This window comes from Bradyrhizobium sp. CCGUVB1N3 (assembly GCF_024199925.1).
In the GTDB taxonomy this organism is placed as follows: Bacteria; Pseudomonadota; Alphaproteobacteria; order Rhizobiales; family Xanthobacteraceae; genus Bradyrhizobium.
Map to the genome: position 1 here is coordinate 8,995,624 of NZ_JANADR010000001.1, position 57,045 is coordinate 9,052,668.

The window sequence follows — 57,045 nt, forward strand, 5'->3', positions numbered from 1 at the left end:
GACTTGGGCCATTTCGGCGACGTGTTTGCGAGGAGGGCGAGTCCGGGCAGATCGCGGCAGCTCCGCGATGTCGAGCCGACCCTACGGATGACGGCACAGTCCGATCGCCGCGAACATGGGACAGCTGTCTTGAAAATGATCACGCAAGCTCTTCAAGTCGAACCTTTCGATCTGGTGGTTTTCGGCGGGACTGGCGATCTGTCTTATCGCAAGCTCTATCCGGCGCTGTTTCGTCGTCAGCATGAAGGTCAGCTTTCACCGGGAACGCGCGTCATCGCCGTATCGCGGCAGCGGATGAGCAGGCAGGAATTCGCCGTCGCCGTCGGCGATGCCCTGAAACGCTTCGATCCAGCCCGCGCTTCCAATCCTGACGCGCTCGCAAGCTTTGTCGACCTGCTGGATTACGTCATCGTGGACGCGGGCGGCGATCTCGGTTGGGCGGACCTCAAAGCGAACCTTGGCGACGATCCGGCGCGCGTTCGGGCGTTCTATTTGGCCACGTCGCCGGACTTGTTCGGAAAGATTGCCGATCGGCTTTCGGCCCATCAATTGATCACGAGCGCGACGCGCGTGATCGTCGAGAAACCCATCGGCAAGGATGGCGCGTCGGCCGCCGAAATCAACGACGCGCTCGGCGCGGTGTTTGGCGAAAACCAGATTTTCCGCATCGATCACTATCTCGGCAAGGAGACGGTGCAGAATCTCATGGCGTTGCGTTTCGCCAACGCCTTGTTCGAGCCTCTATGGAACTCCGGTCATATCGATCACATCCAGATAACGGTGTCCGAAAGCATCGGCGTCGAGAGCCGCGCCGGCTATTACGACAAGTCGGGAGCGTTGCGCGACATGGTGCAGAACCATCTCCTGCAACTGCTTTGTCTCGTGGCGATGGAGCCGCCGGCCTCGCTCACGGCCGACGCGGTGCGCGATGAAAAGCGCAAGGTGCTCCAGTCGCTGCTGAAGATCGACGCGAGCAATGCTTCGGAACGGACCGTGCGGGGGCAATATCGTGCGGGCGCGGCGTTTGGCGAAGCGGTGCGCGGTTATGCCGAGGAAGTTGGGGACTCCGAGAGCGTCACCGAGACCTTCGTGGCGCTGAAGCTCGAAATCGAGAACTGGCGCTGGGCGGGGGTGCCGTTCTATCTGCGTACCGGCAAGAGACTGCCCGAACGCATCTCCGAGATCGTCGTCACCTTCCGGAAGGCCCCGCATGCGCTATTCGCGGCCGACGCGGGCAGGGTTCATCAGACCAAGCTCGTCATCCGGCTTCAACCCGATGAAGGCATCAAGCTCTGGCTGATGATCAAGGAACCGGGACCAGGTGGATTCCGACTTCAGCATGTATCGCTCGACATGAGCTTCTCGAAAGCCTTTGGGGGCCATGCGCCCGAGGCCTATGAGCGGTTGCTGATGGACGTGATCCGCGGCAACGCCACCCTGTTCATGCGACGCGATGAAGTCGAAGCAGCCTGGGCATTCATCGATCCAATCCGTCAAGCCTGGTCGGACTCGAAAGAGCCGCCGCGCCCCTATGTCGCCGGCAGTTGGGGACCCTCGGCCGCGATTGCGCTTATCGAGCGCGATGGTCGGACGTGGGTCGAGGACGGTGAATGGGCGTAACGAGCCAGAAGGAATTGCTGGCGCCGAGAGCCTTCTAAACAAGTGAGCGCTGAACCCAAGCAGTTCACCCAAGAGATTGAGGATAAGGCATGGCCATCTTGAACGAGAGAATTGGCGAGGTCACCGAGGCGATTGCCAGGCGCAGCCGGGACGCGCGGTCGCGCTATCTCGATCGCATCGCCAGCGCAGCATCCGCCGCGCCTCAGCGGCGACGCTTGGGGTGCGCCAATCAAGCGCATGGTTTCGCGGCTTGCGCGGCAAGCGACAAGGATGCGTTGCGCCAGGGCGGCACTCCGAATTTGGGTATTGTGACCGCCTACAATGACATGCTCTCCGCTCACAAACCCTATGAGCATTATCCCGAACTGATCCGGTCGGAGGCGCGCGCGATCGGCGCGACCGCCCAGGTTGCGGGCGGCGTTCCCGCAATGTGCGACGGGATTACTCAGGGCGAGGCCGGAATGGAGCTTTCCCTGTTTTCACGCGACGTTATTGCGCTGTCGGTCGCGGTCGCCTTGTCGCACCAAACATTCGATGCGGTTGCGCTCCTTGGCGTTTGCGACAAGATTGTGCCTGGCCTCGTGATTGGCGCGCTGTCGTTTGGGCATTTGCCGGCGATTTTCATTCCCTCGGGACCGATGCCATCGGGCATTCCGAACGCCGAAAAGAACCGTGTTCGCCAGCTTTTCGCCGAGGGCAAGGTCGATCGAGCTGCTCTGTTGGAAGTCGAGGCGCGATCCTATCATGCGCCGGGCACCTGCACGTTCTACGGCACGGCCAACACCAATCAGATGCTCCTGGAATTCATGGGCCTGCAGATGCCAGGCGCATCCTTCGTCAACCCGGACACGCTCCTGCGCGACGCACTGACCCGAGCGGCCGTCCGACAAGTCATCGGCCTCAGCGCATTGGGCTCGCAGTTCTTGCCTGTCGGCCGCATGATCGACGAGCGTTCCTTCGTCAATGCGATGGTGGGCCTCGCCGCGACGGGCGGGTCGACGAACGCTGTGATACATCTTGTTGTGATGGCGGCGGCGGCGGGATTGACATTGGACCTGCGCGATTTCGAACGGGTTGCTGAAGTCGCCCCGTTGCTGGCGCGGGTCTATCCAAATGGCCCCGCAGACGTGAATCAATTTCATGCCGCCGGCGGCACGATCTTTGTCATCCGCGAATTGCTCGATGCAGGGCTGCTGCATGCGGACGCCGCAACTGCCTTTGCCGGGACATTGGCCTCGTACCGCCAGGAGCCGATTCTCAGCAACGCTGGCGCAGTTGTCTGGCGAGAAGGGCCGTCCACCAGCGCCGATGATGCGATTCTGCGCGGCGTCGAGAGGCCCTTCAGCCCCACCGGCGGCTTGAGGATTCTCGAAGGTGATGTTGGCAGGGCGGTCATCAAGACCTCCGCTGTCGCGCCTGAAAGGCATGTTATCGAGGCGCCAGCGCTGGTGTTCCATTCGCAGGAGGAGTTGCAGGCGGCCTTCAAGGCCGGAAAACTCGAGCGTGATTTCATCGCCGTGATCCGCTTTCAGGGCCCGCGCGCGATCGGCATGCCGGAACTCCACAAGCTGATGCCACCGCTTGGCGTCCTGCAGGATCGCGGCTTCAAGGTTGCGCTGGTCACCGACGGCCGGATGTCGGGCGCCTCAGGCAAAGTGCCCGCTGCGATCCATCTCACACCGGAAGCGCTCGACGGAGGCCCGATCGCCAAAATTCGTGACGGTGACTTCATGCGCCTGGATGCAGTCGCGGGAACGTTGACCGTTCGGGTGCCTGCCGACGAATGGGCGGCCCGTCCGCTTGCCAGCGAAGATCTGTCGGCCTCTCATGTCGGAATCGGCCGCGAACTCTTCTCCCAATTGCGCGCGTCCGCCGGCCCTGCAGATCGTGGTGCCAGCATTTTCCGGGGATTGAATGCATGACGTCTTTTCTTCCGCAGAGCAGGCTCAAGGACATTTTGTGCCGCGCGCCGGTCGTTCCGGTCGTGGTGATCGAAAAGCTGGTCGACGCCACTTCATTGGCGCGTGCCCTTGTCGCTGGTGGCCTGTCCGCCATCGAAGTGACCCTGCGTACGGAGGCCGCACTCGAAGCGATCCGCATCATTGCCGCTGAGGTCGAGGGCGCGGTTGTCGGCGCTGGTACGGTGCTCAGCCCTCGCCAGTTGGAGGCGGCGCGTGAAGCCGGCGCGCGCTTTGCGGTGTCGCCCGGTGCGACAGAGGCCTTGCTCAACGCGGCGGGCGCCTTGGAAATGCCGCTTCTGCCCGGAGCCGCCAGTGCTTCAGAGGCCATGGCACTGATCGCACGCGGTTATCAATTTGCAAAATTCTTTCCGGCCGAGCCCGCCGGCGGGATTCCCTATCTGAAGGCGCTGGCATCGCCGTTACCTCAACTGCAGTTTTGCCCGACTGGCGGGCTGACGCCGGAAACCGCCCCGAATTACCTCGCACTCCCTAACGTGATCTGCGTCGGCGGCTCCTGGATGCTCAGGCCCCAAGCGATCGCTGCACGCGACTGGGAGGCTGTGACTGCAGCCAGCAAGCAAGCGGCAGGATTGCACAAAATAAAACGACAAGCAGGGCCGCTGCCGATTTGACGCGTAGTCTGCCGGTTACATCAACCGGCGATTTTGCGCTTCAAACGACGATTTCCTGCAATGGCGTTCACCCGGCGGGTGGCCCTTCGAGCGTCCGGCCGATCCAGTCCAGCCGAGACGCTGGGACGAGACCGTAGTTGTAGAAGTTCAGCCCTTTGGCGCCTGCCTTTACGCAGGCGTCGGCTTGGCGTCTCAGGCCTTCGACGCCGGTGACGTCATGCGGGAACACGCGGAGCCCGGCGCCAAGAAACTTTTCGTTCCCAAGCGCGACTTTGCCCTGCGTCAAGGTCGCAGCGCATTCATCCGGCGAACGTCCATAGACGCAAAGAATCGCCCCGTCGCAGACCTTGCCTATCGCTTCGAGATCGCAGCCTCCGAGCCAGCCGTTGGCAACATCAATCAAGACGATGCGACTGTCCGCGTGTGCACGAGCTTTCATCTCGGCGATGAGACTCGTCACCGGCTCCGTTCGCCAAAGGAGATACTCATAGAGCGCTGGAAATTGGCGAAAGCTGTCGAGACCGCTGCCGGGAAATTCCGGAAAGCGCGGTTGCGGCGTCTCGCGCTCGCACGCCTCGACGATCCATTGTGCGACCAGACGGCGCGCCGCCTCGACGTCGACGCCGGCTGCCCCGGCGCGGACGCGACAGCTTTCGCAGAAGCAGAGCGATAAAGCGAAATCGTCCTCGGCCGTCAGGCCGACGCCGTCTTTCTCGTGATGGAACTCATGAGCGAAGCCCATGAAGGACGGACTCTCGAGTTCGACGATGTCCGGGCGGTAGGCGTGAGTGACGTCCTCGACCAGGGCGCAGACATAGGCGCGTGCGTCGGGATGGGACGGGCAGAGACTATAATAGTTCGGATCGCCGAACGCATTGCGCGTCGTGATCCCGGGGTAGAGAAGTCCAAGGCGTGTATTGTGTAGGCACACCGTCCAGCAACAGACTTTCAGGCCACCGGCGTCGCGACGACGCACGAGTTCACGCAAGACGTCCCCGCCTTGTGCGATGACATCGGCGACCTTCGGTCGGATCGTCACTCCATCCCAACGTGACGGCGTCGGATGAAAGTAGATCGTCCCGTCTTCGGGAAAATAGGCCTTGCGGACCGGGCTGCGCGGTTGAAGGAAGCGGCCCGCGTGGTAGGACGTCGCGAAACTCACGCTGTTCAAGCCGGCGCGGTCGCGCAGTTCGTCGATAACTTGATCGGCGCCAATATCCAGTATGTCCCAGGCGTAAGTCCACATTGAGCGATGCATCGGTAGCCTTTCAGCGGGGAATCACTTTGTTGGCAGAGATGGAATCTGCATGCGTCGATACTATCGCCGCTGCGGGCCGGATGATCTTTCACCATCAAGCCAGAATTGCTCGCTTTGGAATCTCAGGGACCTGAACAAGTCAAATCGCCGCCTACAGCGCCGCGATGGCGGTTATCTCGATGCGCAAGTCCGGGTCGGCGAGCCGTGCCTCGACGCAGGCCCGTGCCGGCGGCCTCTCCGGATCGACCCAGGCGTCATAGATGCGGTTCATCGCTTCGAAATCGGTGATATGCGGCAGGAAGACGTTCACCGCAACCAGTCTGGACTTGTTGGTTCCGGCTTCGGCCAGCAGAGCGTCGATCTTGGCGAGAACGTCTCGTGTTTGATCCTCGATGCCGGCCTTGCGATTGTCGGCGACTTGGCCGGCGATATGAACCGCGCCATTGTACATCACCGCCTGTGCCATCCGTGGGCTGACTTTGTAGTGTTTCATCATTGCAAGTCCTTGCCATGGTGGAATCGAACGATTGGTCGACCTGACCGAAAGCGGTCGGAGTCCCATCGTGCGCGACCGCCGTCATCGCTCTTGCCCTTCGCGCGCGACCGCGTAAATTCGAAGCGGGCGACGACGCCTTTCGTGGAGCCAGCGCGACGTTGAGGTATGACGGTCCCATCATCGACGCACATCATCACCTTTGGGACCTGAGCCTCGGCCGGCATCATTGGCTCGCGGTCAGCGCCGGTCAACGTGGCGGTCTCGGTGACCTTGCGTCTCTCCGACGCAACTATCTGCCCGAGGACTATCGCCGCGATGCGGTGCGGCAAAACGTCGTCGGCAGCGTTCACGTGGAAGCCGGTTGGGCGAGCGACGACTGCCTCGGTGAAACGCGGTGGCTCGAAACGCTCGACAAGACGAATCGCATCGCGGACCGCTATGTCGTTCACGTTCCGCTGGCGAGCGCGCAAGCGCCGGCCTTGATCGAGGCACAGGCGCGCTTTTCGCGCGTTGTTGGCGTCCGCGATATCTTGAGTTGGAGCGAGGACCCCGCGCGCCGTTTCGCCGCTCGGGGTGATTTCATCGACGATCCGCAATGGCGCTCCGGCCTCGCACGGCTTAAGTCTCACGAACTTGCCTTCGAGCTGATGGTCTTCCCCGATCAGCTTGCTCAGGCGGAAAAATTGGAACGGGACTTTCCGAACCAGCTTCTCGTTCTCAACCATTGCGGAAGCCCGATCGACCGCGATCCCGAGGGCATGCTGCGTTGGCGAAAGGCTCTCGCGAGCCTGGGCCGCGCACCCAATGTGTCGATCAAGATATCCGATCTCGTGGCCTATGATCATCACTGGACGCTCGAAAGTCTGGCCGAAGTGGTCCTCCACTGCCTCGAGTGTTTCGGTGTCGCGCGAGCGATGTTTGCCAGCGACTTCCCAGTCGCGAGGCTGCACGCTTCGTTCGATGAGGTGTACGAGGCCTTCAAGACCATCGTCTCCCAGCTTTCTGCCGACGAGCAAACGGCTCTGTTCTTTGCCAATGCGGCGCGCTTCTATCGGTTCGACGCCTCGTCATCTTCGACGCGTCTCTCGACCTGAGACCAGGAGCAGAGCGAGGATGAGCGATCCGAAGAGGATGCTTCGCCACCCCGGCGAGGCATTGACCACCGTGATGAGCGCTGTGATCGTCACGAGAAGAATGGCGCCGGGAATCGAGCCGGCGTATGTGCCCGAACCGCCGATGATCGAGGTGCCACCCAGAACGACCGCTGCGATCGACGAGAGAAGGTATGGATCACCGATCCCGACGTAACCCTGCCCGTTCATGCCAAGGAGGAGAAGACCCGTCATCCCGGCGGTCAGGCCGCTGATCGCGTAAGCGGCGACGGTCGTCGAGCAGACATTGACGCCGGAGAGGGTCGCTGCGAGCGAATTGGCGCCGAGCGCAAAGATGCGCGCGCCGAACGGCGTCGCGTGTAGCGCGAGAAGCGAAAGGATCGACGAGACGGTCCAGACCAGGACGCCGGAAGGGACGCCCCCCGGTCGGGCGGAGCCGAGCCACTCGAGCAATGGACTCTGTGCTGAAACCGCGCTGCCGCCCGCAAGCAAGATCAAAAGACCTTGCAGAAAGGTCGCCATGGCCAAGGTCATGATCATGGGATGGGCGCGCAAGAAAGCGACACCGATTCCGTTGAGGGCCCCGATCACGGTCGCAGCGGCTAGGGTAATAATAGCTGCGAACGCACCACTCTCGTCGCCGGCAAATGAGACGAGAGGGACGCCGACTGCGCTGACCGTGATGATGGCGCCGACGGAAAGGTCGATGCCGCCTGCAATGACGACGAACGTCTGCCCAATAGCGGCGAGACCGACGACGGCGCCTAGCTCGACGAGATAGCGGAGATGGCCAAAGGCCCCGAAACCGGGCTTCACGAAGGACGCTGCGATCCATAGGGCGGCGACGATCAGAATCGTCAGGAAAGGCCGGCTCATCAGCAGCGCGCGCCCCTGGAACTTTGGAAAGCGGACCGTCTCTGTTGGCCTCATAACGAGCTCCTACGCGCCGTAAATTCCGGCAGCGCGACGGCGCCGACGATGATCAGGCCTTGCGCGATGTAATGTGCGACCGGCGGGAAGCCGAGGAAATACATCACGTTGATCATGACGCTGAGGAGAAGGCTGCCGGCAACCGCGCCCCGCATCGCTCCGCGGCCGCCGAGAAAGCCGACGCCGCCGAGGACCGCCGCCGCAATCGAGTTGAGCGTGAATGCTTCGCCGATCACCGGATCGCCCGAACCTGTTTGTGCGGCGACGAAGAGGCCCGCGCAAGTCGAGAGCAGCCCGCTGACGGCATAGGCGGCGATCCGTGCCGCGTCGACGGGTACGCCGGCGCGGTACGCGCTGACGGAATTTTCGCCCGCCGCGTAGAGACTAAGGCCAAGGGGCGTAGCGAGATAGAGTTTCCAGAGGACGACGGCGAGGATGACGAGCAATGCCGCCACGGGCGTCTCGCCGGCAAGCGAATCCGACAACCATGCGGGGATCGCGCCGCCCGGTCTTGGCAAGATCAGCAGGGCGGCGCCGCCAACTATGAAAGAGGCAGCGAGCGTGACGACGATGGCGGGCAGGCCAAGACGCACGACGATTATTCCGCAAGCCGCGCCGGTGACGAGGCCTGCGACAATCACCAAAGCCGCGCCACCGGCGACGCCGAGCGGCCCGGCCATCGTGGTCGCGGCGATGACCGCGCCCAGGCTGACCATCGCGCCGATCGCCAGGCTGACGCCGCCGGCAAGCATGAGAATTGCTTGTGCCATCGAGACCAGCACGAGCGGCAGCCAGCTCTGCGAAAATTTCGCGACGCCGCTCACGCTGATGAGGCCGGGGAAGAGATAGGCGTAAAGAGCCAGAAATGCCGCCACGACGGTCAAGAGGCCTTTGACGCCACGGTTGCGCTGTCGTTGTGCCGGCCAATAGAGCCGCGGTGCACTTCCGGCCGCGCTCATGCCGCCGTCCTCATGAGGTTTGCGCCCATCGAGGCGGCCACGATGGCCTCTTCACTCAGGGCCTCGCGTTCAATGGTGGCGACGATCCGCCCCTCGCGCATCACGGCGACACGGTCGCAAAGATGAACGAGCTCGGGCGTATCGGAGCTTGAAAGAACGATCGCCTTGCCTTCGCCGGCCAGACGGCGCAGCAGCGCGTAGATTTCGCGCTTTGTTTCGACGTCCACACCCCGCGTCGGGTCGTTCAGCAACAGAACTTGAGGCTCGGCTGGCGTCCATTTCGCCAGCGCCACTTTCTGCTGGTTGCCGCCGGACAATGCCTGCACTTGCCGCGTGAGATCGCCTTTGATCGTGAAGCGGTCGGCGAGCGCGCTGGCGAGCGCGCGCTCTTTCGATCGATCGCGCAACGACAGCCCAAATGCGCGCGCGAAGCTTGGCAGCATGAGGTTCCAGCCGATGCTGTGAATGAGATGAAGACCTTCGCGTTTGCGATCAGCCGGCACATAGGCGAGGCCCAGCGCGTTAGCCTTGCGAACCGACGAGGGAAGGGTCGGCCGGCCATTGAAGTCTGCGGTCAGCGCGGAGGCGGGCAGGGCGCCATAGAGGCTGAGGAGCAAATCCTCTTGTCCTTGCCCGACCAATCCGCCGACGCCGAGAACTTCGCCGCGCCGGATCGAAATATCGATGTTGCGCAAGACGCCGGCGGAAAGACCCGAGACAGACACGATCGGATCGCGCTCTGCCGTCGGTGTCCAGGCGGGGAAGAGGTGGCCGGTGTCGCGACCGACCATCAGCCGTACCAGATCAGCGGCCTCGACGCCCTCGATCGACCGGTCCGCAGTTACGACGCCGTCCTTGAGGACGGTGACGTGTTGGCACAACCGCATGATTTCGTTGAGCCGATGCGAGATGTAGAGAATGGCGACGCCCTTCGCGCAGAGGCGGTCGAGCAAGCCCGTCAGCGTCTCGACCTCGTGCGCGGACAAGGACGATGTCGGCTCATCGAGAATGAGAACGCGCGGCTCTCGAAACAACGCCTTGGCGATCTCGACCATCTGGCGCCGGCCAAGCGGCAGATCGCCAACCGGGGTCGCCAAATCCTCGTCGAGTCCGACGAGGTCCATCGCCGCTCGCGCGCGCCTGGCGAGGCAGCGATAGTCTATCAGTCCATAGCGGCGCGGCAGCGCGCCAAGGCCGATGTTCTCGGCGATGGAGAGCTGGCTGGTGAGGCCGAGCTCCTGTTGAACCACCGCGACGCCCGCACGATGCGCATCGTGGGGATTGAGCCCGCGAAACGAGCGGCCGTCGATTTCCACGACACCCTCGTCGGGGAGCAGTGCCCCCGACAGGATATTGATCAGCGTCGACTTGCCCGCTCCGTTCTCGCCGAGCAGCGCGTGAATCCGGCCCGGCTGAAGCGCGATGGACACGTCGCGGAGCACGGCATTCCCGAAGAACGACTTCGACACGCCACGTGCGGCAAGGGTCGGAGCAGGCGTCATCTTGGTGACCGTTTTCGGCGCTTACCTACTTTTGAGCCAGAAGCTCGTCAAAGAGCTTCTGATCGTAAGGGGAGTAGATGTAGCCGTCAGCCGGGAAATCCTTCGCCTTGGCCAGATACTGGTCGAGGTTCGAATTATCGATGATCGGCAGAGGAATCTTGACGAAGGCCGGGACATCCTTGCCGGTCAAGGCCTGCACAGCCACGTAGGTCGCAAAAGCGCCAAGCCAATTTGGCTGCATCGTCGCCCAGGCCTTGAGGTTTTTTGCCTTCCACAGTTCGAGGAATTGGCGCGCGTTCTCCCCCGTGATTGGAACTTGTGTGCGGCCTTGTTTGTCAAAGGCCAGAACCGAGCCGGCCGAGAGAGCGCCGCCGAGCGACAAGATTCCCTCGATATCGGGATGGGCGAAGAGAAGATTGGTCACCGCTTCCTGGGCCGGCGCGACGTTATAGGCGGTGTTCGTCTCGGCGAGGATGGTCACATTGGGATTGGCCTTGAGCACCGGCTCGGCGCCTTTGCGGCGGTCATCGCTGACGGAGATGCCGGCCGGGCCGTTCAGCACGAGGATCTTGCCCTTGCCGCCGATCGCGTCGATGAGGAATTTCGCCGCGCTCGCGCCCCACTGCTCCGAATCCGTATTGATCTTGGCGGTGACCTGATCCGTGTCGACGAGGCTGTCGAAATTGATGACGGCGATGCCCTTGGCACAGGCGTCGGCGATCACACGGCCCGGCGCGGAAGACGAGCCGGCAATAAGGATGATCGCATCGACATTGGAATCGATCATCGACTGGATTTGCTGGATCTGGGTGTTGGCGTCGCCTCGGGCATCAGTGACGACGAGTTTCGAGACGAGGCCCTGCTTCTTGAGCTCGTCGACCTCTTTCTCGATCGTCCCCTGCGTCTCCTTCATCCAGGTCGGCACCGAATAGATATCGGCCCAACCGATCGTGAATGGCGGCTTGCGGTCGCCCTTCATGCATTTGGCCGCGGCGGCGGCTTCGCTTGCCGTTCCGATCAAGGCGAATAGGCCAAGGCAAATGGCGCTAACCGCCGACAACGACGACTTCATCATCCTTCTCCCTCCAATGCGCGGCGCGCGGCGGCGCCTTCAAGGCCTGGCGCTGAGCGACGGATCGGCAGGGGCCTCCACAGGCCGATCGCAACGGCTTGCTTCCTGATCTATTCCGCTATAATGGACATAATTTCAATATAGCGGACTTCGAAAAGCTAGCGTCGTTTTAAAAATCGCGCAATAGGCAAGAGACTGAATGGCATGAGGACCGTGGGATTCGCGGTGAAGGGCGCTGAGGTGGCTTCGCAGGCAGCTGAGGACGTAGGCGTCGGCCGGCGCGCGAGGGGGCTCGATCGGTCCTTCGCGATTCTGGACTATCTGCGCGAATTGCGACGGCCGGCTCGACCAAACGAAATCGCGGTCGGCGTCGACGCCCCGAAATCGACGACGTACGAACTCGTCAATCTGATGCTGGCGGCCGGCATTCTCGAATATGCCGACAAGGAGGGCCGCGTTTTTCTTGGCCGCAAATTGTACTTCCTTGGCCTTGCCTATCAGTCGCAGTTCGACCTGACCCGCGAATGCCGGTCGTATCTCGACGAACTCGCCGAGACGACGCGCGAGACGTCTCAGTTGTGCATGCTCGACGGCGACAAATACACGGTTGCGATGATGCGCGAAGGCGCCAGGCCGTTTCGCATCAGCTCAGATGTCGGCGAGAGGATTCCGATTCCCTGGACCGCGTCGGGGCGCCTGCTGGTCTCGCACATGAGCGACGAGCAGATCCTCTCGTTTATTCCAAAGGAAGACTTCGTTCTGTCGAGCGGCTTCAGGCTGGACCCGAGTGCTTTTCTCGCGGATGTTCACAAGGCCCGGGAGGACGGGTTCTTCTCGTTCGACACGCTGGCCGACAATTTCACGCATTGCTTCGCGGCGCCGGTCTTCCACCGCGACGGGATTTGCGCAGCGACTCTCTGCTTGATCGCGCCCCGCGAAGACGCAGCGCGCAACTACGCGCGCTACCGCGACGTTCTCAGTGCCGCCGCGCGGAGCCTCTCCGAAAAGACCGATTCTTCGCCGATCTCAATCGTCAAGGCGGGCGTGGCGTAGCTGTTCCGCGGCTCCTGCTCCTGTCCATCAGCGCAAGTGATGTGAAACAGCGGGAGCATGGCCGGCTCGCAGGGATTCGCTTCTCTGCGCCGGGGGGCTGCGCTTTACCGTCGGCATCGTCCCCAGGACGATCCAAGCCGTTAACAAACCACCGCTTTTCGGCCGCTGCGAGCCATGTGCGGGCTGTTAGGCCCTGGCGCCTTGACAACCCGTGGTCCGGCGAAATATTTTATACTTAAAATAATTTGCCTTTCGGGTTCCGAAAGAGTTTGCAGCTCTCCACACGGCGCGGCGCGCGAAAGCGAGGGATCATGCGCATAGTCTCTATCGGCGGTGGCCCGGCCGGGCTCTATCTGGGCCTCCTGATGAAGCGCCGGCACCCGGAGCACGTCGTCACCGTCGTCGAGCGCAACAAGCCCTACGACACGTTCGGCTGGGGCGTGGTGTTCTCCGATGCGATGATGCAGGCGATGCGGATTGCCGATCCCGAAAGCGCCGCTGAGATCGAGGACGCCTTCAATCATTGGGACGACATTGAGCTCGTCTTCAAGGGGACGCGCCAGCGCACGACCGGCCATGGTTTCATTGGCATCGGACGCAAGCACCTGCTCAACATCCTGCAGCGGCGTTGCGAGGCGCTGGGCGTCGAGCTCGTCTTCGAGCGCGAGGTCGAGTCCGATCTCGAATTCCCCGACGCCGACCTGATCGTCGCTTCCGACGGCGTCAATTCCAGGATCCGCACGCGCTACGCCGAGCAATTCCAGCCCGATATGGCGATCCGGCCAAACCGCTTCATCTGGCTCGGCACCAAAAAACTGTTCGACGCCTTTACGTTCGACTTCCAGAAGACCGAGCATGGCTGGTTCCAGGCGCATATCTACAAGTTCGACGGCGAGACCTCGACCTTCATCGTGGAGACGACGGAGGAGGCCTTCAAGGCTCACGGGCTCGACCAGCTCGACCAGCAGGGCTCGATCGAATTCTGCGAGAAGGTTTTTGCCGAAACGCTGGATGGGGCGAAGCTCCTCACCAACGCACGGCATCTGCGCGGCTCGGCCTGGCTCAACTTCAGCCGCCTGATCTGCGGCAAATGGAGCGTGTTCAATGGCCGGTCCCATGTCGTGCTGATGGGCGATGCCGCGCACACCGCGCATTTCGCGATCGGCTCGGGCACCAAGCTCGCGCTCGACGACGCCATCGAGCTCGCCAATCAGTTCGATCGCCATGGCCACAGCCGCGACAAGGTCGAAACTGTGCTGGAAGCCTACGAGGAGGTGCGCCGCGTCGACGTCGCGCGCATCCAGAATGCTGCCCGCAACGCCATGGAATGGTTCGAGGTGGTCGGCCGGCGCTATGCCGATACGCTCGAGCCGCCGCAGTTCTTCTATTCGATGCTGACGCGCTCGCAACGCATCAGCCACGAGAACCTTCGCCTGCGCGATCGCGCATGGCTGGAAGGTTTTGAGCGCTGGTTTGCCGCGCGCTCAGGTATCGCGGTCAAGGACGGCGAACGCGTGCCGCCGCCGATGCTGACGCCGCACCGCGTGCGTGGGCTTAGCCTTGCGAACCGCATCATGGTCTCGCCGATGGCAATGTATTCGGCGCAGGATGGGCTCATCAACGACTTCCACATCGCCCATCTCGGGGCGCGCGCCATGGGCGGTGCCGGGCTGGTCTTTGCCGAGATGACCTGCGTCTCGCCGGATGCGCGGATCACGCCGGGTTGCCTTGGTCTATGGAACGACGCCCAAGCGGCGCAGTGGCGCCGCCTGGTCGATCTCGTCCATGGCGTAGGACACGCCAAGGTCGGCATTCAGCTTGGTCACGCCGGGCGTAAGGGTGCGACCAGGGTCCCCTGGGAGGGGATCGATCAGCCGCTGGAGTCGGGAGATTGGCCGCTGATCTCCGCATCGCCGTTGTCCTATCTGCCCCATAGCCAGTTGCCGCGGGCGATGGCGCGCAGCGACATGGACCGCGTGCGCGACGATTTTGTCGCCGCAACCCGCCGTGCGGCTGCGGCCGGCGTCGAGTGGCTCGAGCTCCATTGCGCCCATGGCTATCTGCTGTCGAGCTTCCTGTCGCCGTTGACCAACCGGCGGACCGACGAATACGGCGGCAGCCACGACAACCGTGCGCGCTTTCCGCTCGAGGTGTTCAGGGCGATGCGCGCGGCGTGGCCGTCCGATCGCCCGATGTCGGTGCGCCTGTCCTGCCACGACTGGACCGAGGGCGGCAACATGCCGGCCGATGCGGCGATCTTCGCCGCAATGTTCAAGGAGGCGGGCGCCGACGTGATCGATTGTTCGTCGGGACAGGTGTGGAAGGAGGAGCGGCCGATCTATGGACGCCTGTTCCAGACGCCGTTCGCCGACCTGATCCGCAACGAGGTGGGTGTCGAGACCATCGCGGTCGGCGCAATCTCCGAAGCCGATCACGCCAACTCGATCCTCGCCGCAGGCCGCGCGGATCTCTGCGCCATTGCGCGACCACACCTGGCGGATCCTGCCTGGACGCTGCACGAAGCGGCGCGCATCGGCATCACCGCGGTCACCTGGCCCAAGCAATATCTGTCCGCCAAGGGCCAATATGAAACCAATCTCGCCCGCGCCGCAGCAGTGGCCGCGCAGGAGATCTCAAAATGAGCTCCGTTGCCAAGGTGATCAGGCGCGACTGGCTGGACTGGCCGTTCTTCGAACCGCGCCATCAGGCGATCGGCGAGGCGCTCGACCGCTTCGTGCAGTCGGGGGTCCTCGACAAGATCGACCACGCCGATGTCGACGGCGCCTGCCGCAGGCTCGTGCGCGCGATGGGCGAGGTGGGACTGCTCGATTGCGCCGTTGCCGCGCCTGATGGCGGCGCGACAACGATCGACTCCCGCTCGATCTGCCTGTCGCGCGAGTCGCTCGCCTACGCCGATGGGCTTGCCGATTTCGCCTTTGCGATGCAGGGGCTCGGCTCCGGCGCGATCGCGCTCGGCGCCTCGGCGGAGCTGCGCAAGGCCGTGCTGCCAAAAGTTCGATCGGGCGAATGGCTGTCAGCCTTCGCGCTGTCGGAGAAGGAGGCGGGGTCGGACGTTGCGGCCATGTCCTGCGCCGCGCGCGCCGACGGCGACGATTACGTCATCAACGGCGAGAAGACCTGGATATCGAACGGCGGTATCGCCGACGTCTACACGTTGTTCGCGCGAACCGGAGAGGCGCCGGGCGCTCGGGGCATTTCGGCCTTCGTCGTCTTCCCCAGTGATCCCGGCTTCGGCATTGCCGAGCGTATCGACGTCATCGCGCCGCATCCGCTGGCGACGTTGCGCCTTACGAACTGCCGGATCCCGGCGAGCCGTCGGCTTGGTGCGCCCGGAGGCGGCTTCAAGCTCGCCATGCAGACGCTCGACATTTTTCGCGCGTCCGTTGCGGCCGCGGCGCTCGGTTTTGCGCGGCGCGCGCTCGATGAGGCGCTGTCGCACGCGCAGAGCCGGCACATGTTCGATGCAACGCTCGGCGATCTCCAGTTGACCCAGGCCGCGCTCGGCGACATGGCAACCGACACCGATGCCGCAGCGCTCCTGACCTACCGTGCGGCCTGGCGCCGCGACGTTCAGAGGCTTCCAACCACCCGCGAAGCTGCGATGGCGAAGCTGACGGCGACCGAGACCGCGCAGCGCGTCATCGACCGTGCCGTGCAGATGTTCGGCGGACGCGGCGTTCGCAAGGGCGAAATCGTCGAGAGCCTCTATCGCGAAATCCGCGCGCTGCGGATCTACGAGGGTGCGACCGAGGTCCAGAAACTGATCGTCGGGCGCGAGCTATTGAAGCCGCGCTGAGGCGGCAGGCCAGGAGAGTTCAGGCGCTCGCGCGCGCGGCGTCGTCGCCGAGGCGCTGGCGCTCCTCGGTGAGATAGTCAGACACCGCGTCTCTTCGCATCGGCTTTGCGAAATAGTAGCCCTGGATGTAGTCGCAGCCGAGGCGACGGAGGCTTTCGAGCTGCGCGCGTGTCTCGACGCCTTCGACGACGCACGCGATCTCCATGTCCGCGCACAGGCCCGTCAGCGACTTGATGATCTTGTGGCTCACGGGATTGTCGTTGACGTCGGCGACGAAGCTGCGATCGATCTTGAGCTTGTCGAGCGGCAGGCGGTGCACGTGGCTGAGCGAGGAATAGCCGGTGCCGAAATCGTCCAGCGAGATGCCGCAGCCCATCGCCTTGAGCGTGGCGATCGATTGCTGCGCCCGGACGAAATCGAAGGTGACCGCAGTCTCCGTGATCTCGAAATCGATCCGCCGCGGCGGCACGCCGCTCTTCTCGATCACCGCGATCAGCGGCAGGATGCCGTCGGACGAGCAGATGTCGTGGGCCGACAGGTTGAACGACAGGCTGATATCGTCGGGCCAGGTCTTGGCTGTCGCGAGCGCGCGAACCAGCAGCGCCTGCGTCAGGCTGCGGATCAGGCCGATGCGCTCGGCGGCGGGGATAAAGTCGGCCGGCGAGACGAGGCCGAGCCGCGGACTGTGCCAGCGCGCCAGCGCCTCGAATCCCGCCGTGCGCTCGCTCATCGCGTCGACGATCGGCTGGAAGACGAGCTCCATCTCCGCGTCGAAGTCGGCGGTGCGCAACAGGTTCTCGATGACGCCGCGGCTGCGGATCTCCGCTTCCAGCTCGCTCGAGAAGATCACGGTGCGGCCGCGCGCGTGGCGCTTGGCGTGGTAGAGCGCATAGTCGGCGCATTCGTAGAGGGCTTCCGCATCCGTCGCCGAGCGCGGATACAGCGCGAATCCGATCGAGCAGGAGAGCCCGGTATGCGCCGTGTCGAGCTGATAGGGCAGCCTGACGCGGTCACCGATCCGCGCGCCGAGTTCGGCGAGATCATCCTCACTGGGATCGCCGCTCACCACCAGACCGAATTCGTCCCCGCCGAGTCGCGCGAACTCGACGCGATGCGGGCCAAAACCTTCGCAGACCTCGCGGATGCGGCGGCCGGCTTCGATCAGCACGCGGTCGCCGACGGTGTGGCCGTAATTGTCGTTGATCGGCTTGAAGCCGTCGAGATCGATGATCCCGACCGCGAGCCGGATCTGCCGGCGCTCAGCATCGCCAAAGGCGCTGGCGAGCTCGGCGAAGAAGCGGCGGCGGTTCGGCAGCTCGGTCAGGGAATCGAGATTGGCGAGGCGGAAATTTTCGTCCGAGAGCGCCTGCGTCGCGGCCTGCTGCGCGAGTAGCGATTTGCGGGATGCAACGAGATCGGCGAAGTCGCGGTAGTAGATGAACAGCACTGTTATCAACGCGCCGGACACCAGGAGGTCGTTGACCGCTATCGCCATTAGCGTCGGTTCACCCGTCGCGAAGTAGAAGATGACGTAGGGAATATCGACGAGCAGTGTGACGATTAGGGCGGCAGAGCGCAGATGCATCAGCGAGAAGATGCAGCCGATCACCGTCACCGCCATGTAGAAGGCGACATGGCTCTTGGCGAAGGGATCGCCGTATGGGTAGAGCGCGAAGGACCAGGCGGTGAATCCTACCGCGATCGGAACGGTGAGCCAGTTGGTGGCGCGCAGGTTGCGCAGGATGTCCGCATCGCTGCGCACGAGATGGCGCTGGCGCAGCCACCAGAATGTCCGCACTGCCGCGAGCACGGTCAGCACCGAGGGCACCGCCATCGTCAGCCAGGCCGGGGCGAGCGGCACATAGGTATAGGCAACCGCGAGCGTGTTGGTGATCAGGATGAAGTAGAGCAGCGGAATCTGCTTCGAGAAAGCGTCGAACTGGGCGCGCGTCAGGTCGGGGTTGTCGGCGGGCACGCGAAACAGCCGCACCGCCGCCGCAAGGTGAGATTTCAAATCAGCAACAGGCATTGAAAAACGAGCCCCAGTCCGCGAAAGTGTCCCGAGAAAGTCTTTTGAAACGCGCGCGATCTTGCATGGGACGGGTAAAGGGCGGGTTAGACTGGTTCCATGCAGGAACCTCCGGGGGGCGTCTGAAGCCCCGCACTTCTACTGGCGTGGCGCGCGGTTGAGGTGGCGTTAAGGATAGTGACCGCAGCCGGTGGCCGTTTGCGCCGCCAATTTCGCAATATCGGCGCCGTTACGTTCTGCTAACTATGTGCATCGAGTGATGGATTGTCGTTTGTTTCGACGCATGGGCCCCGTGCCTCACTGCAAGCTGCGCTTCCAGTAGCCGGTGCCGAGCTTGCCGGTGATGACGGCGGTGGCATCGCGGATTTCGTAGGAGCCGGCGTCGACGTAACCCGAAAGACCCTTCAAGGCGTGCAGCGACCAACGGCCGTTCATGGCGGCAATCGTGCCCTCATGCGCCGGCGCAGCGCGCCGTCCCTCGGCGTGGAACGCATAGGTGCCATCGCCCATGATGCGCCACGTCCAGCGCGACATCCCGCGATCATTCGGCACCATGATCTCCCAGGTGCCGACCAGTGCGGGGTCGATGACTGATGCGACGGGTGCCGGCGCCGCCCCGATCGATGGTGCGGTATTCGCCTGTTTCGTGGTTGCTTGCTCGGCTGCAGATGGCGCGCCCGCGAGATAGATCGCCCGGCGCGAGAGCGAACCGTAGACGAAGGGCTGCTGCTCGTTGCGTGTTGCCTCCATGACGTCGTCACGCACGTTGCGAAACATGAAGGTGATCTCGACGCCAGGCATCTCGATGTTGTGCAGCAGCGCGGTGGTGAACGGGCTGTTGCGGCCGTCGCCGTCGAGCGCGGTCGTGCCGTCGCGCGCGGCATAGGCGACCAAGACGTTGCCGGCAGGCTCGATGCGGCCGAGGCCGTTCGTCGCCGCCGCACGCAGCGCCAGCGACCGCTGCATCTTCGCCGCGAACGGGTTGTTGCGGCAGGCATCGAGGATGACGAGGCCGAGGCTCGTGGCGCTCGCGACCTGCAACGTCACGCTGCGCAGGCTGATCGCCTCGTTGGCCGCGTCGGTGTCTTTCTTCAATTCGGCATCGACCGGGATCAGCCAGTTCTCGCCGCTGATCTCCATGCCGTGGCCGGCGAAATACACCGCCGCCATGTCGGCGTCCGCCGCGTCGCGGCCGAGCGCGATCAAGCCTCGGCGCATGTTGTCGAAGGATGCATCCCTGAGGAAAGTCACGGCGAAACCGAGACGTTTGAGCGCGGCGGCGACGTCGCCGGCATCGTTCGACGGATTGGACAGCGCCGGCGCGTTCTTGTAGGCGCCGTTGCCGATCACCAGCGCCACGCGCTTGCCGTCGGCCGACGCCGGCGCCACGGCGACCCTCGCGAGCGCAGCGGCAATGACAAATCCGAGAAAAAGCCGGCGGCGGTTCATGATGGCCCCGATCGGAGGTCGTAATAACACGGAGACTGAGACGGCGAGAGCAGCATTCGAAACCGATGCGAACGGGAACCGAAACCGGATCGCAACAAGCGCGGCGTCCATTCGCCCGATGGGTTAACCGAGGAGCAAAAAATAGTTCTGATTCATAATCATGATGGCTCAGATGCAGAAATAGAAAATAAGCTAGGGAAAATACGGCAAGAAAGTAGGCCGAAAATACGGAGGTAGGAATGGAAACCGTGCGCCGCTTGCGTGCCATGGCTTCGCTCTGCCGACAGAGCGCTGCATATCGTCCTGACGGAAGCTGGAAGCTGCTCGCTGAGGCGGAATACTGGGAGCACGCAGCAGACGCTGCCCTGCAGGAGCATTTCAGGGAGTGTACGGCCAGCTCGAATGAGCTGGTGCAGCCACAACAAACTGCCAATGCCAATCAGATGCGTGAGGGCAAGATTGTGGCAGCGTGAACGCTGTCAGTGCGTATGGCTGGAGTTTCTCGCTCCCCATTTTCTTTGATCCGAAGCAGACAATTCCTTTCGCGTCACGGCGTCAGCATTCCTGCGTATCCACGGCTCGCCTCCAAAATCATCGTCGTATCTGACTACGAAGGCGACGGAACGGCGGGTCGATCTGTCGCGGCCGATAGCAGCAGCCCAAGCGCGCGCGGGCGGTGCTCCGCCCGCGCGCCGATGCGTGTGTGTCACGTGATCGCGATCGGGCAGCCGTTGCTTCCCGTGGCGCCCTTGATGGGGGCGGGGGTGAAGCAATAGACGAACTGATACTTCTTGTCGGCGATCAGCTCGTCGAAGATCAGGTTCTCGTGGTTGTGGATGCCGTGCTTGGTTTGCAGCTCGGCATGCACCACGAAGGCGAGCGACTTGTCGGGATTGGGCACCACTTCGACCGCCCAGGTGTCGGCCGCAGTGAGCGCGAGATCCTTTTCGATCACCCATCGCGCAGCGTCCAGCCCGATGCCCGGTTCGCCGCTATTGAAGCGATCATTGTTCTTCATCCAGAGCGAGCCCCAGCCGGTGTGGAACATGATCGCGTCGCCCGGCTTGATATCGCCCTCCGACATGTTCTGCTTGGCCAGCGCCGCCTTGATGTCAGCCGACGTGATCTCCTGGCCCGCGTCCATCATCCCGCCCTTCAGCGCGACCATGTCGATCAGATGGGCGCGGGTGAACAGCGGCTTGAGTTTCTCGACACCGAGCTTCTTCAGGCCATAGGCGTCGCTGATCTCCGCGGCGGTGTGACCGTTGTAAAACCGCATCTCGCTCTTGTCGCCGTCCTTGCCGAGTTGAATGCCGATGTGGCCGAGACCGTCGAACTGCGTGCCGGTCTGGCCGATCTCGGTGGTCAGAAACTCGTCGTGATAGACGAGCTTGTTGTCGCCGAACGGACCGCCGGTCGGCCCGCCCGGAATACGCAGCGTGAATACGCGCGGACCGAACAGCGGCATGCCGCCTTCGTAGACGCGGCCGATCTTGTAGATCTTGCCGTCCTTGATCCATTTCGCCGCATCGAGGACTTTTTCCGGGGTGATGTGGTTGGAGGCGCCGGCCTCGTCTTCCTCGCCCCATTTCGAGGGCCACCATGGCTTGTCTGTTCCCTTGGGCATGGAGGTGGGAGTCTGCGCCTGGGCTTCGCTGACCGGTGCGAGTGAGAATTTGCCATGCATCGTGCCCGCGAGCGCCGCCCCTGCAGCGCCGGCGAGGCCTGCCGTGCGGAGCAAGGTCCGACGATCGGTCGTCGTCATTCCGCCTTGCTGTTCTTCGCCCTTGATTTCATTAGGCATTTCACTCTCCCAGGTTGTGGCCCAGAGAAGCCGGGCTCTAAAATTGTTTTCGGCATGCTCCTCCTACGTTAGGTTGTTGTCCAGCGACAAAAATAAGACGGCAAAAGGGCACGCCGATGAGCCTGTTCGAGACCGACAAATCCGCCGCGCGGCTTCCGGTGTCGTTGATCACCGGCTTTCTCGGCAGCGGGAAAACCACGCTGCTCAATCATTTGCTGCGCGACGACGCAATGAAGGACAGCGCGGTCATCATCAACGAATACGGTGAAGTCAGTCTCGATCATCTCCTCGTCGAGCGCGTCGATGGCGAGGTGGCCGTGCTTGCGAGCGGTTGCATCTGCTGTACCGTCCGCAGCGATCTCGAGGAGACGTTGCGCGGGCTCCTGGTGCGGCGCGACCGTGGCGAGGTGCCGCCGTTCCGTCGCATCCTCATCGAGACCACGGGACTCGCCGATCCAGCGCCGATCGTGCAGCTCCTGCTGAACAATCCGTTGGTCTCGCATTTCCTGCGGCTCGATGCCGTCGTGACCACGGTGGATGCCGTCAACGCCGCGCATCAGCTCGACCGCCAGTACGAGGCGGTGAAGCAGGTCGCGCTCGCCGACCGGCTGCTGATCACCAAGGGTGACCTAGCTAGCGACAGCGCCGCGCTGGAAGCGCGTCTGCGCCGGCTCAATCCCGGTGCCGGAATCGAACGCGTGGCGCATGGCCGGATCGATTCATCTCGGCTGTTTGGCGCTGGCCTCATCGATCCCGAGAAGAAGACCGTCGACGTCGCGCGCTGGCTCAACGAGCGGGCGTTCGTGAGGTCCCGCGAGGCAGAGCACGCGCACGCCGGCCAGGCAAACGATCACAACCATCACCATCACGACGCGTCGATCGCCAGCTTCATGCTTGCCTTCGACGAACCGCTCGACTGGATGGCGGTCTCGAACTGGCTCGCGCATCTGCGCTCCGGGCGAGGCGAGGACCTCCTGCGCGTCAAGGGGATACTCAACCTCCGCGGCGAGCCGATGCCGGTCGCGGTCCACGGTGTGCACCACGTTTTCCATCCGCCGGTGGCGCTCTCAAGATGGCCCGACGCCGACCGCCGCTCGCGCATCGTGTTCATCACCCGCAACATCGCGCGCGAAGAAGTGCTGGCGCTCTGGCATGCCGTTCGCGCGGCAGCGTGAGGGGACGCGAGCTAGCGCGTGATCAGACTGCGCAGCTCCGTAATCAGCCGGCCACACTGCGCCTCCGTGCCGATCGTGATGCGCAGGAAGTTCTCGATGCGCGGTTTTTTGAAATGCCGGACCAGGACGCCGCGTTGCCGAAGCGCAGCCGCGAGATCGGCGCCGCCGTGGCTCCGATGGCGCGCGAAGACGAAGTTGGCCTGCGACGGCAGCACCTCGAAGCCGAGCCCGGAGAGGTCACGCGTCAGCGTTTCGCGGTTCGCCATGATGTGCGTGCGCGTCTCCTGAAACCACGCCTCGTCCTCGATGGCAGCAGTGGCGCCCGCGAGGGCAAGGCAATCGACGGGGTAGGAGTTGAAACTGTCCTTCACCCGCTCCAGCGCCTCGATCAGTGGCCGCTGCCCGATCGCAAAGCCGACCCGCAGGCCGGCGAGCGCCCGCGATTTCGAGAAGGTCTGGATGACAAGCAGATTGTCGTGGCGCGCAACGAGCGGCACGGCGCTCTCGGCGCCGAAATCGACATAGGCTTCGTCGACCACCACGAGCTGATCCGGATGCTCGATGAGCAGCTCCGTGATTGCATCGCGCGGAAGGCCGATGCCGGTCGGTGCGTTCGGATTGGAGAGAAGGATCGCGCTGCATGGCCGCCGGTAGTCGGCAATCTGCACCCGCATCGCGGCATCGAGCGGCACCTCCTCGTGAGCGACACCATAGAGGCCGCAATAGACGGGGTAGAAGCTGTAGGTGACGTCGGGAAACAGGAGCGGCGCGTCGTGCTTCAATAGCGCCTGGAAGGTATGGGCCAACACCTCATCCGAGCCGTTGCCGACGAACACCTCCTCGGGCGCGACTTTGTGGTGGGCGGCGATCGCCTCGCGCAGGCGCGATGCGCGCGGATCGGGATAGAGGCGGAGCCGCTCCGCAGCCGATGCGATCGCCGCGAGCACGCGCGGCGAGGGCGGATAGGGATTCTCGTTGGTGTTGAGCTTGACGACGCCATCCTGCTTGGGCTGCTCGCCCGGCACGTAGGGCGACAAGTTGTGGACGACGGGACTCCAGAAGCGGCTCATGATCTCGGACCTGGGGAATGATCCGATCACAGTAGGGTAAGCCGGTCGTGGGCGGAAGCCCCGCTCGTGTTCGAGGCTCGAACCTGATCTGCGCAAACATCGGCGGTCGGCACGTTCCTGCAAGCGAAGGCTTCGTGCTAGGGTCAGCGTCCAAGGTCGAAAACGACTGACAACAACGAAGGCCGGCGCGTTCAAGCCAGGCTCTAAAGAGAGGAACACATGCCGGGTGCAGCCCTTCCCACCGATCCCTCCGTTCCAGGCGCATCGGTAACGGCGGCCATCCTCGACGCCTTGCGGGAAATCGTGGGTGACAAGGGCCTGATCCTCGACGAGCGCGACAAGCAGCCCTTCGTGACCGAGTGGCGCGGGACGCTGGCCGGGCAGGCCGCAGCGGTCGTGCGTCCGGCCAATACGGCCGAGGTCTCCAAGGTCGTAAAGCTCTGCTACGACAACGGCATCGCCATCGTGCCGCAGGGCGGCAACACCGGCTTGATGGGCGGTGCCACCCCGTGGCCAACGCATCGCGGCATCCTGCTGTCGCTCGGCCGGATGAATCATGTGCTGAACGTCGATCCGGTCGGTTACTCCATGACCGTGGAAGCCGGCTGCATCCTCGAGACGCTCCAGGAGACGGCGGCGCGCCACGACCGCTTCTTTCCGCTGAGCCTCGGGTCTCAGGGCTCATGCATGATCGGGGGTAATCTGTCCACCAATGCCGGCGGCGTGCAGGTGCTGCGCTATGGCAATGCGCGCAACCTGGTTTTGGGCCTCGAGGTCGTGCTGCCGAACGGCGACGTCTGGGATGGGCTGCGCGCGCTCAAGAAGGACAATACCGGCTACGACCTCAAGCATCTCTTCATGGGCGCCGAGGGCACGCTCGGCATCATCACTAAAACGGTGCTGAAGCTGTGGCCGGCGCCGAAGGACGTGTGCACGGCGTGGCTGGCGATCCGCGATCCGCAGGCCGCCATCGAGATCCTCTCGGAAGCATACGTCGCCTCCGACGACAATGTCGGCTCCTGCGAGCTCATGAGCCGCGCCTGCATCGACATGGTGCTGCGCCACATCCCCGGCACGCAGGATCCGCTCAAGGCGGAGACGGAATGGTACCTCCTGCTCGAATGGTCGTCATCCCGGCCGCGGCTGGACGGCAGCGCCGGCATGTCGGAGAAGATGGAGCAGTTTCTGGCCGATCAGTTGGAAGCGGGCCGCCTGCTCGACGCGGTGATCGCCCAGACAGAGGCGCAGTCGCGCAACATGTGGCGTATTCGTGAAAGCGTGGCCGAGGCCGCACGTGCCGAAGGGCCCGGCCTCAGCTGCGACGTGTCGGTCGCGATCTCCAGAATCCCTGAATTCATCGACAAGGGCCTCAAGGCCGTCCTCGACATCCTTCCGACGATCCGCCCCTATCCGCTCGGCCATATCGGGGACGGCAATCTGCACTTCTCCTTCATGGGTCCGAAGGGCATGAACCGCGAGACGCTCACGCTATATTCCCCCGCGATCACGAGGAGCGTGAACGACATCATCGCCTCCATGGCCGGCTCGATCTCCGCGGAACACGGCATCGGCATCGAGAAGATCGACCAGCTCGCGCACTACCGCTCGAAGACCGAGCTCGACGTCATGCGCACGATCAAGCGGGCGCTCGATCCGAAGAACATCATGAACCCGGGCAAGATCCTGCGGCTCTGATGCGCGCCTGGCGAACCGGAGGTTGCCGAAACCGCGAGGAAGACCGTGCCTCTCGCCCGACGGCAACGGTGCGCCGCGGCACTCACCAAGTCGCGATTTGACAATTTGTCATATTTTGTCAAAATCGACAAATGGGACCGAAAACGCGCATTCTCGACGCGACCATGCTGGTGTTTCGCCGCCACGGCTTTCGCCGCTCCTCGATCGAGCAGGTGGCCGAGGCCGCCGGCCTGACGCGGCAGGCGCTCTATCATCATTTCGAATCCAAGGAAGCGCTGTTCCGCGCCGTCATCGCGCGCGTGCACGAGACCGCCATTGCGGCCGAGGAGGCCGCAATCGGCGGGGCTGAAAAGGCGGGTCACGGCTTCGCCGACATTCTCGTCGCCGGCATGACGGCACGGATGCAGGCCATGATCGCGTCCTTCGACGGCTCGCCGCATATCGAGGAGCTGTATTCCGAGCACCTCGTGCATGGGCGTGACCTCTACCAGAAATATGCAGTGCTCTATGCGGAGCGGCTGGTCGCGACGATCGCGCGGGTTGCGCGCAAGCAGAAGCTTGCGCTTCCGCAGGGGCTGTCGGCGGCCGAGTTCGCGCGGCTCGTCGAAATGGCCGTGCATGGATCGAAGTCGCAGCATCCGGCGATGCAGCCGGCGGATGCCTTCCTGAAAGACATGGCGGTGATGGTGCGGACGCTCTGCGCCGGCGCCGTCCCGAAATCGCAGGAGCAGCCCGCGAGCAAGGCCGGGACCAGAGCGCGATCCTCACGCAGCAAAGCCGGAGCACGTCCATGAATACGATGACCATCAATGGCCGCATCGAGCCCCTGCCTGAAGATCCCGATGCGCTGCTTATCGATGTCGTGCGCGATCAGCTCGGTCTCACCGGCACCAAGCTCGTCTGCGGTGGTGGTGTCTGCGGCGCCTGCACGGTGCTCGTCGACGGCGTGCCGGTCACGAGCTGCCTGATGCCGGCGCGTGCCGCCGCTGGAAAATCCGTGACGACTGTGGAAGGCATTGGCGCACAGGAGCTGCACCCGGTGCAGAAGGCGTTCATGGCGCATGACGCCTTGCAATGCGGCTTCTGCACGCCCGGCTTCATCGTGGAGGCGGCTGCGTTCTGCGATCGCTGGCGCGCCGTAAAGGGGGCGGCCGTGCCTTCGCGTGAGGAGATCGGCGCCGCGCTGTCGGGCCATCTCTGCCGCTGCGGCGCCTATGACGCGATCTTTCACGCGGTGGCGGATACCTGTGCCGGCCGTTTCGACGGCGATCATTTCGCAAGTCCACGCATCGAGGCGCGCGACAAGGTGACGGGCGCAGCAAAATACACCGTAGATATCAGGCATGACGGCCAGCTCGAGGGCGTGATCCTGCGCTCCCGCGACGCGCATGCGCGCATCACCGCGCTCGACCTCGCCCCGGCGCGCGCTCTAGGCGGCGTCACTGCAGTGTCGCTGCTGTCCGACGATCGCATCGTGCGCTATGTCGGCGAGCCGATCGCGGCGGTCGCGGCGAAGGACCGCAGGACTGCGCTCGCCGCGCTTGCTGCGATCAAGCCGACCAGCGAACCGCTGCCCGCGGTGATCGGGCTCGACGCGGCGCGGAAAGATGATGCGCCCCTGGTGTTCGACCGAGCTAGCCGCAAGAGAGCGGGCAATGTCTCGGAAGCGGCGGGCGGGCCTGCGCCATGGAAGCAGAACGTTCGCGGGCCGACGTCGGTGTTTGCCAAGCGCGCCAAGAGAGCGCGCAACTGGGTGAACGAGGCGCGCCAGGCCAACAACCGTCTTCTCGTCGAGGGGACATTCCGCACCGGCACGCAGCAGCATGCCTGTCTCGAGCCGCATGCCGCGGTTGCGCGTTTCGATGGCGAGGAGTTGACGGTGCATGCCTCGTCCCAGTGGGTGGTCCATCTGAAGGAGCAGATCGCAAAGCGCTTCAAGCTCGATCCTGCGCGCATCCGCGTGATCGCCGATCATGTCGGCGGCGGTTTCGGCTCGAAGGCGAGCATCGGCGCCGAGACGATTGCCGCGGTCGAGCTCGCACGCGCGGCGAATGCGCCGGTAAGGGTTACCTACGACCGGCATGAAGAATTGTCGGTCGCCGGCTATCGTCCGGCCGCGGAGGTGAAGGTCGCCCTGTTGCCCTCCGATCGGGGCGAGTTGAAAGCGCTCTCCGTCACGGCGCATGCTGATACGGGCGCTGCGATCAACTCGACGATCGCGGGTCTCGCACGGCTGATGTATCCGGCCGAGGCCAAGGATCTGTCGGATTTCGACGTCATCAGCAATCTGCCGCCGGGTGCGGCGTTCCGTGGGCCCGGCGGTCCGCCGATGGCATTTGCGGTGGAGCAGGCGGTCGACGAGGCCGCCCTGCGGCTCGCCGTCGATCCGATTGCCTTGCGCAAGCGCTGGGATCCGGATCCCAATCGGCAAAGGCTCTATGACTGGGCCTTGAGCCTCGACGTCTGGCGCAATCGGAGCTCGGCCGGGAGCGGTCGCTATCGCCGCGGCGTTGGCGTGGCGACCGGCTACTGGTTCTATCTCTGGCAGCCCAAGGTCAAGGTCGAGATCGCGGTCAAGGGCGGCCGCATCGTTGCATCGACTGCGACGCAGGATATCGGGACCGGCACCCGCAGCGTTCTGGCCGATACGGTCGCTCGCGAATTCGATCTCGAGGCGAGCGAGGTCGAGGTGCGCATCGGCGACTCGTCGCTCCCCGAAGGCCCCGGCTCCGGTGGCAGTCGCGTCACCGCCTCGGTGCTGCCGCCGACGCTTACGGCGATCCAGAAGTTGAAAGCCGCGCTCCTGGAGCAAGCCACGCGCAAGCCCGCACCGGGCTCGAATGCGCCATGGCGTGAGCTGATCGCGCGCTCGGGAGATATCGCTATCTCGGAGACGCGTGGCGAGGACGGGAAGAACACGGCGCCTGGCATCCGATCGCCGCTCAAGGACCTCGGGCTTCTCGGCGTGGTGTTCGGCTGGATGATGCGCCGCAACTCGAACCTCGTCATCGGCGCGGGCGTGCCGAGCTCGGTGCAGGTGATCGAAGTCGAGGTCGATACCTGGCTCGGTCACGTGCGCGTGCTCAAGGTGCACACGGGGATAGCGGTCGGGAAGATCGCGGCGCCTCGGCTCGCGCACAGCCAGGCCTGCGGTGCGGTGATCCAGGGGCTCGGCTACGCGCTTTACGAGGCGCGCGAGGTCGATCCGCTCAGCGGCGACGTCCTGACCGCCGGCATGGAGGATTATCGCATCCCCGGCATTGCGGATACGCCCGAGATCGACGTGCATTTCGACGAGGGCGGTTTTGATCACGTGCTTGGCAACAGCGTCGGCATCGGTGAGGTGGCGACGGTACCGACGTCGCCTGCAGTCGCGAACGCGATTTTCAATGCGATTGGCGTTCGCCTAGCCGAAATTCCGATCCGGCCCGACCGTATCGTCGCCGCCTTGAAGGGGAGAACTGCGGCATGAACGCCTCGTCAGCAGAGATCGCGGGTATCGCACCCGAATTCCGCGCCGCCGGCACGGATCTGTCCGAGCGCCGCCGCAGCGGGGTGTCCCGTGGGCCCATCGTCGATCTCTCCGCGACATCAGGCACGATCGGGATCGACTGGGCTGCGGACGGCTCGGCCCGCATCGGCGCATTCACCACGATCGCGGCGATCGCGTCCGATGAGCGCATCCGGGATGCCTATCCCGGCATCGCCGCCGCCGCGCAAGGCCTCGCCACGCCGCAGATCCGGCATCTGGCAACGCTCGGCGGCAACCTCGCTCAGCGTTCGCGTTGCTGGTATTTCCGCAATCCGCAGATCGGCTGTCTCAAGAAGGGCGGCTCCGACTGCCCGGCGCGATCGGGTAATCATCTCTATCACGCGGCATTCGATCTCGGGCCTTGCGTGGCCCCGCATCCGTCGACCATGGCCATGGCGCTGCTCGCCTATGATGCGACGATCACGACAGACCGGCGCATCCGATTGTCGCTGCCTGAACTCATCGGCGACGGCACCAACGGCGCCGCAGATAATGCGCTCGAGCCGGGCGAAAGGATCGTGGCCATCTCGCTTCCGGCACCGCTCGCCTCCGAGCGCGCCCACTACAAGCGCGCCATCAGCCGCAGTTATGCGGAATGGCCGCTGGTCGAAGTTTGCGCGCGCGTCGTGGTATCTGGCGGTATCTTCCAGCATGTCCGCATCGCCGCCGGTGGGGTCGCCCCGGTGCCGCTGCGGCTGACGGCGTGCCAGGCGGCGTTGGAGGGAAAGCCGACAAACGCAGAAATCATCGCACAAGCCGCGCAGCTCGCAACATCAGGGGCAAAGCCGCTGCCGATGACCGGCTATAAGCTCGACCTGTTGGTTGGCCTGGTGCGGGACGTGGTGGAGCGGATTGCGAAGTAGGTTGGCCGACCCTCGCGCTCATCCACCGTCGTCATCGTCCTGCAGGATCGTGTCCGACAGGAGCGCGGCGGCCTTCTGAAGCGGGCCGATGAAACGGTCGAGTTCGGCGAAGCTCACGCGCGCTGCCGGGACCGAGACGCCCAGGCACGCGATCAGCTCACGGTCCGGCGACAGGATGGGGACGGCACATCCAACCACGCCCTTGACGTACTCCTCGTTGGTCTTGGCCCAGCCGCGAGCGCGCGTCTCCTCGAGCACCTTCATCAATGCGTCGTAGTCTGCGATCGTCGTATCCGTAAATTTCGTCAGCGCGAGCGCGCGGCACAGCTTCTCGCGCGCTTTCTCCGGCAAGCGGCTCATGTAGATCTTGCCTGTCGACGTACAGTGCAGCGGCGCCGCTTCGCCCGGATTGAATTGCAGTCCCTGCGGTTGCGAGACGCGGACGCTGTCGACATAGGCCACCATGTTGTCGCGCACGACGCCGATCTCGCATTGCTCGCCGATTTCGCCGGCGACCGCGCGCAGCACGGCATGCCGGCGCGCGGTGCGGAATGCAGCGCCGATGACCTTCGCGGACAGGGTGACGAGCTGATTGCCGACCACATAGCGCTTGGTCCCGAGCGCCTTCTGGAGAAGGCCGCGTTCCTCAAGGTTTCCGATCAACCGGTGCGCGGTCGGAAGCGGTAGGGCGAGCGCCTGGGCGATCTCCGCGACTGACGCGGCTTTGGTTTGACCGGCGACGTGCCCGACGATGGCAAAGGCGCGATCGAGTGGTCCGTCGGTCTTGGCTGGCTCCGCCATGGGCGCCTCCTTTAGTCGAGGCAATAAATTATCATTTTTCGGAATAAAAACTATTGAAATATGAAAAATACATTAGACGATTTCCCCTCGCTGCTCATATCGTTGGCTTCGCCGGCCGGTGACCAGGATTTGTGCAGTGCGAACTGGGTCCCCGTGGCGGCGCGCCGAACAGGAGAGTGAGATGTCAGGTCATTACGACGTCGATGCCGTGCGGAAGGAATTCCCGGCTGCCGAGCGGATGACCTATCTCGACTCTGGATTCCAGGCGCCGCTCGCGCGCCCCGTGAAGGCGGCGATCGACCTCTATCTCCGCGAAGGCCTCGAGACGGCCGGCCCGAAGAGCGTGTGGCTCGACCGCGTCGAGCAGACGCGGACCAAGGTCGCGCACTTCCTCGGCGTGTCCGCCGACGAGATCGCCTTCACCAAGAACACGTCGGAAAGCATGAACATTGCCGCGAACGCCCTGCAGCTGCGGGCGGGCGACAATGTCCTGATGGTTCACGGTGATCACCCGAACAATGCATACGCCTTTCTCAACCTGCAACGGAAGGGCGTCGAAGTGCGGTTCGTGCCGATGACCGATGTCGTCGATGCCGCGAGCTTTCATCCCCATATCGATGCGAACACCCGCGCGATCTCGATGTCGCATGTGACCTTTCACGCCGGCCACCGCTTCGATATCGAGAGTGTCGGTGCCTTGTGCGCGGAGAAGGGCCTCCATTTCATCGTCGACGTGATGCAGGCGATTGGCGTGGTGCCGATCGATGCAAAAGCCATTCGCGCGAGCTTCATCGGGTCGGGCAGTCACAAGGGCCTGCTCGTTCCCCAGGGGCTCGGGCTTCTTTATTGGGACAGCGCCAATGCGGAGCTCGAGCCCGCTTATCTCGCTGCCGCAAGCCTTGCGGAGATCCCGGCCGATCTCATTGCCCGCCCGGACAAGCTCACGCCGGCTCCGAGCGCCCGCCGCTTCGAGCTCGGCAATTTCAATCTTCCGGCGATCCATGCGCTTGGCGCCTCGCTCGACCTGATCGCGCAGATCGGCGTCGAGAACATCCAGAGCCACTGCTTCGATCTCGGCGATCATCTCATCGCCGAGCTCGATGCGCTCGATATCCGGCTCGTCGGTCCGCGCGACCGGAAGCACCGTGCGCCGCACATCTACGTCATCGCGCTGCCTGCGGCCGAATGGCTCGGCTACTTCGAAGAAAATGGCGTGCGCGTGTCGCCGGAACGGGACGGCATTCGCGTGTCGTTCGGCATGTTCAACAAATCAGCGGATGTCGATCGCCTGATCGAGCTCATCCGCCGGCGCGGTGTGAAGACATCATCCAAGGCTGCCTAGAAGGCCGCCAAGGCCAGAGATATGAGAGGAGGGTGCAGGACATGAGGAATTTTGCACGGATGCTGGGGGCCCTGTCGGGCCTTGTGGCTGTCACCGCGATGGTCGAGCCGTCGGCCGCCGCCGATAGTCCGACGTTGACCAAGATCAAGTCCAGCGGCGCGATCACGATCGGCTACCGCGAGGCGTCGATCCCGTTCTCCTACCTCGGCCCCGATCAAAAGCCGATCGGCTTCTCGCTCGATCTCTGCGCCGCCATCGTCGAGCGCATCAAGACGGAGCTCAACCTGCCCAATCTCACCGTCAACTACACGCCGGTGAACTCGTCCAACCGGATTCCGCTGATTCAGAGCGGCACCGTCGATATCGAATGCGGCGGAACGGCCAACGACAAGAAGCGGCAGGAGCAGGTGTCGTTTTCGGTGACGACCTTCGTCAGCCAGCCGCGCTGGCTGGTCAAGGCCGACAGCGGCCTGAAGACCGCCGGCGATCTCAAGGGCAAGACCATCGTCGTCACGCAGGGCTCCAACGCGATCGGCTTCGCGCAAGGCGTGAACGCCAAGGAGCAGCTCGGCCTCAACATCGTCCAGGCGAAGGATCACGCCGAGTCGTTCCTGATGCTGAATACGGGGCGCGCCGCGGCCTTCATGGAAGACGACATCCTTCTCGCAGGCCTCAAGGCTGCAGCACCGAAGCCGGACGCGCTGATCTTCCTTCCCGAAGGTTATGCGAGGGTCTATTACGGGCTGATGTTCACGAAAGGCGATGCCGGCTTCAAGGCGCTCGTCGATGACGTTCTGTCCAAACAGATGGCCTCGGGCCAGTTCGAGAAGACCTACACGAAATGGTTCACCAGGCCGATCCCGCCCAAGGGTGAGAATCTCGCATTTCCGCTCACCGATACGCTGATGGAGCGGATCGCGCAGCCCAGCGACGCGGTCGACTGACCGGAAACGCCGCGGGACCCGATCAAGGTCGCCTTCGCTCGCACCGATAACTCTGAGGTTTGCGATGTTCGGAGTGCTTTTTGAACAGGCGGCGGACGGCCAGCGCTATATCGACTGGCTTCTCGCGGGCCTCGGCTGGACGCTCGCGCTGGCTTTCTGTGGCTGGTGGATCGCCTTCGCCGTCGGCGTCATCGTCGGGATCGGCCGTACCGTGCCGAACCGGCTCGTGGCGGGGCTCGCACGGCTGTATGTCGAGATATTCCGGAACATCCCGGTGCTGGTGCAGATGTTTCTCTGGTACTTCGTGTTGCCGGAGATACTCCCGAGCCGCCTCGGTGACGCCATCAAGCAGATCCCGCCACCTTGGGGATCGTTCTTCCCGGCGCTGGTGTGCCTCGGTCTCTACACCGCGGCGCGCATTGCCGAGCAGGTGCGCGCGGGCATCGAGGCCTTGCCGAAGGGCCAGGCCGAGGCAGCCAATGCGCTGGGCCTCACTCCCTATCTGACCTATCGCCACGTCATCGTCCCGCAGGCGCTGCGGCTGATCGTGCCGAGCCTGACCAGCGAGGTCATGGGCATCTACAAGAACACCTCGGTGGCGCTCACGATCGGCCTGATGGAGCTGACTGCGCAGGCGCGGCAGATCAGTGAAGCGACCTTCCAGACCTTCACCGCCTTCGGTGCGGCGACGCTGATCTATCTCGTGCTAGCGCTCATCGCCTATCAATCGATGATGCTCATCGACAAGGCCGTGCGCATCCCGGGCTCCACGCCGGCGAAGGATGCGATCGAACCGGCCCTGGCGGACGACGTGCAGCCGGGCACCGCCTTGCCCCACGGAATGGAGGTCGTGAAATGAACAGCCTCGATTTCTCGATCCTCCTTCAGGCCTGGCCTTATCTCTGGTCGGGACTGCTATTCTCCCTCGCGCTGACCGCCGCTGCCTTCGTCATCGGCATGATGCTGGGGACCTGCTTCGCCCTCGTGCAGCATTTCGAGGTTCCCGTCGTCAGCCAGATCGTGCGCAGCTATATCGCATTGGTCCGCTCGATCCCGTTGATCCTCGTGCTGTTCTGGTTCTTCTTCCTGGTGCCGATCGTGCTTGGGCACCTCTCAGGCAACGGCCGTCCGATCCCGATCGGCGCCACCTGGACTGCCTTCATCACCTTCGGCCTGTTCGAGGCGGCCTATTATTCCGAGATCATCCGCGTCGGATTGCGCGCGGTGAACCGGGGGCAGTTCGAAGCCTGCCAGGCGCTCGCGCTGTCCACCTTCGATACCTATCGATGCGTGATCCTGCCGCAGGTGATCCGGGTCGCGAGCCCGATCATCCTGAGCCAGACCATCATCCTGTTCCAGGACACTTCGCTCGTTTACGTGCTCTCGCTGACCGATCTCCTTGGCGCGGCGTCGAAGCTCGCGCAGCTCAACGGCCGGCTCGTCGAGATGTATCTCGTGGTGGCAGTGGTCTATCTCGCCATCAGTTCGGCAGCGTCGCAGTGTGTCGCATCGCTCCGGCGGCGATATGCGCTCGGCGGGGCGCTCCGCTAGCAAACCTGCTCGGAAACCAGAGAGGGAGACCAAAATGCGACAGGAAGGCGTAGTGAGCCTGGGCGATCATTCTCCCGCGATCGTCGTCGTGGAGAATCTGATGTAGCGGTTCGGGCGCTTTACGGCCCTGAATGATGTCAACCTGACCGTCGCGAAGGGCGAGAAGATCGTTCTGTGCGGCCCGTCCGGTTCGGGCAAGTCGACCCTGATCCGCTGTATCAACCACATCGAGAGGCACGACGGCGGCCGGATCGTGGTCGACGGCGTGGAGCTGATGGACCGCATGGCCGACATCAACAGCGTTCGCTGCGAGGTCGGCATGGTGTTCCAGAGTTTTAACCTGTTCCCACACCTCTCGGTCGTCGAGAACTGCATGTTGGCACCGATGAAGGTTCGAGGGCTCTCGCGTCCTGAAGCGCACGAGCGTGCGATGGGTCTGCTCAGGAAGGTCCGCATTCACGGTCAGGCGGACAAATATCCCGCGCAGCTCTCGGGTGGCCAGCAGCAGCGCGTTGCCATCGCGCGCGCGCTGTGCATGCAGCCGAAGATCATGCTGTTCGACGAGCCGACCTCCGCGCTCGATCCGGAGATGGTCAAGGAGGTGCTGGACACCATGGTCCAGCTCGCAGGCGAAGGCATGACCATGGTGTGCGTGACCCATGAAATGGGCTTTGCCCGCGAGGTCGCCGACCGCGTCGTGTTCATGGACCAGGGCAGCATCGTCGAGGAGGGGGAGCCGGCGAGTTTCTTCCGCTCGCCGCGCACGGAACGTGCGAAGGGTTTTCTCAACCAGATCATCCACTAGGCAAGAGCAGGAATTCGCTCAAGGGCCCGCATTGTCCACGAGGCATCATCGCGTGCCCGATTGAGCCGACGTATTCGGCCCTACTTCATGCTAGTCCCAATGAACTAAGCGCAGAGCTGGCGGCTCAACGTCTCGTTGCGGGAAAACGTCGCCTTTTGCGCACCCGCACTTCCGGGGGGACAAGGCGCATAGCTTGGCCAAACAGGCCGCGAGAGCGTCAAATTGCGCCTTACGCAACGCAAGAGGCGGCTTTATTCCCGCCATGGATGCTTTAAGGAAGGGCCTATCAGGATCAGGTCGCCGCCCGGGGGCCGGCGGTGCAAGACCCTGGTTGAGACAATAGGGGCGGGCCCGTGGCGTGCCCGCAGAGATGAGAAGGATTTTTAGCAATGATCCAAATCGTTGGTATCATCGGGGCCGGCACCATGGGGAACGGCATCGCCCAGATTTGTGCCGCGGCCGGACTTTCGGTCGTGATGGTCGATATCTCCGACGCGGCGGTGGGTCGCGGGATTGCGACCGTCGGCGGCAGCCTGGAGCGCCTGGTCAAGAAGGAGAAAATGTCGGCGGCCGATCGTGAGGCGACGCTCAAGCGCATCACCGGTACGACCGACCGCGCCAAGCTCGCCGACTGCGACCTCGTCATCGAGGCCGCGACCGAGAACGAGGAGCTCAAGGTCAAGATCCTCAAAGACCTCTGCGCGACGCTATCGCCGCGCACGCTGATCGCCACCAACACCTCGTCGATCTCGATCACCAAGCTCGCCGCCGCGACCGATCGCCCCGATCGCTTCATCGGCATGCATTTCTTCAACCCCGTGCCGGTGATGCAACTGCTGGAGTTGATCCGCGGTTTGCAAACCTCCGACGACACCCACGCCAAGGCGCTCGATTTTGCCCAGCGCGTCGGCAAGGTCGCGATCACCGCCAAGAACAGCCCGGGCTTCGCAGTCAACCGCATCCTGTGCCCGATGATCAACGAGGCGATCTTCGCGCTTCAGGAGGGGATCGCGACGGCCGAGGAAATCGACGCCGGCATGAAGCTCGGCTGCAACCATCCGATCGGGCCGCTGGCGCTCGCCGATCTCGTCGGGCTCGACACCATGCTGTCGGTGATGGAGGTCTTCTACAAAGGTTTCAACGACCCGAAATACCGTCCGGCGCCCCTGCTCAAGGAAATGGTCGATGCCGGCCATCTCGGCCGCAAGACCGGCCAGGGCTTTTACACCTACGGCGCCTGACGGCTCTGACAGTCCGAGGTCATATCGGGGGCGGCGCCTGACGGGTGTCGCCCCCGTTGTTTTGCGGTCGAGCATCGGTTCCCGCCGGTTACGAACATTTAATTCATCCGCGAGTTTGCGCCGCGTCAAATAGGACGACGTCGCCTGCCTGTAGTGGTCATGCGAAGCCTTCGCAAAAGCAGGTCACTCGGACCGAGAACGGCTCGCGCCGGGGCAGACGCTTTTTGAATCCGTCGATCATCGCGCTGGAGGTGAACAACGCGCTCGGCGCTGCCGAGGTAGGTGAAACCGGTAGTCCGAGAATCCGCGCGATGACCGTCATCGAAATCGACCATTCCCGCACCCGCGCCAAGGGGGCCGTGACTGGTGCAAACAAGCCGGCCAAGGCCCGCCTCAGGCGGGCCGGGCCGATCGTGCCGCAAGCCGTCTCAGGGCGCATGCGGCGGATCAAGTGGGCCATTCTCGTCCTGACGCTGTCGATCTATTACGTCACGCCATTCCTGCGCTGGGACCGCGGGCCGAATGCGCCTGATCAGGCGGTTCTACTCGATTTCGAGCACGGCCGGCTCTACGCATTCTTCATCGAGATCTGGCCCCAGGATCTTTATCTCGTCACCGGGCTGCTCATCCTCGCCTCGGTCATCCTGATCCTGGCGAACGCGCTCGCAGGGCGGGTGTGGTGCGGCTTTGCATGCCCGCAAACGGTTTGGACCGACCTGTTCCTTCTGGTCGAACGCCTCATTGAAGGCGACCGGCGGGAGCGGCTGAAGAATATGAATGCTCCGCTGACCGCCGCACGGGCGCTCCGGATCGGCGTCAAGCACAGCGCCTGGCTGCTGATCTCGCTGATGACGGGCGGCACGCTGATCTTCTATTTCACGGATGCACCCGGCCTCGTTCGCGCGTTTGCAGGCGGCGACGTCTCCGCGACGGCTTTGACCTGGATCGCCGTCTTCACCGGGACGACCTATGGCCTTGCGGGATTCGCGCGCGAGCAGGTCTGCACCTTCATGTGTCCCTGGCCGCGGCTCCAGGGCGCGATCTGGGATCCGGAAGCCTTCACGGTCAACTATCGCGACTATCGGGGCGAGCAGCGCATGTCGGCCAAGAAGGCCACGGAACTTCGCGCGCGCGGCGGGGCTGCCGGCGATTGCGTCGATTGCGGCCTGTGCGTCAACGTCTGTCCGATCGGGATCGACATCCGCGAGGGACCGAATTTCGCCTGCATCAATTGCGGGCTCTGCGTCGACGCCTGCGACAGCGTGATGACCAGGCTCGATCGCCCCCGCGGCCTGATCGATTATGAAAGCTGGCGCAATATCGAGCGCGGCCATCGCGGCGAGGCACGCGTCTCACGGCTGGTGCGCCCGAAAACCATAGCGCTCGCGGTCGTTAGCGTCGGATTGGCAGCCGGCCTGGTCGGATTGTTGGCAACCAAGGCCACGGGCGCCATAGCGGTGTTGCACGATCGCGATCCCCTGGCTGTGACCCTGTCCGACGGCTCGGTCAGAAATGCCTACACCGTCAAGCTTCTCAACAAGGCAAACGTCGCCCACCACTACACTTTGGCGATAAAAGGCATAGATGCCAGCCTGAGCATCGTCGGTCACGACGATGGAACTCCCATCACCGTCGAGCCGGACGGTTCGGAATCGCTGCGGGTCACCCTGACCACGGCGAATCCGAAAGATGCCGATGTGGTTTTCACCGCGAGCGACGAGACCGGAGGGTCGGTGCTGTCGACCGCCGACAAGTTCGTGGCCCGCTGAGAGCTTGGGATAAGAGGACCTGGAACAACGCGAAATGGATACCGAGAACGAGATGCCTGACCGGATGACGATCGATCGCAAAGCCGCGGCGGAGCGGCGCAGCCTGCTGGCCCAGGACGTCATGGAGCGAACCGGGATCAACGAGGCGATGATCGAGGAACTCGTCACGAGGTTCTATGGCCGTGTGCGCGAGGACGCGTTGCTCGGCCCGTTGTTCGCGGTCGTGAAGAACTGGGACGAGCATCTATCCAAGCTGCGCGATTTCTGGTCGTCGGTGGTGCTGACGACCGGGCGCTATCACGGCCAGCCGATGCGGGCGCATCTGCCGCTCAGCCTGATCGGCGATCATTTCGATCGCTGGCTCGATCTGTTCGAGCAGACCGCGCGCGAGGTCTGCCCGCCCGCCGCAGCGGCCCTGTTCATCGACAGGGCGCGGCGCATTGCCGACAGCTTTGAAATGGCGGCAGCGACGCAAACCGGACGCATGTTCACACCGCGTCACATGCTGCGCTCTTGAATACGATATGCCTGCCTGACAAACGTGCAGACATCTTGAATTGAATCTGCAACGCGTCACGCGATGGCGCGTTGCACCAATTCCGACATGTTCAGTCTGATCTGCAAAATGATCATGACCGATCGTGCATCTTGACGTTGCAATTGCAAAAAACGCTTGTGAATGCGTATTTTCGTATTCAATCAAAGCGAGTATCATGAGAATGATGCACTGCGGCGCAAATTGTTCGCCTTCTTTTTGGCAGAGTCCCAGTGCCTGCTGGCGTGCATGACGCATTCAACGCACAGCACGTCATCTCCATCCTCCGACAACACTGCGCAACCTGAAGTCTGCGCGGCGCACACGCGACGAACGCTTTTGATCGGTGCACTCGCCACCACGGCTTGCCTTGCAGGTTCAGGACGCGCGGCCGCTGGCGAAGATCCGCCGGGCGCCGACGAGCGGCCGCAGAAGGGCGATGTGCTGGTGTTCTCCGAGGGCGATCAGGAAGGCAAGCTCGTCACGCTCGCCGACCTGCCGCTTGGCGGCCCGCCGGTCCACGCCTGGCCGAAAGATCCCAAGACATCGGTGGTGCGCAGCGCTTCGCGCCTCAACGAGATCCTGATCATCCGGCTCGATCCCGCCGAACTCGACGATCAGACGCGCGCGCGTGCGCAGGACGGCATCGTCGCCTATTCGGCGATCTGCGCCCATGCGGGCTGTCCCGTCACCGCCTGGGTCAAGAGCGATGTCGGCGACAAGGAGGTGTTCAAGTGCATGTGCCACAACTCCGAATACGACCCGCGACAGGGCGCGCAGGTCGTGTTCGGGCCGGCGCCGCGACGGCTTGCAGCGTTGCCGCTGGCACTCACCGACGGCTCGCTCACGGTGGCCGGCAATTTCATCGGAAAGGTAGGTGGCCAGCAGCCAGGGTGATCAGCCGCGGGTCGCACCCGCGCGCCCAGAAGAGGTCGCGCTCGCAGGCGTGCGGGCGAGGAGACCAACAAACTTCAAGAATTCAGGCAGCAAGAATTCAAAAGGGGAAACGTCCATGACCAGGAAGCAATGGTTGTTGTCCGGCTTCGTCGCCTTCACCTGCATCGCCTCGACCTCCGCGGGCGCCGGTCCGATCGAGAGTTACACGCCAGTCACATCGCAGCGTCTTGAAGATCCGGAACCCGGCAATTGGATGCTGTATCGCCGCACTTATGACGGGCAGGGCTTCAGCCCGCTCGACCAGATCAACACCACCAACGTCAAGGATCTCACACCGGTCTGGTCCTTCGCCACCGGCGTGATCGAAGGCCATGAGGCGCCGCCGATCGTCAACAACGGCGTGATGTTCGTGGCAACGCCGATGGGGCAGGTGATCGCGCTGAACGCCAAGACCGGCGACGAATATTGGCGCTACAAGCGGCAGCTCCCTGATGATCTGTTCCAGCTCCATCCGACCAGCCGCGGTGTCGGCCTTTGGGACGACAAGCTTTATCTTGCCACCACCGACGACCACGTCGTCGCGCTCGACGCCAAGACCGGCAAGGTGGTCTGGGATACGAAGGTGCAGGACTACAAAAAGGGTCAGTACATGACCCTGATGCCGCTCGTCGTCGACGGCAAGGTCATCGTCGGCGGCTCCGGCGGCGAACTCGGCGTGCGCGGTTACGTCGCCGCCTTCGATGCCAAGGATGGCAAGGAATTATGGCGCACCTTCACCATTCCAGGCGAGGGTGAGCCCGGTCACGACACCTGGCAGGGCGATGACTGGAAGACCGGCGGTGGCTCGGCCTGGATGACCGGCACCTACGACAAGGACTTGAAGACGATCTACTGGGGCGTCGGCAACGCTGCGCCGTGGCCCGGAGACAGCCATCCCGGCGACAATCTCTACACCTCGTCAGTGATCGCGCTCGATCCCGCCAACGGCAAGATCAAGACCTATCACCAGTACCACCAGAACGATTCCTGGGATTGGGACGAGGTCGACGCGCCGATGCTGGTCGATCTGCAACGCGGCGGCCGCAGCATCAAGAGCCTGATTCATCCGGGGCGCGATGCGATCTTCTGGGTGCTCGAGCGCACCCCCACCAAGATCAACTACGTCGCCGGCTGGCCGTTCGTCTCCACCGACGTCTGGAAGGGCATCGATGCCGAGAGCGGCCGGCCGATCGTCGATCCCGCGCATAAGCCTGTGATCGGCAAGCGCGTCGAGTTCTGCCCGTCGCTGTGGGGCGGCAAGGACTGGCCCTCGGCGGCCTACAGCCAGAAGACCGGCCTCGTCTATGTTCCCGCCAACGAGAACTTCTGCGGCGGCTTCACCGGCGAGAAGGTGGCGCTCAAGCCTGGCGAGCTCTGGCTCGGCACCAAGCCGGAAGATATCGGCCTGAAGGCGAAGCCCGGTGCGGATCATTTCGGCGAGCTCCAGGCCTGGGATCCCGCGACCGGCAAGAAGGTGTGGCAGCACGACTTCCCGAAGTCGCAGCTGTTCGGCTCGGTGACGGTGACCGCAGGCGATCTCGTCTTCGCCGGCGGCACCAACGACCGCAACTTCCGCGCCTTCAATGCCAAGACCGGCGAGCTGCTGTGGCAGCAGAAGACCAACTCCGGCATCATGGGCATGCCGATCTCCTACGAGATCGACGGCACGCAATATGTCGCGATCCAGTCGGGCTGGGGCGTCGACGCGCAACGCATCCAGGATGCGCTTGCGACCAATAACATCGGCATCGAGGCCAATGTGCCGCAAGGCGGCGTGGTCTGGGTCTTCGCGCTGAAGAAGTAGCTCGCTGAAGAAATTCCTGAAGGCGGGTCGAAGGAAGCGGCGCGGCCAGGGGGGAACAGCAAATGCGGCGGACGGAAACGTCCGCCGCATTCTGCTTTGCGCTTCACGATTCCAACTGCTTGCCGATCGGAAGTGAGCGGATGCGCTTGCCGGTCGCGGCGAAGATCGCGTTGATCAGCGCCGGCGCGAATGGCGGCACGCCAGGCTCGCCGACGCCGCTCGGCGGCGTGTCAGGCCCGGGCGGCACGATATGGACGTTGGTCAGCAGCGGAGATTCGTCCATCCGGATCACCGGGAAGTCGTCATAGTTCCTCTGCTGGACCTTGCCGTCCCTGAAGGTGATCTCGCCATATTTGGCGAGGCTCAGGCCCATGATTGCAGCGCCCTCGATCTGCGACTGGATGCGCTCGGGATTGACGAAGGTTCCGCAGTCGATGGCGGTATCGACCCGCGGGATCGTGAGTTTCCCCTTGTCGTCGACGGCCACTTCCACGATCGTCGCGATGTAGCTGACGAAGCTGCGGTGCGCGGCGATGCCGAGACCGTGGCCCTTCGGCACCTGGCGGCCCCATTCGCCCTTCTCGGCCACAAGCTCGACCACCTTGCGCAGGCGCGCAGTGTCGATCGGGTAGCTGTCATAGGGCTCGCCATAGTTCCAGAGGTCCTTCACCGAAGCGAGCTTGACGATGCGGGGCGAGCCGATCAGCTCGAGCAGCATGTCCTTCTGGTCGCGGCCGGTGGCTTGCGCGATCTCGCCGACCATCGACTGCACGGCGAAGGCGCGCGGGATGTTGGAGACCGAGCGGAACCAGCCGATCCGGGTATGGGCGGCCGCTTCCGGATTCTCGCAGGAGATGTTGGCGATCTCGAAGGGCATGTCGACGAGGCCCATGCCGAGCTCGAACGAGGCCTGATGCACGGTTCCCGCCGCAAAGGTCGAGACGATGCTGGGGGCGACGCTGCGGTGGCGCCAGGCGATCACCTTGCCGCTCTTGTCGAGACCCGCTTCGATGCGCTCGACCGAGACGGTGTGCAGGAAGCCGTTGTGGATGTCGTCCTCGCGCGTCCACTGCACCTTCACGGGCGCGCCGAGCTCCTTGGAGAGCAGGGCGGCCTCGAGCGCGTAGTCGCATTTCGACTTGCGGCCAAAACCGCCGCCGAGCAGCGTGACGTTCACGGTGACGTTCTGCTCGGGGATGCCGAGCGTCTTGGCGACGTCTTCGCGGGTGCCGCCCGGGCTTTGCACCGGCGCCCAGATCTCCGCCTTGTCGCCCTTGACGTCGGCAACCGCCACCGGCGGCTCCATGCTGACATGGGCGAGGTGAGGGATGTAGTACTCGCCGACGATCACCTTGTCGGCGCTTTTGAGCGCGGCATCCGCATCGCCCTCCTTGCGCACGACGAGCCCCGGCTTGCGCGCGGCCTCCTCGAGCTCCTTGCGGTAGGCAACCGACTCGTACTTGCCGTTCGGACCGTCGTCCCAGACGATCTTCAGCGCATCGCGGCCCTTGATCGCCGCACCCGTATTGCGGGCGATCACGGCCACGCCGCCGAGCGGCTGGAATTTCGAGGGCCACGGCCAGCCGCGCACCTGCATCACCTTCTCGACGCCCGAGACCTTCATCGCATCGGCTGGGTCGAACGAGACCAGCTTGCCGCCGGTCACCGGCGGGCGCGCGATGACGGCGTATTTCATGCCGGGCAGCCGCACGTCGGCGCCGTAGCCAGCCTTCCCCGTGGTGATGTCGTGCAGGTCGACGATGCTGATCTGGCCCTTGGTGAGATAACGGAAATCCTTGGGGTCCTTCAGCTTGAGGCTGCCAACGCTCGGCACGGATTCCTTGCCTGCGTCGGCTGCGAGCTCGCCAAAGCCGAGCTTGCGTCCGCTCGCGCTGTGAACGACCTCGTGATTGACCGCCTTCACTTCGGTCGCCGGCACGCCCCAACGCTTGGCGGCGGCCTGCTCCAGCATGATGCGCGCCGAGGCGCCGATCTGGCGCATCGGGATCAGATAGTGCCGCGTGCTGCGGGAGCCGTCGGTGTCCTGGTTGCCGAACTTGACCTCGTCGCCGTGGGCCTGCTGGACCTTGACCCTCGACCAGTCGGCCTCCATCTCCTCGGCCACGATCAGCGGCAGGCTGGTGCGCACGCCGGTGCCCATCTCGGAGCGGTGCGCGACGATGGTGACGATGCCGTCGGATGCGACCGCGACGAACACGCGCGGGTCGACCACGACACCGTGTGGCATCTTCCCGGCGCCGGTCTCGTAGGCGAATGCCTGGCGCGACATCACGGGCGCGGCGAGCACGAAGCCGCCGGTGACGCCCAGTCCCTTCAGGATGCTGCGGCGGGAAACTTTCGCGATCCTGACATGCTTCTCGAAGCCACGAAGCTTCCTTGGGTTGTCGATGAAATTCATGATCACACCCCCGTCGATGCGAGATGGACGGCGTTCTCGATGCGCTGGTAGCAGCCGCAGCGGCAGATGTTGCCCGCCATCGCCTCGCGGATCTGGTCATGTGACGGTTTTGGATTGTCCATCAGCAGCGCCGCCGCCTGCATGATCTGGCCGGCCTGGCAGAAGCCGCATTGGGGAACGTTGACCTGGCGCCACGCCTTCTGCACGGGATGATCGCCGTTCGGATGCAGGCCTTCGATGGTCGTGACCTCGCGGCCCGCAACGTCATTGACCGAAGTGATGCAGGCGCGCACGGCTTCCTTGTCGACGATGACGGTGCAGGCGCCGCACAGCGCCTGGCCGCAGCCGAATTTGGTGCCGGTCAGCCCGACCTCGTCGCGGAGAAACCAGAGCAGCGGAAGATCCGGGTCGCCATCCCAGCTTTGTTCCTGGCCGTTGATTTTTGTCTTGATCATGATCGTTTCTCGCTCTTCTTAAGCCAATGATCCGATGGGCGTGATTGATTGCTGTGGCCGGCGCCCGCATCCCCTGTTTCCGCAAGCCCAGGCAACTCCCGGGACGGAGGGAATGACGACGGGCGATGTCTGGAATGTGCGCGATACCTCCCGGTTGATTCTTATTTGATGAATTTGGCGCGGCATCGTGACGAGCATGATGCTAGCAGAAACCGGACACCGCGGGCATCACAGCCGCTTGTGCTCGCCACCAGATTGTATCCGCGATTTGTCAAAAGCTGGGCGCGACCCGTCGCTCGCCCGTTGCGCGGCGCAGCAGAGCATCGTTGCAACTGACATAAAAAAGCTTCGTCCGGCGGGACTGCGCGGACGAAGCAGGAGACCTCAGTCGAGGGAGGGAGAACGCAGCGGCGCAGGCTTTGTGGGCTGGCGACGCTGCGGAGTGTACAAATCTCGATGCTGAGGGAACCCGTCGCCTCATGATCGAATGAGGCGGCAATGCCCACCATCCGGTTCGCGCCCAATCCTCAAGGTACAACCGGCTCGCTGGCGGTGCTTCAGACCAGCGAGCCGAGAGGAGCGGCAAGGATGAACGCGTTGCCTCAGGCAGCCGTCAAGCGGCCTTGTACCTAGGCAGCCTCGGCCTTACGCAGCCTTGGCCTTCGCGACATGTGTCGCGATCGCGTCCATCAGTGCCGGCGACAGACAGTCATAGGGCTCGAGCCCGATTTCCTTCAGCCGCGAACGGATGCCGGCCATCTGCTCCGGCTTCACGCCCGATTCGATCACCGAGGAGACGAAGGCGGCAAATTGCGGTGCCTGCGAGCCCTGCTCCTGGAACAGCTCGGGATGGATGAAGTCGAGGCCGTAGAACGGGTGGCCCTTGTTCTCGATGCGGCCGTACATGTGCGTGCCGCAGGCCTTGCAGGCGTAGCGCTGGATCACCGCCGAGGGGTCGACGATCTGCAGCTTGTCGCCGTTCTCGAGCACGGAGACGTTCTGGCGCGGCACCACGGCGACGACGGAGAACGTCGCGCCCTGCGGCTTCCAGCACTTGGTGCAGCCGCAGGCGTGGTTGTGCGCCACGTCGCCCTTGATACCGACCTTGACCGCGTGGTCCTTGCATTTGCAGGCCAGCGTGCCGCCGGCAAAGCTGCCGCTGCCGTGTTTGAGGCCATTGTCGATCGAGGGATGGAGAGCAACAGTCATGGGACGATCCTCCTAGTGGGTGATGGTTCTGGTTTAGTAGACGACGACCGAGCGGATCGATTTGCCCTCGTGCATCAGGTCGAAGCCCTTGTTGATGTCTTCGAGCTTCAGCACGTGGGTGATCATGGGATCGATCTGGATCTTTCCGTTCATGTACCAGTCGACGATCTTGGGCACGTCGGTGCGGCCGCGCGCGCCGCCGAACGCGGTGCCTCTCCAGTTGCGCCCGGTGACGAGCTGGAACGGACGTGTGGCGATCTCCTTGCCGGCTTCCGCAACACCGATGATGATCGAGGTTCCCCAGCCACGATGACAGCATTCCAGGGCCTGGCGCATCACCGTGGTGTTGCCGGTACAGTCGAAGGTGTAGTCGGCGCCGCCATCGGTCAGCGTCACCAGATGCTGGACGATGTCGCCGGTCACCTTCTTGGGGTTGACGAAGTGCGTCATGCCGAACCTGCGGCCCCAATCCTCCTTGGAGTCGTTGATGTCGACGCCGATGATCTTGTCGGCGCCGGCCATCTTGGCGCCCTGGATGACGTTGAGACCGATGCCGCCGAGACCGAACACCACGACGTTGGAGCCCGGCGTGACCTTGGCGGTGTTGACGACGGCGCCGACGCCGGTCGTGACACCGCAGCCGATGTAGCAGCTCTTGTCGAAGGGGGCATCCTCGCGGATCTTGGCGACCGCGATCTCCGGCAGCACCGTGAAGTTCGAGAAGGTCGAGCAGCCCATGTAGTGATAGATCGGCTTACCCTTGTAGGAGAAGCGGCTGGTGCCGTCCGGCATCACGCCCTTGCCTTGCGTCGCGCGGATCGCGGTACAGAGGTTGGTCTTCCCGCTCAGGCAGCTTTTGCACTGCCGGCATTCAGGCGTGTAGAGCGGGATGACGTGATCGCCAGGCTTCACCGAGGTCACGCCTGCGCCGATCTCGCGGATGATGCCGGCGCCCTCGTGGCCGAGGATGGAGGGGAAGATTCCTTCGCTGTCGAAACCGTCGAGCGTGTAGGCGTCGGTGTGGCAGATTCCGGTTGCCTTGATCTCGACCAGAACTTCGCCGGCCTTCGGTCCTTCCAGATCGACCTCGACGATTTCAAGCGGTTTTTTCGCTTCGAAAGCGACCGCGGCACGTGTCTTCATCGTAAGCTCCTCAAATTCTCTCCCGGAGACGCCAAGAAGTGATCTCGGTCGAGCTCCAAACGTTCATTTCCTGCCCATACAGGAGTCTTCGGCCTTGGTGTAGGCCTCCATCTTGTCCTCATGCTTGCCCGGTCGCGCGCGGCCCCAGGCTTCGTTGGAACGGGCGCGCAGATAGACATAGAGATCGTCCATGTAGCAGGCCACGTTCGGATTATCGCCGAAGGCCGGCATCACGTTCTCCTGCGCCGTCGAGATGTTTTTGCGGCCGGAGGCAACGACGCCGAGGAAGTCGGCGTAATTCATCGTCTTCAGCGAGTCCTTCAATGCCGGCGCGTAGGTGGATCCCATTCCGTCGGGGCCATGACAGACGTGGCAGTCCGAGTGATAGCGCCGGTAGCCGGAATAGGTGTACCAGTCCACGTTGCCGTCGGCCGAAATCTTGTAGGTCGGGTTTCCTTCCTTATCGAGCCACTCACCATTTTCATTTTGCTTGACGGCAGTCGGATCGTCCGAGCCGTCTGCGAACGCAATTCCACCGGACGCGACGAAGATCATCGCAGCTATGACAGAGCAGATTCTACGCAAGAGAGTTTTCCTCGACAGCGCGCGTGGAGACGAGCCGGCGCGTGGAGTTGATCCACGCGCCGGGACGATACGAGGTTGAGCTAGTTCGGCAGCGAGAACACGGTCAGCGTACCGCCGAGTGCCGTGTAGTTGCTGAGCGCCGCATAGCCACCGACTGCACCGAGACCGGCGGTCGGATCGGTCAGGCCTGCCGCCAGACCGATGCCGGCCCAGCCGCCCACGCCGGAGAGCACTGCGACGTACTGCTTGCCGCCGTTCTCATAGGTCGTGACGTTGCCGATGATGCCGGAAGGAGTCTTGAACTTGTAGAGCTCCTTGCCGGTCTTGGCGTCGACCGCCTTCAGGTAGCCTTCGAGCGTGCCGTAGAACACCACGCCGCCGGCGGTTGCGAGCGCACCCGACCAGACCGAGAACTGCTCCTTGTTCGACCACACGATCTTGCCGGTCTTGCCGTCCCAGGCGATGAAGTTGCCCATGTGGGTCTCGCCTTGCGGCGGATACATCGAGAGCGTCGCGCCCACATAGGGCTGGCCCGCGGTGTAGCTGACCTTGAACGGTTCGTAGTCCATGCAGACGTGGTTGGTCGGAACGTAGAACAGCTGCGTATCCGGCGAGTAGGCTGCCGGCTGCTCGTCCTTGCTGCCGAGCGCGGCCGGGCAGATACCCTTGGTGTTGTGATCCTCTCCGCCCTTCTCGGTGGAAGCAGCATCGAGAACCTTCGGACGGCCATAGGTCGGCGAGTTCTTGTCCATGTCGACGCCGGAGGTCCAGTTCACCTTCGGATCGTACTTCTCGGCGACCAGCAGCTCGCCCGATTCACGGTCCAGCGTGTAGCCGAGACCGTTGCGGTCGAAGTGGGTGAGCAGCTTGCGCGCCTGACCATTGATCGCCTGGTCGGAGAGGATCATCTCGTTGATGCCGTCATAGTCCCACTCGTCGTGGGGCGTCATCTGGTAGACCCACTTGGCGACTCCGGTGTCGGGATTGCGGGCCCAGATCGTCATCGACCACTTGTTGTCGCCCGGACGCTGCTTCGGGTTCCAGGTCGACGGGTTGCCGGAGCCGTAATAGACGAGGTTCAGAGCAGGATCATAGGAGATCCAGCCCCAGGTGGCTCCGCCGCCGATCTTCCATTGATCGCCTTGCCAGGTCTTGAGGCTGGAGTCCTTGCCGATCGGCTTGCCGAGAGCTGTGGTCTTGTCGTCAACCAGGATCTGATCATCCGGCCCTTCCGAGTACCCTCGCCAGGCCAGCTTGCCCGTCTTGATGTCGTAGGCGGTCATATGGGCTTGAACGCCAAACTCACCGCCGGAGATGCCGATCAGCACCTTGTCCTTGACGACCATCGGCGCCGAGGTGCCTGTCTCGCCCTTGGTGGGATCGCCGTTCTTCGCACTCCAGGCGACTTGACCGGTCTTGGCATCGAGCGCGACGAGCGTGGTGTCGGCTTGATGAAGGAAGATCTTGCCGTCGCCGTAGGCCAAGCCGCGGTTAACCGTGTCGCAGCACATCACCGGGATGACGTTCGGATCCTGCTTCGGCTCGTACTTCCAGACGATCTTGTTCTCGTTCGAAAGGTCAATGGCGTAGACCTTGTTCGGGAACGGCGTGTGGACGTACATCATGTTGCCGATGACCAGCGGCCCGCCTTCATGGCCGCGCAGCACGCCGGTCGAGAAGGTCCAGGCGACCTGAAGCTTGCCGACATTTTGTGCGTTGATCTGGTTCAACTTGGAATAGCGGCTGTTGGCATAATCGCCAGTCGGCATCACCCAGTCTTTCGGGTTCTGCACCATCTTGATCAGTTCGTCGTTGGCTGAAGCGCTGCCGACGGCGAGAGCCGCCGCGGAGCCGAGAAAGGTCGCCAGTAGTGCCTTGCGCATAGTCATTCCTCCTAGGTCTCGTTTATTGTTTCCGAAGCATTGCGTATCGCTGGGCACTGGGGTCCAGCGTCTGCTCGTGCAGGGCGGTCACGATTGGGACCAGAAACGATGCTGTGCTGTTTCCTCCTCCTGGATATGAGCCACAGGTCCGCTTTCAGGTGCGGCCCGTTTCTTGTTGTTCCTGGCACAATCCGTAACCGGTTCGTAAACGGGAAACTTGCCCAAGAGAGAAGGGCATTTGCTTGACAGCGCAAAGGCGCGAACTTTTTGATTTTGCAGTAGCGAATTCAGCAGCTTCTGTGCTGCCGGGCCACTGGCACTGGACTCAGGTTCCCCTTGACGGCGCTGCAACTAAAGCGGAGGATCATCAATTAAGGATGGCAGACGGAGCACTGGCGCTTGCTCCAAAGACCGCCCTAATTTGAGGTAAACGTCGCTTCATCGTGACAGGGGCCCTCTGGCGGCACCCATAGCGATTTGAATCAAATCAGTGGCTGGGATCATGTCCGACACAATACATACGCTCAGCACGACCGGACTCACGCCGAAGAGGCAGATCCAGAGCTGGGTCGACGGGCTGACAAGTCTCTGTGGACATTTCGACGTCGATCCGCTGGAAGCGACCGCGCTCGAAGGCCGCATCGACTACACCACGGTATCGCGCCTGAAACTCTGCCAGATCGAGGTGAGCCAGCATCGCATCGCGCACACGCATGCGCGCGCGAAGGCCAACGAGCACCCCTACATCAAGATTCATTTCCAGACCTACGGCATCTCCTATTTCGAGCAGGAAGGCCGTCACATCGAGTTGATGCCCGGCGACATCATCGCCTATGACGTGTCCTGTCCGCACTCGATCATCAGCCCCGCCTTCACGCGGCACGACGTGGTGATCGTGCCGAAGGCCCTGCTGCGCGATCGGGGCTTCCCGTCCCAGCGGATGCCGGCCTGCAAGCTGACCGCGCGCACCGGCACCGGGCGAATCGCCCACGACTTCGTCCACGCCACTTTCGACGAGGCCGCCAAACTGTCGGCGAACAGCGCGGTCGGCGTCGCCGATTCGCTGATCGACCTGTTGTTGCTGCCTCTGCGCGAGGCCGACACGATGTTCGATCGGGTCGGCCCCGAGGCGATGTATGTGCGTGCCCAATTTTTCATCCGCGAGCACCTGCGTGATCCGGACTTGTGCATCGACCAGATTTCCGCCGAGCTCGGTTGCTCCAAGCGTTATCTGCACATGCTGTTCAGCGAACGCGGCACGACGGTGAGCGACTACATCTGGCAGGCACGCCTTCAGAACTGCCGCCAGGAGCTCGAGGCCCACGCCGGAAAAACCATCACCGACGTCGCCTTCTCCTGGGGCTTCTCGAGCTCGTCACATTTCAGCCGTGTGTTCCGCAAGTATTTCGGCGTCGTGCCGTCGTCGATCCACAAGGCGCAGCAGAACGCCGTTTCCTCTGAAGAGCACTAGGCGCTTGCGCGCTTGCGACAAGCTTCATCTCACGACGAAGCTTGTGACGGACCGCTGCCCTTGTGCATGACGCGTCGCCAGACGATTTCCGTCAGACCCACTGCAATGAGGCCGAACGTGCCCCCCGTGATCACGTTGACCACGCGCTCCTCGGCAATTCCGCTTGCCCCGCCCGCGAACGACGCCGCAAGGGCGATGAAGAAGCAGCGCAAGCCGAAGCCCACGATATAGCGCGAGAATGCGATCAGCGTGAGCGTCGCGCCGAGAACAGCGAGCGCATAGCCGGCGCGACTCTCGGGCAGCGTGATCCCCACCAGGAGGCCGAGCGGGACACCGACGAACGCTCCGATGGCGCGCTGCTTCAGCTTCCCGGTAGACGCCGCGAGATCGCCGACGACGACGCTTGCGGCCGACCACATCACCCATTGCCCCTGAGCCAGACGCAAAGCCTCGACCAGGGCTGCTGCAGCAAAGACAGCCATCGCCGTTGCGGCTGCCGGCAGAAGCCATTCGGCGGCAGGTCCGTAAGAGGGCGGTGCGTGGTCAGGGCGGCGCCGCTGGTCATAGATCTGGATGCCGCAGACGAGGGCGAGCGCAATCGGGGACGACGCCACGATCACGCCGGCATGACGCAGGGCCTCGGACGCGCTCACTCCCTCGCGCACCTCGCAGGCGAGATAGACCGCCGGGATGAAGACCCAATTGCCCAGCGTCCGCAAGGCGTCTCCGTAGCGCGTCACGGCCACGGCAAGGAAGCCGGCCAGCGCCGTCAGCGCTACGAACAGCGGTTTGATGGGAGCGGCGAGGAAAAGGATGACGAAGGTGACGACGATGGCGAGGTAGTGCAGCGCGACCGCCCGCGGAGCGAGATGCAGCTTCAGCGCGGGAATGAGCAGGGAAACCGCGACCAGTCCCAGATTGAGCAGCGCCGCTTCACGGAAGAGGAAATAGGCCGCCACGAGCGGGCCGACGACGACCAGCGCTCTGACGAGCTCGCCGGTCTTGATCTCCCGGAAGAGGACACCGCGCAGGCCTTCAGCGGACGGGATGGTCGGTGAGCTCACGATGGCACCGGATCGTCAGGGGACCACGATGCATAGCACGGAAATAGCCGCGGTGCCTTTGGCGCGAAGCAGTGCGGGGCGCACGCGAGCGCCGTGCTGCACTCTCGCACTCATCGCCCGGCTTGACCGGGGCATGACAGCGGACAACGAGCGCTGCCGTCGTAATGATGAGTCTCACCGCTGGATGATCTGCTTCCAGACGTCGCCGAGGATCGCCGGCTCGCGTGGCGGCAGGTAGGTGAGCCCGGCCCGCTTGCCGAGCTCGGCTATCTTACCTTCTGCCATGAGCTCGGTGAGCGCCTTGTCGACGGCGGTGATCAGGGCGGGATCGCTGGCAAGCCCGACATAGCCGCGATTGGCGCCGATCGGATAATAATAGCCGGACGCGGTGATCGCGGTGTCGGGATGGGCGGCACGGTGGGCGTCGTAGCGGGCGAGATCGAGCAGTGTCGCATCATAGTCGCCGCGGTCGAGCGCGCCCAGGAGGTCGTCACGGCCGGGAACGAGATGCGTGATGCCGTCGATCAGCCGCCCCTTGTCGTAGGTCATCAGGATGGCATCGCCGAGCGATCCGCTTTCGATGGCGAGACGCAGACCCGCGAGATCACCGATATCGGCGATCTTGCGGTCGCGCGCCTTCGGACCGAGCACGACCGTCATCGGCGAATAGATGTAGGGCTGGCTCGGCGCGAGCACGCCGAGCGCGACGCGGCGCCTGCGGTCGTCGCGGGTCGCGCCGTCGAAATCCGGAAGCCTTGCGGTCTTCATGCCGGGGACGACGAGGGAATCGCGGGTCAGTGCGTAGCTGCCCACCAGCGCGCAGCGTCCGTCCGACAGCAGCGCGTTGGCTTCGAGCTGCGGGCTCGAATCTTCATCCAGCTTGCTTTCGAACCACTGGATCTGGAGCGGCCGGTCGAGCCGTTGTGCGATCGCCTCCGCCAGCGTCACGTCGAACCCTGCGCCCGGCTTGCCACGGTGATGCACGGACAGCGGCGGCCGGTCCTCATCGAGGCATATTCGCAACGGATCGGCTGCATCGGCGACTGTTGCGAGAGCCGCAAGCATCGCGGCAAGGCCGAACGCCCCAAGCCGAAGTCTCATGGCCGTCTCCGGCTCGAAATGTAGGCCCAGAGATCGGTGATCTCGTCCTCGCTGAGGATGTCGCCCCATGGCGGCATCTTGTTGTTTTTGCCGTTCTTCACCGTGGTGACGAAACGCGTCTTGTCGTCGGGGAAGGCGCGCAGGTCCGGCGTAATGGTGCCGGAGCTCATCATGCCGGGACCGTGGCAATGCGAGCATTTTTCGGCGTAGGTCGCCTTGCCGTGGTCGACCTGCGCCTGCACGGGGTTGCCATTCGGTTCATCCGCGGCGCGGGCGGTCGCTACGGACGCAACCGCCAGCCCCGCGACGGCAGCGAATGTCGCCGCCGTCCTGATCAAAGTGTCTTTCAGCACATCGAACCCGTGGTCATTGCTTGATCGCGAAAACCCACAGGGAGCCGCCGGGCGGCACCTTGGCGAGCCGCTCGTCGCCGGAGAACAGCGAGTAGACGCCGCCATAGCCGCTGGCCACCGCGACATACTGCACGCCGTCCTGCTGCCAGGTCACCGGCTGTCCCTCGATGCCGGAGCCGGTCTGGAACTGCCAGAGCTTCTTGCCGGTGTCGGCGTCGAAGGCTTCGAACTCACCGGTCAGCGCGCCCGAGAACACGACGCCGCCCGCGGTCGACAAGACGCCCGAGAAGCGCGGGATGTCGCTCGCCGCTTCCCACTTCGACTTGCCGGTCAAGGGATCGATCGCCTTGAGATGGCCGCGCGGTCCGTCGCCGAACTCCCAGGGATCGGTGAGGTCCATGCCGAGATACCATTCACCCTGCTTGAAGGTGACCGGCTCGGCCTTGTACTTGCCGCCGAAGTTGAGCGTGTTGGCATAGGCAAGGCCGGTCTGCGGATTGAACGACATCGGCTCCCAGTTCTTGCCGCCGAGAATCGACGGATAGACCGTGACCTTCTTGCCCTCGCGCGCATCCTTCGCAACATCGGTCTCGATCGGCCTGCCGGTCTTCATGTCGACGCCGGTCGCCCAGTTGACCTTCACGTACGGGTTGGCGGCGAGCAGCTTGCCGTTGGTGCGATCGAGCACGTAGAAGAAGCCGTTCCGGTTGGCGTCCATCAGCACCTTGGTCGGCTTGCCCTCGACGTTCATGTCGGCGAGCACCATTTCGGCGACCGAGTCGTAGTCGAACGGATTGTTCGGCGAGAACTGGTAGTGCCACTTGATCTTGCCGGTCTTGGGATCCATCGCCAGCACCGAGCAGGTGTAGAGGTTGTCGCCCGGGCGTACCGCCGAGTTGAACGGGCCTGGATTGCCGATGCCCCAATAGACCGTGTTCAGCTCCGGATCGTAGGAGCCGGTGATCCAGGTCGAGCCGCCGCCGAGCTTCCAGGTATCGCCCTTCCAGGTGTCGCCACCCGGCTCGTCCGGAGAGGGGATCGAATGGGTGCGCCAGAGGTGCTTGCCCGTCGCGGGATCCCAGCCGTCGATGAAGCCGCGGGTGCCGAACTCGGCGCCGGAGATGCCGGTGATGACGACGCCGTCGGCCACCAGCGGGGCCACCGTCATCGAATAGCCTTCCTTGATGTCGGCGGCCTTCTCGCGCCACAGCTCCTTGCCGGTCTTGGCATCGAGCGCAATCACATTGGCGTCGAGCGTGGTGCGGAACACCTTGCCGTCGTACAAGGCCGCGCCGCGATTGATGATGCCGCAGCAGACGATACGCGGTGTTTCCGCGGGGTACTCGACCTTGGTCTTCCAGATCTGCTTGCCGGTTTTGGCGTCGACCGCCATCGTGGCATTGTGCGAGGTCACGTAGATCACGCCCTGGTACACCAGCGGCTGCGATTCCTCGCTGCGATCGTCGTTGAAGCTGTAGTTCCAGACCGGGACGAGATTCTTGACGGTGTCCTTGTTGATCTGATTCAGCGTCGAGAAACGCTGAAGATTGTAGCCCATGCCGTAATTGAGAACATTTGATGTGTCGGTCGCACCCTTGACGAGCTGTTCGGTCGTCTGGGCACCTGCACCCGTCGACGCAAGCATGACGAGGCTCGCGGCCATCGCAAAGCGTTTCATCCGTTCCTCCCAATGTGCGCGCCTTTTGACGCTGCGATCGCAACACTCCGATGGAACGCAAAATGCGTCAATACGAAAGTCGTAAACTCGCTGCTGAATTGTTGGACGTCGGATGCCAGTTACCCCTGGTAAACTGCTCGTCGTTTCGCACTGCATGCAAGAACGCTGGCGAGAAATTCCGCGGCATGAAGATTGCCCCGCCATGCGTTGCCAGCTTTGCGTGTGCACCACGAGGCGCGTAGACTTCGAACCAGGGTCCCGGCTGGCAACTTGTTTCGATCCCATGGGCGCGCCGGGACGCCCGAGCCGGGAGGTTTTCGATGATATCGCGTCGCTCCATTGCATTCGCAGTTGCAGGCACATTGCTCGGCGGTCCCGTCTGGTCGGCATCCCCAAATGCCATCAAGATGTTCGACACGGACAATGATGGCACGCTCGATCTTGCCGAGGTGAAGAAGGCCGCGACCGCGGTGTTCGCCAAGCTCGATCCAGATCATGACGGCACGCTCGACGCGCGTGAGCTGCGCGGACGGTTGACCGCAAAGGAACTCGCAGCCGCCGATCCGGATCACGATGGAACGCTGACGCTGGACGAATATCTCGCCGTCGTGGAGCAGCGTTTCAACGCGGCCAATCCTGACAAAGATGGAACGCTCGACGCCAAGGAACTGAGGTCGCCCGCAGGACGCGCCCTGCTGCGGCTGCTCAAATGAGCGCCTGGCTGCCGCTTCGGGCTTGCGTCTAGTTCGTCTGCGCGTTCGGGCAGGTGATCGGACGCAGGCTCGCGCCGCGCTTGTCGGGCGGCACGTTGCAATCATCGATCCGCTGTTCATCCGTCCATTTCGGGCCGAGCCGTTCCTTGCCGGTGAGACTTGCCTTGCCGGTGAGGGTTGCCGTCGCGCCCGATCGCGGCGCGGCTCGCTCGTCGCGGCGCTCGCCGGCAATTGCCGGAAATGCAAGACCCGCAACGAGCAGTGGAGTCATGAATCGTCCGCAGAACGTGGTCATGAATCTCTCCGAGATCCCGTGCATTGGTGCGACTACATCGCAATCAATTCTGTCCCGCCACCCGGAACCTGGGACGCGTCGACCAGTTTCTCCCGCGACATCCCGCATCGCGCCGGGGCAGCGCGGCGAGGAGGAGAGGAGATCGAGATGAACACCAAACGTCTGATTTTGACCGCATGCTCCATCCTAGTCTTGAGCGTCGGCAGTGCGATGGCAGGTCCCTGCAACACCGGCAGCGCGACCACCGACAAGGATGCAGGCTCGGGTCCTGTGACCGTCGGCTCGGCGCAGTCGCACGGTTCTGCAAATGATGTGAGTCAGCATCCGCCGACCAGCACGATGAATCGCGCCAGCGGTGAGACGGCTGCGTCGTCGGAAGATGCGCAGCGGCAGATGCAGAGCCAGCCGACGGCGGCACAGCGCGCGGAAGGCGCAAAGGCCAATCCGCAAGCAGCAGACAAGGGATGTTAAGGTTGTTAAGGAAGTGCTGACATCAGCCGACGTCGCTGTCGGGAAAACCTCCCGCCGCATCGGACTCGGGAAAGTCTCCCGACGCATCGCACAAGGCTGCGCGCGCGTTTGCCCAAGAGTGAAGGCGTTTTGCCCGAGAGAGAACTCGGTCTGCAAAGAATCGAACAAGAAATGTTCGACGCGTGATTACAGGCTTGCGTGATCGGCGATGCAGCCCTAGGTTTTGGCTCGCGCGATGTCGCGCTCAATACCTTGGGAGACCCCGAATGGCTTGGAAAGCTCCGAAGATCGTGGAAGTGTCGGTCGGCATGGAAATCAACATGTACGCCTGCGCTTCGCGCAAGTAGGACCATCCTGACGACCTGCCGCGGCTTCAACGGCCAACACCGTTGAAGCCGTGGTAGTGTCAGAGAGCCCCCGAAGTTCTCCACGCGTGTCGAATTGAACG

Annotated in this window: 48 protein-coding genes and 1 pseudogene; 27 read left to right on the top strand and 22 right to left on the bottom strand. The window is 63.5% G+C overall.

Going from position 1 to position 57,045, the window contains the following annotated elements; translation table 11 throughout:
• The first annotated feature begins 135 nt into the window (after positions 1-135).
• The 3 genes from zwf (at position 136) to eda (ending at position 4,213) form a co-directional block, all read left to right on the top strand.
• The gene (gene zwf / locus NLM33_RS42495) at positions 136-1,620 is read left to right on the top strand and encodes a glucose-6-phosphate dehydrogenase (protein WP_254106147.1); all 1,485 of its coding nucleotides are present in this window, start codon (positions 136-138) and stop codon (positions 1,618-1,620) included.
• Positions 1,621-1,709: 89 nt separating this feature from the next.
• A complete protein-coding gene (edd, locus tag NLM33_RS42500; RefSeq protein WP_254104355.1) occupies positions 1,710-3,542 on the top strand; it encodes a phosphogluconate dehydratase in 1,833 nt (610 codons plus the stop codon).
• Positions 3,539-4,213: a bifunctional 4-hydroxy-2-oxoglutarate aldolase/2-dehydro-3-deoxy-phosphogluconate aldolase gene (gene eda, locus NLM33_RS42505; protein WP_254104356.1), complete on the top strand. Its 675-nt coding sequence runs from the start codon at positions 3,539-3,541 to the stop codon at positions 4,211-4,213. Before edd ends, eda begins: the two co-directional genes overlap by 4 nt.
• A gap of 67 nt (positions 4,214-4,280) precedes the next feature.
• On the opposite strand, the gene NLM33_RS42510 is transcribed toward eda, so the two are convergent.
• Positions 4,281-5,471, bottom strand: coding sequence for a hypothetical protein (locus tag NLM33_RS42510; RefSeq protein WP_254104357.1), 1,191 nt, complete (start codon positions 5,469-5,471; stop codon positions 4,281-4,283).
• Between the two features lie 151 nt (positions 5,472-5,622).
• The gene (locus NLM33_RS42515; protein ID WP_254104358.1) at positions 5,623-5,967 is read right to left on the bottom strand and encodes a RidA family protein; all 345 of its coding nucleotides are present in this window, start codon (positions 5,965-5,967) and stop codon (positions 5,623-5,625) included.
• Positions 5,968-6,125: 158 nt separating this feature from the next.
• On the opposite strand from NLM33_RS42515, the gene NLM33_RS42520 reads away from it, so the two are divergent.
• The gene (locus NLM33_RS42520; protein WP_254104359.1) at positions 6,126-7,061 is read left to right on the top strand and encodes an amidohydrolase; all 936 of its coding nucleotides are present in this window, start codon (positions 6,126-6,128) and stop codon (positions 7,059-7,061) included.
• On the opposite strand, the gene NLM33_RS42525 is transcribed toward NLM33_RS42520, so the two are convergent.
• The 4 genes from NLM33_RS42525 to NLM33_RS42540 are packed head-to-tail and all read right to left on the bottom strand — an operon-like array spanning position 7,035 to position 11,545.
• Positions 7,035-8,009: an ABC transporter permease gene (locus tag NLM33_RS42525; RefSeq protein WP_254104360.1), complete on the bottom strand. Its 975-nt coding sequence runs from the start codon at positions 8,007-8,009 to the stop codon at positions 7,035-7,037. The genes NLM33_RS42520 and NLM33_RS42525 overlap by 27 nt on opposite strands.
• A complete protein-coding gene (locus tag NLM33_RS42530; RefSeq protein ID WP_254104361.1) occupies positions 8,006-8,968 on the bottom strand; it encodes an ABC transporter permease in 963 nt (320 codons plus the stop codon). The genes NLM33_RS42525 and NLM33_RS42530 overlap by 4 nt, the downstream gene beginning before the upstream one ends.
• Positions 8,965-10,470 (bottom strand): sugar ABC transporter ATP-binding protein, encoded by a 1,506-nt coding sequence (locus NLM33_RS42535; protein ID WP_254104362.1) that lies wholly within the window; start codon positions 10,468-10,470, stop codon positions 8,965-8,967. The genes NLM33_RS42530 and NLM33_RS42535 overlap by 4 nt, the downstream gene beginning before the upstream one ends.
• 25 nt (positions 10,471-10,495) lie before the next feature.
• Complete coding sequence (locus NLM33_RS42540) at positions 10,496-11,545, bottom strand: ABC transporter substrate-binding protein (protein ID WP_254104363.1); 1,050 nt, start codon at positions 11,543-11,545, stop codon at positions 10,496-10,498.
• 201 nt (positions 11,546-11,746) lie between these two features.
• Between NLM33_RS42540 and NLM33_RS42545 the strand changes: the two genes are divergently transcribed.
• From NLM33_RS42545 to NLM33_RS42555, 3 genes are all read left to right on the top strand, one after another.
• Entirely contained in the window at positions 11,747-12,595 is an 849-nt protein-coding gene (locus tag NLM33_RS42545; protein ID WP_254104364.1) for an IclR family transcriptional regulator, read from the top strand.
• Positions 12,596-12,906: 311 nt separating this feature from the next.
• Positions 12,907-15,237 carry a bifunctional salicylyl-CoA 5-hydroxylase/oxidoreductase gene (locus tag NLM33_RS42550; RefSeq protein WP_254104365.1) on the top strand — a complete coding sequence of 777 codons (2,331 nt, stop codon included), beginning with the start codon at positions 12,907-12,909 and terminating at the stop codon, positions 15,235-15,237.
• A complete protein-coding gene (locus NLM33_RS42555; RefSeq protein ID WP_254104366.1) occupies positions 15,234-16,412 on the top strand; it encodes an acyl-CoA dehydrogenase family protein in 1,179 nt (392 codons plus the stop codon). The genes NLM33_RS42550 and NLM33_RS42555 overlap by 4 nt, the downstream gene beginning before the upstream one ends.
• Before the next feature lie 19 nt (positions 16,413-16,431).
• Here the strand turns inward: NLM33_RS42555 and NLM33_RS42560 are convergent, their stop codons facing one another.
• Complete coding sequence (locus NLM33_RS42560) at positions 16,432-18,441, bottom strand: bifunctional diguanylate cyclase/phosphodiesterase (protein WP_254104367.1); 2,010 nt, start codon at positions 18,439-18,441, stop codon at positions 16,432-16,434.
• 297 nt (positions 18,442-18,738) lie between these two features.
• Positions 18,739-20,001 carry a caspase family protein gene (locus NLM33_RS42565; RefSeq protein ID WP_254104368.1) on the bottom strand — a complete coding sequence of 421 codons (1,263 nt, stop codon included), beginning with the start codon at positions 19,999-20,001 and terminating at the stop codon, positions 18,739-18,741.
• A gap of 128 nt (positions 20,002-20,129) precedes the next feature.
• Here NLM33_RS42565 and NLM33_RS42570 point away from each other — a divergent pair, with 128 nt between their 5' ends.
• Positions 20,130-20,363, top strand: a complete 234-nt coding sequence (locus NLM33_RS42570; protein ID WP_254104369.1) for a hypothetical protein — start codon at positions 20,130-20,132, stop codon at positions 20,361-20,363.
• Positions 20,364-20,596: 233 nt separating this feature from the next.
• Here NLM33_RS42570 and NLM33_RS42575 read toward each other — a convergent pair whose 3' ends face one another.
• Positions 20,597-21,694, bottom strand: a complete 1,098-nt coding sequence (locus NLM33_RS42575; protein ID WP_254104370.1) for a cyclase family protein — start codon at positions 21,692-21,694, stop codon at positions 20,597-20,599.
• Positions 21,695-21,810: 116 nt separating this feature from the next.
• Between NLM33_RS42575 and NLM33_RS42580 the strand changes: the two genes are divergently transcribed.
• Entirely contained in the window at positions 21,811-22,869 is a 1,059-nt protein-coding gene (locus tag NLM33_RS42580) for a GTP-binding protein (protein WP_254104371.1), read from the top strand.
• Positions 22,870-22,880: 11 nt separating this feature from the next.
• On the opposite strand, the gene hisC is transcribed toward NLM33_RS42580, so the two are convergent.
• The gene (gene hisC, locus NLM33_RS42585) at positions 22,881-23,939 is read right to left on the bottom strand and encodes a histidinol-phosphate transaminase (RefSeq protein WP_254104372.1); all 1,059 of its coding nucleotides are present in this window, start codon (positions 23,937-23,939) and stop codon (positions 22,881-22,883) included.
• Between the two features lie 219 nt (positions 23,940-24,158).
• Here hisC and NLM33_RS42590 point away from each other — a divergent pair, with 219 nt between their 5' ends.
• The 4 genes from NLM33_RS42590 to NLM33_RS42605 all read left to right on the top strand — a co-directional run bounded on the left by NLM33_RS42590 (position 24,159) and on the right by NLM33_RS42605 (position 30,029).
• Positions 24,159-25,634, top strand: coding sequence for an FAD-binding oxidoreductase (locus NLM33_RS42590; RefSeq protein WP_254104373.1), 1,476 nt, complete (start codon positions 24,159-24,161; stop codon positions 25,632-25,634).
• A 131-nt stretch (positions 25,635-25,765) separates the two neighbouring features.
• A complete protein-coding gene (locus NLM33_RS42595; RefSeq protein ID WP_254104374.1) occupies positions 25,766-26,428 on the top strand; it encodes a TetR/AcrR family transcriptional regulator in 663 nt (220 codons plus the stop codon).
• Entirely contained in the window at positions 26,425-29,106 is a 2,682-nt protein-coding gene (locus tag NLM33_RS42600) for a molybdopterin-dependent oxidoreductase (protein WP_254104375.1), read from the top strand. The genes NLM33_RS42595 and NLM33_RS42600 overlap by 4 nt, the downstream gene beginning before the upstream one ends.
• Positions 29,103-30,029 carry a xanthine dehydrogenase family protein subunit M gene (locus NLM33_RS42605; RefSeq protein WP_254104376.1) on the top strand — a complete coding sequence of 309 codons (927 nt, stop codon included), beginning with the start codon at positions 29,103-29,105 and terminating at the stop codon, positions 30,027-30,029. The genes NLM33_RS42600 and NLM33_RS42605 overlap by 4 nt, the downstream gene beginning before the upstream one ends.
• A gap of 18 nt (positions 30,030-30,047) precedes the next feature.
• Here NLM33_RS42605 and NLM33_RS42610 read toward each other — a convergent pair whose 3' ends face one another.
• Positions 30,048-30,830, bottom strand: a complete 783-nt coding sequence (locus NLM33_RS42610; RefSeq protein ID WP_254104377.1) for an IclR family transcriptional regulator — start codon at positions 30,828-30,830, stop codon at positions 30,048-30,050.
• 181 nt (positions 30,831-31,011) lie between these two features.
• On the opposite strand from NLM33_RS42610, the gene NLM33_RS42615 reads away from it, so the two are divergent.
• The 10 genes and pseudogenes from NLM33_RS42615 (at position 31,012) to NLM33_RS42660 (ending at position 41,757) form a co-directional block, all read left to right on the top strand.
• Entirely contained in the window at positions 31,012-32,172 is a 1,161-nt protein-coding gene (locus NLM33_RS42615) for an aminotransferase class V-fold PLP-dependent enzyme (protein WP_254104378.1), read from the top strand.
• Positions 32,173-32,213: 41 nt separating this feature from the next.
• Positions 32,214-33,116, top strand: coding sequence for an amino acid ABC transporter substrate-binding protein (locus NLM33_RS42620; protein WP_254104379.1), 903 nt, complete (start codon positions 32,214-32,216; stop codon positions 33,114-33,116).
• A gap of 64 nt (positions 33,117-33,180) precedes the next feature.
• On the top strand, positions 33,181-33,975 hold the full coding sequence (locus NLM33_RS42625; RefSeq protein WP_254104380.1) for an amino acid ABC transporter permease: 795 nt from the start codon (positions 33,181-33,183) through the stop codon (positions 33,973-33,975).
• Positions 33,972-34,667: an amino acid ABC transporter permease gene (locus NLM33_RS42630; protein ID WP_254104381.1), complete on the top strand. Its 696-nt coding sequence runs from the start codon at positions 33,972-33,974 to the stop codon at positions 34,665-34,667. The genes NLM33_RS42625 and NLM33_RS42630 overlap by 4 nt, the downstream gene beginning before the upstream one ends.
• A gap of 34 nt (positions 34,668-34,701) precedes the next feature.
• Positions 34,702-35,472: pseudogene (locus NLM33_RS42635) on the top strand (amino acid ABC transporter ATP-binding protein).
• A 389-nt stretch (positions 35,473-35,861) separates the two neighbouring features.
• Positions 35,862-36,713 (top strand): 3-hydroxybutyryl-CoA dehydrogenase, encoded by an 852-nt coding sequence (locus tag NLM33_RS42640; protein ID WP_254104382.1) that lies wholly within the window; start codon positions 35,862-35,864, stop codon positions 36,711-36,713.
• A 311-nt stretch (positions 36,714-37,024) separates the two neighbouring features.
• On the top strand, positions 37,025-38,482 hold the full coding sequence (gene ccoG, locus NLM33_RS42645) for a cytochrome c oxidase accessory protein CcoG (protein WP_371930177.1): 1,458 nt from the start codon (positions 37,025-37,027) through the stop codon (positions 38,480-38,482).
• A 121-nt stretch (positions 38,483-38,603) separates the two neighbouring features.
• Entirely contained in the window at positions 38,604-38,999 is a 396-nt protein-coding gene (locus NLM33_RS42650) for a group III truncated hemoglobin (RefSeq protein ID WP_371930178.1), read from the top strand.
• Positions 39,000-39,266: 267 nt separating this feature from the next.
• Positions 39,267-39,914 carry a ubiquinol-cytochrome c reductase iron-sulfur subunit gene (locus NLM33_RS42655; RefSeq protein WP_254104384.1) on the top strand — a complete coding sequence of 216 codons (648 nt, stop codon included), beginning with the start codon at positions 39,267-39,269 and terminating at the stop codon, positions 39,912-39,914.
• A 115-nt stretch (positions 39,915-40,029) separates the two neighbouring features.
• Positions 40,030-41,757, top strand: a complete 1,728-nt coding sequence (locus NLM33_RS42660; RefSeq protein ID WP_254104385.1) for a methanol/ethanol family PQQ-dependent dehydrogenase — start codon at positions 40,030-40,032, stop codon at positions 41,755-41,757.
• Positions 41,758-41,860: 103 nt separating this feature from the next.
• Here NLM33_RS42660 and NLM33_RS42665 read toward each other — a convergent pair whose 3' ends face one another.
• From NLM33_RS42665 to xoxF5, 6 genes are all read right to left on the bottom strand, one after another.
• A complete protein-coding gene (locus NLM33_RS42665) occupies positions 41,861-44,176 on the bottom strand; it encodes a molybdopterin cofactor-binding domain-containing protein (RefSeq protein ID WP_254104386.1) in 2,316 nt (771 codons plus the stop codon).
• A 2-nt stretch (positions 44,177-44,178) separates the two neighbouring features.
• Positions 44,179-44,631: a (2Fe-2S)-binding protein gene (locus NLM33_RS42670; RefSeq protein ID WP_254104387.1), complete on the bottom strand. Its 453-nt coding sequence runs from the start codon at positions 44,629-44,631 to the stop codon at positions 44,179-44,181.
• Positions 44,632-45,276: 645 nt separating this feature from the next.
• Positions 45,277-45,840, bottom strand: a complete 564-nt coding sequence (gfa, locus tag NLM33_RS42675) for an S-(hydroxymethyl)glutathione synthase (protein ID WP_254104388.1) — start codon at positions 45,838-45,840, stop codon at positions 45,277-45,279.
• A 33-nt stretch (positions 45,841-45,873) separates the two neighbouring features.
• Positions 45,874-46,983: an S-(hydroxymethyl)glutathione dehydrogenase/class III alcohol dehydrogenase gene (locus NLM33_RS42680; RefSeq protein WP_254104389.1), complete on the bottom strand. Its 1,110-nt coding sequence runs from the start codon at positions 46,981-46,983 to the stop codon at positions 45,874-45,876.
• 63 nt (positions 46,984-47,046) lie between these two features.
• Positions 47,047-47,538 carry a c-type cytochrome, methanol metabolism-related gene (locus tag NLM33_RS42685; protein ID WP_254106150.1) on the bottom strand — a complete coding sequence of 164 codons (492 nt, stop codon included), beginning with the start codon at positions 47,536-47,538 and terminating at the stop codon, positions 47,047-47,049.
• A 110-nt stretch (positions 47,539-47,648) separates the two neighbouring features.
• A complete protein-coding gene (xoxF5, locus tag NLM33_RS42690; RefSeq protein ID WP_254104390.1) occupies positions 47,649-49,451 on the bottom strand; it encodes a lanthanide-dependent methanol dehydrogenase XoxF5 in 1,803 nt (600 codons plus the stop codon).
• 502 nt (positions 49,452-49,953) lie between these two features.
• Here xoxF5 and NLM33_RS42695 point away from each other — a divergent pair.
• Positions 49,954-50,922 carry a helix-turn-helix domain-containing protein gene (locus NLM33_RS42695; protein ID WP_254104391.1) on the top strand — a complete coding sequence of 323 codons (969 nt, stop codon included), beginning with the start codon at positions 49,954-49,956 and terminating at the stop codon, positions 50,920-50,922.
• Between the two features lie 29 nt (positions 50,923-50,951).
• On the opposite strand, the gene NLM33_RS42700 is transcribed toward NLM33_RS42695, so the two are convergent.
• The 4 genes from NLM33_RS42700 to NLM33_RS42715 all read right to left on the bottom strand — a co-directional run bounded on the left by NLM33_RS42700 (position 50,952) and on the right by NLM33_RS42715 (position 55,118).
• On the bottom strand, positions 50,952-51,986 hold the full coding sequence (locus NLM33_RS42700) for an FUSC family protein (RefSeq protein ID WP_254104392.1): 1,035 nt from the start codon (positions 51,984-51,986) through the stop codon (positions 50,952-50,954).
• Between the two features lie 174 nt (positions 51,987-52,160).
• Positions 52,161-53,087, bottom strand: coding sequence for an ABC transporter substrate-binding protein (locus tag NLM33_RS42705; RefSeq protein WP_254104393.1), 927 nt, complete (start codon positions 53,085-53,087; stop codon positions 52,161-52,163).
• Positions 53,084-53,440 (bottom strand): cytochrome c, encoded by a 357-nt coding sequence (locus tag NLM33_RS42710; protein WP_254104394.1) that lies wholly within the window; start codon positions 53,438-53,440, stop codon positions 53,084-53,086. The genes NLM33_RS42705 and NLM33_RS42710 overlap by 4 nt, the downstream gene beginning before the upstream one ends.
• 13 nt (positions 53,441-53,453) lie before the next feature.
• Positions 53,454-55,118: a methanol/ethanol family PQQ-dependent dehydrogenase gene (locus NLM33_RS42715; RefSeq protein ID WP_254104395.1), complete on the bottom strand. Its 1,665-nt coding sequence runs from the start codon at positions 55,116-55,118 to the stop codon at positions 53,454-53,456.
• A 320-nt stretch (positions 55,119-55,438) separates the two neighbouring features.
• Here NLM33_RS42715 and NLM33_RS42720 point away from each other — a divergent pair, with 320 nt between their 5' ends.
• Positions 55,439-55,831: an EF-hand domain-containing protein gene (locus tag NLM33_RS42720; protein WP_254104396.1), complete on the top strand. Its 393-nt coding sequence runs from the start codon at positions 55,439-55,441 to the stop codon at positions 55,829-55,831.
• Positions 55,832-55,859: 28 nt separating this feature from the next.
• Here the strand turns inward: NLM33_RS42720 and NLM33_RS42725 are convergent, their stop codons facing one another.
• Positions 55,860-56,126 (bottom strand): hypothetical protein, encoded by a 267-nt coding sequence (locus tag NLM33_RS42725; RefSeq protein ID WP_254104397.1) that lies wholly within the window; start codon positions 56,124-56,126, stop codon positions 55,860-55,862.
• A gap of 147 nt (positions 56,127-56,273) precedes the next feature.
• On the opposite strand from NLM33_RS42725, the gene NLM33_RS42730 reads away from it, so the two are divergent.
• Both NLM33_RS42730 and pqqA read left to right on the top strand, forming a co-directional pair.
• Positions 56,274-56,597 (top strand): hypothetical protein, encoded by a 324-nt coding sequence (locus NLM33_RS42730; RefSeq protein WP_254104398.1) that lies wholly within the window; start codon positions 56,274-56,276, stop codon positions 56,595-56,597.
• 266 nt (positions 56,598-56,863) lie between these two features.
• Complete coding sequence (gene pqqA / locus NLM33_RS42735) at positions 56,864-56,944, top strand: pyrroloquinoline quinone precursor peptide PqqA (protein ID WP_035663753.1); 81 nt, start codon at positions 56,864-56,866, stop codon at positions 56,942-56,944.
• The last annotated feature ends 101 nt before the right edge of the window (positions 56,945-57,045 follow it).

What these genes read in the sequence shown, in the direction of transcription:
- NLM33_RS42575 (WP_254104370.1), bottom strand. Translation starts at nt 21,694, where the DNA reads ATGCCTAATGAAATCAAGGGCGAAGAACAGCAAGGCGGAATGACGACG.
- NLM33_RS42610 (WP_254104377.1), bottom strand. Translation starts at nt 30,830, where the DNA reads ATGGCGGAGCCAGCCAAGACCGACGGACCACTCGATCGCGCCTTTGCC.
- NLM33_RS42595 (WP_254104374.1), top strand. Translation starts at nt 25,766, where the DNA reads ATGGGACCGAAAACGCGCATTCTCGACGCGACCATGCTGGTGTTTCGC.
- NLM33_RS42625 (WP_254104380.1), top strand. Translation starts at nt 33,181, where the DNA reads ATGTTCGGAGTGCTTTTTGAACAGGCGGCGGACGGCCAGCGCTATATC.
- zwf (WP_254106147.1), top strand. Translation starts at nt 136, where the DNA reads ATGATCACGCAAGCTCTTCAAGTCGAACCTTTCGATCTGGTGGTTTTC.
- gfa (WP_254104388.1), bottom strand. Translation starts at nt 45,840, where the DNA reads ATGACTGTTGCTCTCCATCCCTCGATCGACAATGGCCTCAAACACGGC.
- NLM33_RS42535 (WP_254104362.1), bottom strand. Translation starts at nt 10,470, where the DNA reads ATGACGCCTGCTCCGACCCTTGCCGCACGTGGCGTGTCGAAGTCGTTC.
- NLM33_RS42685 (WP_254106150.1), bottom strand. Translation starts at nt 47,538, where the DNA reads ATGATCTTCGTCGCGTCCGGTGGAATTGCGTTCGCAGACGGCTCGGAC.
- eda (WP_254104356.1), top strand. Translation starts at nt 3,539, where the DNA reads ATGACGTCTTTTCTTCCGCAGAGCAGGCTCAAGGACATTTTGTGCCGC.
- NLM33_RS42730 (WP_254104398.1), top strand. Translation starts at nt 56,274, where the DNA reads ATGAACACCAAACGTCTGATTTTGACCGCATGCTCCATCCTAGTCTTG.
- NLM33_RS42720 (WP_254104396.1), top strand. Translation starts at nt 55,439, where the DNA reads ATGATATCGCGTCGCTCCATTGCATTCGCAGTTGCAGGCACATTGCTC.
- NLM33_RS42555 (WP_254104366.1), top strand. Translation starts at nt 15,234, where the DNA reads ATGAGCTCCGTTGCCAAGGTGATCAGGCGCGACTGGCTGGACTGGCCG.
- NLM33_RS42670 (WP_254104387.1), bottom strand. Translation starts at nt 44,631, where the DNA reads ATGATCAAGACAAAAATCAACGGCCAGGAACAAAGCTGGGATGGCGAC.
- xoxF5 (WP_254104390.1), bottom strand. Translation starts at nt 49,451, where the DNA reads ATGCGCAAGGCACTACTGGCGACCTTTCTCGGCTCCGCGGCGGCTCTC.
- NLM33_RS42705 (WP_254104393.1), bottom strand. Translation starts at nt 53,087, where the DNA reads ATGAGACTTCGGCTTGGGGCGTTCGGCCTTGCCGCGATGCTTGCGGCT.
- NLM33_RS42695 (WP_254104391.1), top strand. Translation starts at nt 49,954, where the DNA reads ATGTCCGACACAATACATACGCTCAGCACGACCGGACTCACGCCGAAG.
- ccoG (WP_371930177.1), top strand. Translation starts at nt 37,025, where the DNA reads ATGACCGTCATCGAAATCGACCATTCCCGCACCCGCGCCAAGGGGGCC.
- NLM33_RS42545 (WP_254104364.1), top strand. Translation starts at nt 11,747, where the DNA reads ATGAGGACCGTGGGATTCGCGGTGAAGGGCGCTGAGGTGGCTTCGCAG.
- NLM33_RS42655 (WP_254104384.1), top strand. Translation starts at nt 39,267, where the DNA reads ATGACGCATTCAACGCACAGCACGTCATCTCCATCCTCCGACAACACT.
- edd (WP_254104355.1), top strand. Translation starts at nt 1,710, where the DNA reads ATGGCCATCTTGAACGAGAGAATTGGCGAGGTCACCGAGGCGATTGCC.
- NLM33_RS42590 (WP_254104373.1), top strand. Translation starts at nt 24,159, where the DNA reads ATGCCGGGTGCAGCCCTTCCCACCGATCCCTCCGTTCCAGGCGCATCG.
- NLM33_RS42620 (WP_254104379.1), top strand. Translation starts at nt 32,214, where the DNA reads ATGAGGAATTTTGCACGGATGCTGGGGGCCCTGTCGGGCCTTGTGGCT.
- NLM33_RS42525 (WP_254104360.1), bottom strand. Translation starts at nt 8,009, where the DNA reads ATGAGGCCAACAGAGACGGTCCGCTTTCCAAAGTTCCAGGGGCGCGCG.
- NLM33_RS42605 (WP_254104376.1), top strand. Translation starts at nt 29,103, where the DNA reads ATGAACGCCTCGTCAGCAGAGATCGCGGGTATCGCACCCGAATTCCGC.
- NLM33_RS42650 (WP_371930178.1), top strand. Translation starts at nt 38,604, where the DNA reads ATGGAGCGAACCGGGATCAACGAGGCGATGATCGAGGAACTCGTCACG.
- NLM33_RS42515 (WP_254104358.1), bottom strand. Translation starts at nt 5,967, where the DNA reads ATGATGAAACACTACAAAGTCAGCCCACGGATGGCACAGGCGGTGATG.
- NLM33_RS42560 (WP_254104367.1), bottom strand. Translation starts at nt 18,441, where the DNA reads ATGCCTGTTGCTGATTTGAAATCTCACCTTGCGGCGGCGGTGCGGCTG.
- NLM33_RS42530 (WP_254104361.1), bottom strand. Translation starts at nt 8,968, where the DNA reads ATGAGCGCGGCCGGAAGTGCACCGCGGCTCTATTGGCCGGCACAACGA.
- NLM33_RS42600 (WP_254104375.1), top strand. Translation starts at nt 26,425, where the DNA reads ATGAATACGATGACCATCAATGGCCGCATCGAGCCCCTGCCTGAAGAT.
- NLM33_RS42570 (WP_254104369.1), top strand. Translation starts at nt 20,130, where the DNA reads ATGGAAACCGTGCGCCGCTTGCGTGCCATGGCTTCGCTCTGCCGACAG.
- NLM33_RS42640 (WP_254104382.1), top strand. Translation starts at nt 35,862, where the DNA reads ATGATCCAAATCGTTGGTATCATCGGGGCCGGCACCATGGGGAACGGC.
- NLM33_RS42580 (WP_254104371.1), top strand. Translation starts at nt 21,811, where the DNA reads ATGAGCCTGTTCGAGACCGACAAATCCGCCGCGCGGCTTCCGGTGTCG.
- NLM33_RS42665 (WP_254104386.1), bottom strand. Translation starts at nt 44,176, where the DNA reads ATGAATTTCATCGACAACCCAAGGAAGCTTCGTGGCTTCGAGAAGCAT.
- NLM33_RS42660 (WP_254104385.1), top strand. Translation starts at nt 40,030, where the DNA reads ATGACCAGGAAGCAATGGTTGTTGTCCGGCTTCGTCGCCTTCACCTGC.
- hisC (WP_254104372.1), bottom strand. Translation starts at nt 23,939, where the DNA reads ATGAGCCGCTTCTGGAGTCCCGTCGTCCACAACTTGTCGCCCTACGTG.
- NLM33_RS42680 (WP_254104389.1), bottom strand. Translation starts at nt 46,983, where the DNA reads ATGAAGACACGTGCCGCGGTCGCTTTCGAAGCGAAAAAACCGCTTGAA.
- NLM33_RS42510 (WP_254104357.1), bottom strand. Translation starts at nt 5,471, where the DNA reads ATGCATCGCTCAATGTGGACTTACGCCTGGGACATACTGGATATTGGC.
- pqqA (WP_035663753.1), top strand. Translation starts at nt 56,864, where the DNA reads ATGGCTTGGAAAGCTCCGAAGATCGTGGAAGTGTCGGTCGGCATGGAA.
- NLM33_RS42725 (WP_254104397.1), bottom strand. Translation starts at nt 56,126, where the DNA reads ATGACCACGTTCTGCGGACGATTCATGACTCCACTGCTCGTTGCGGGT.
- NLM33_RS42715 (WP_254104395.1), bottom strand. Translation starts at nt 55,118, where the DNA reads ATGAAACGCTTTGCGATGGCCGCGAGCCTCGTCATGCTTGCGTCGACG.
- NLM33_RS42550 (WP_254104365.1), top strand. Translation starts at nt 12,907, where the DNA reads ATGCGCATAGTCTCTATCGGCGGTGGCCCGGCCGGGCTCTATCTGGGC.
- NLM33_RS42540 (WP_254104363.1), bottom strand. Translation starts at nt 11,545, where the DNA reads ATGATGAAGTCGTCGTTGTCGGCGGTTAGCGCCATTTGCCTTGGCCTA.
- NLM33_RS42565 (WP_254104368.1), bottom strand. Translation starts at nt 20,001, where the DNA reads ATGGACGCCGCGCTTGTTGCGATCCGGTTTCGGTTCCCGTTCGCATCG.
- NLM33_RS42630 (WP_254104381.1), top strand. Translation starts at nt 33,972, where the DNA reads ATGAACAGCCTCGATTTCTCGATCCTCCTTCAGGCCTGGCCTTATCTC.
- NLM33_RS42615 (WP_254104378.1), top strand. Translation starts at nt 31,012, where the DNA reads ATGTCAGGTCATTACGACGTCGATGCCGTGCGGAAGGAATTCCCGGCT.